The organism is Neisseria sp. HMSC064D07 (genome assembly GCF_001837185.1).
GTDB classification, from domain to species: Bacteria; Pseudomonadota; Gammaproteobacteria; order Burkholderiales; family Neisseriaceae; genus Neisseria; species Neisseria flavescens_C.
In genome coordinates, this window is the sequence record NZ_KV831677.1 from 90,364 (window position 1) to 144,425 (window position 54,062).

At 48.8% G+C, this 54,062-nt stretch carries 61 protein-coding genes, 1 other RNA gene and 3 pseudogenes; 24 read left to right on the forward strand and 41 right to left on the reverse strand.

Going from position 1 to position 54,062, the window contains the following annotated elements; all coding sequences use genetic code 11:
* Both HMPREF2608_RS04565 and HMPREF2608_RS04570 read left to right on the forward strand, forming a co-directional pair.
* Positions 1-738: metallophosphoesterase (locus HMPREF2608_RS04565; RefSeq protein ID WP_070826132.1), on the forward strand; the 738-nt coding region annotated here is incomplete at its 5' end.
* A gap of 141 nt (positions 739-879) precedes the next feature.
* Positions 880-1,470, forward strand: a complete 591-nt coding sequence (locus tag HMPREF2608_RS04570; RefSeq protein WP_070826133.1) for a LemA family protein — start codon at positions 880-882, stop codon at positions 1,468-1,470.
* 108 nt (positions 1,471-1,578) lie between these two features.
* On the opposite strand, the gene HMPREF2608_RS04575 is transcribed toward HMPREF2608_RS04570, so the two are convergent.
* The 4 genes and pseudogenes from HMPREF2608_RS04575 to HMPREF2608_RS04590 all read right to left on the reverse strand — a co-directional run bounded on the left by HMPREF2608_RS04575 (position 1,579) and on the right by HMPREF2608_RS04590 (position 5,847).
* Positions 1,579-2,691 carry an SGNH/GDSL hydrolase family protein gene (locus HMPREF2608_RS04575; protein WP_070826134.1) on the reverse strand — a complete coding sequence of 371 codons (1,113 nt, stop codon included), beginning with the start codon at positions 2,689-2,691 and terminating at the stop codon, positions 1,579-1,581.
* Positions 2,688-3,716 carry a peptidoglycan O-acetyltransferase PatB gene (gene patB, locus HMPREF2608_RS04580; RefSeq protein ID WP_070826135.1) on the reverse strand — a complete coding sequence of 343 codons (1,029 nt, stop codon included), beginning with the start codon at positions 3,714-3,716 and terminating at the stop codon, positions 2,688-2,690. The genes HMPREF2608_RS04575 and patB overlap by 4 nt, the downstream gene beginning before the upstream one ends.
* 10 nt (positions 3,717-3,726) lie before the next feature.
* Positions 3,727-5,162, reverse strand: a pseudogene (locus HMPREF2608_RS04585) (MBOAT family protein).
* Between the two features lie 46 nt (positions 5,163-5,208).
* The gene (locus HMPREF2608_RS04590; protein ID WP_070826136.1) at positions 5,209-5,847 is read right to left on the reverse strand and encodes a DedA family protein; all 639 of its coding nucleotides are present in this window, start codon (positions 5,845-5,847) and stop codon (positions 5,209-5,211) included.
* Positions 5,848-6,076: 229 nt separating this feature from the next.
* On the opposite strand from HMPREF2608_RS04590, the gene hda reads away from it, so the two are divergent.
* The 4 genes from hda (at position 6,077) to HMPREF2608_RS04610 (ending at position 8,727) form a co-directional block, all read left to right on the forward strand.
* Entirely contained in the window at positions 6,077-6,745 is a 669-nt protein-coding gene (gene hda, locus HMPREF2608_RS04595) for a DnaA regulatory inactivator Hda (RefSeq protein ID WP_070826137.1), read from the forward strand.
* On the forward strand, positions 6,742-7,410 hold the full coding sequence (locus tag HMPREF2608_RS04600; protein WP_070826138.1) for a histidinol-phosphatase: 669 nt from the start codon (positions 6,742-6,744) through the stop codon (positions 7,408-7,410). The genes hda and HMPREF2608_RS04600 overlap by 4 nt, the downstream gene beginning before the upstream one ends.
* A 59-nt stretch (positions 7,411-7,469) precedes the next feature.
* Positions 7,470-7,784, forward strand: a complete 315-nt coding sequence (locus HMPREF2608_RS04605; protein WP_070826139.1) for a TonB family protein — start codon at positions 7,470-7,472, stop codon at positions 7,782-7,784.
* Positions 7,785-7,941: 157 nt separating this feature from the next.
* Positions 7,942-8,727 carry an endonuclease/exonuclease/phosphatase family protein gene (locus HMPREF2608_RS04610; protein WP_070584190.1) on the forward strand — a complete coding sequence of 262 codons (786 nt, stop codon included), beginning with the start codon at positions 7,942-7,944 and terminating at the stop codon, positions 8,725-8,727.
* A gap of 1,174 nt (positions 8,728-9,901) precedes the next feature.
* On the opposite strand, the gene HMPREF2608_RS04615 is transcribed toward HMPREF2608_RS04610, so the two are convergent.
* The 15 genes from HMPREF2608_RS04615 to HMPREF2608_RS04685 all read right to left on the reverse strand — a co-directional run bounded on the left by HMPREF2608_RS04615 (position 9,902) and on the right by HMPREF2608_RS04685 (position 19,780).
* On the reverse strand, positions 9,902-11,638 hold the full coding sequence (locus HMPREF2608_RS04615) for a DUF927 domain-containing protein (RefSeq protein ID WP_070826140.1): 1,737 nt from the start codon (positions 11,636-11,638) through the stop codon (positions 9,902-9,904).
* Positions 11,635-12,750, reverse strand: coding sequence for a DUF7146 domain-containing protein (locus tag HMPREF2608_RS04620; protein ID WP_070826141.1), 1,116 nt, complete (start codon positions 12,748-12,750; stop codon positions 11,635-11,637). Before HMPREF2608_RS04620 ends, HMPREF2608_RS04615 begins: the two co-directional genes overlap by 4 nt.
* Entirely contained in the window at positions 12,747-12,932 is a 186-nt protein-coding gene (locus HMPREF2608_RS04625; protein ID WP_070440650.1) for a polyribonucleotide nucleotidyltransferase, read from the reverse strand. The genes HMPREF2608_RS04620 and HMPREF2608_RS04625 overlap by 4 nt, the downstream gene beginning before the upstream one ends.
* On the reverse strand, positions 12,929-13,144 hold the full coding sequence (locus HMPREF2608_RS04630) for a PTS sugar transporter subunit IID (RefSeq protein ID WP_070826142.1): 216 nt from the start codon (positions 13,142-13,144) through the stop codon (positions 12,929-12,931). The genes HMPREF2608_RS04625 and HMPREF2608_RS04630 overlap by 4 nt, the downstream gene beginning before the upstream one ends.
* A gap of 144 nt (positions 13,145-13,288) precedes the next feature.
* Entirely contained in the window at positions 13,289-13,513 is a 225-nt protein-coding gene (locus tag HMPREF2608_RS04635) for a hypothetical protein (protein WP_070826143.1), read from the reverse strand.
* A complete protein-coding gene (locus tag HMPREF2608_RS04640) occupies positions 13,473-13,799 on the reverse strand; it encodes a hypothetical protein (RefSeq protein ID WP_070826144.1) in 327 nt (108 codons plus the stop codon). The genes HMPREF2608_RS04635 and HMPREF2608_RS04640 overlap by 41 nt, the downstream gene beginning before the upstream one ends.
* Positions 13,800-14,081: 282 nt before the next feature.
* Entirely contained in the window at positions 14,082-14,339 is a 258-nt protein-coding gene (locus HMPREF2608_RS04645; RefSeq protein ID WP_070826145.1) for a helix-turn-helix domain-containing protein, read from the reverse strand.
* A 124-nt stretch (positions 14,340-14,463) separates the two neighbouring features.
* On the reverse strand, positions 14,464-14,694 hold the full coding sequence (locus HMPREF2608_RS04650) for a helix-turn-helix transcriptional regulator (protein WP_049344708.1): 231 nt from the start codon (positions 14,692-14,694) through the stop codon (positions 14,464-14,466).
* Positions 14,695-14,821: 127 nt separating this feature from the next.
* Complete coding sequence (locus HMPREF2608_RS04655; RefSeq protein WP_070826146.1) at positions 14,822-15,544, reverse strand: hypothetical protein; 723 nt, start codon at positions 15,542-15,544, stop codon at positions 14,822-14,824.
* A gap of 35 nt (positions 15,545-15,579) precedes the next feature.
* Positions 15,580-15,891 (reverse strand): helix-turn-helix domain-containing protein, encoded by a 312-nt coding sequence (locus HMPREF2608_RS04660; protein WP_049228382.1) that lies wholly within the window; start codon positions 15,889-15,891, stop codon positions 15,580-15,582.
* Entirely contained in the window at positions 15,888-16,256 is a 369-nt protein-coding gene (locus HMPREF2608_RS04665; RefSeq protein ID WP_070826147.1) for a type II toxin-antitoxin system RelE/ParE family toxin, read from the reverse strand. The genes HMPREF2608_RS04660 and HMPREF2608_RS04665 overlap by 4 nt, the downstream gene beginning before the upstream one ends.
* Positions 16,257-16,287: 31 nt before the next feature.
* Positions 16,288-17,511 carry a tyrosine-type recombinase/integrase gene (locus HMPREF2608_RS04670; RefSeq protein WP_070826148.1) on the reverse strand — a complete coding sequence of 408 codons (1,224 nt, stop codon included), beginning with the start codon at positions 17,509-17,511 and terminating at the stop codon, positions 16,288-16,290.
* Between the two features lie 278 nt (positions 17,512-17,789).
* Positions 17,790-18,152: a transfer-messenger RNA gene (ssrA, locus tag HMPREF2608_RS04675) on the reverse strand.
* A gap of 113 nt (positions 18,153-18,265) precedes the next feature.
* Positions 18,266-19,480, reverse strand: coding sequence for a pyridoxal phosphate-dependent aminotransferase (locus HMPREF2608_RS04680; RefSeq protein ID WP_070826149.1), 1,215 nt, complete (start codon positions 19,478-19,480; stop codon positions 18,266-18,268).
* Positions 19,481-19,564: 84 nt separating this feature from the next.
* A complete protein-coding gene (locus HMPREF2608_RS04685) occupies positions 19,565-19,780 on the reverse strand; it encodes a tautomerase family protein (protein ID WP_070826150.1) in 216 nt (71 codons plus the stop codon).
* 165 nt (positions 19,781-19,945) lie between these two features.
* Between HMPREF2608_RS04685 and HMPREF2608_RS04690 the strand changes: the two genes are divergently transcribed.
* Positions 19,946-20,545 (forward strand): MlaC/ttg2D family ABC transporter substrate-binding protein, encoded by a 600-nt coding sequence (locus HMPREF2608_RS04690; RefSeq protein ID WP_070632918.1) that lies wholly within the window; start codon positions 19,946-19,948, stop codon positions 20,543-20,545.
* A 59-nt stretch (positions 20,546-20,604) separates the two neighbouring features.
* On the opposite strand, the gene efp is transcribed toward HMPREF2608_RS04690, so the two are convergent.
* From efp to HMPREF2608_RS04705, 3 genes are read right to left on the reverse strand one after another with little or no spacing between them, the layout of a single operon-like run.
* A complete protein-coding gene (gene efp / locus HMPREF2608_RS04695; RefSeq protein ID WP_070826151.1) occupies positions 20,605-21,165 on the reverse strand; it encodes an elongation factor P in 561 nt (186 codons plus the stop codon).
* A gap of 42 nt (positions 21,166-21,207) precedes the next feature.
* Positions 21,208-22,365: an elongation factor P maturation arginine rhamnosyltransferase EarP gene (gene earP, locus HMPREF2608_RS04700; RefSeq protein WP_070826152.1), complete on the reverse strand. Its 1,158-nt coding sequence runs from the start codon at positions 22,363-22,365 to the stop codon at positions 21,208-21,210.
* Positions 22,366-22,396: 31 nt separating this feature from the next.
* The gene (locus tag HMPREF2608_RS04705; protein ID WP_003747149.1) at positions 22,397-22,675 is read right to left on the reverse strand and encodes a hypothetical protein; all 279 of its coding nucleotides are present in this window, start codon (positions 22,673-22,675) and stop codon (positions 22,397-22,399) included.
* A 102-nt stretch (positions 22,676-22,777) separates the two neighbouring features.
* Between HMPREF2608_RS04705 and nadE the strand changes: the two genes are divergently transcribed.
* Positions 22,778-23,566, forward strand: a complete 789-nt coding sequence (nadE, locus tag HMPREF2608_RS04710) for an NAD(+) synthase (protein ID WP_070813917.1) — start codon at positions 22,778-22,780, stop codon at positions 23,564-23,566.
* Between the two features lie 68 nt (positions 23,567-23,634).
* On the opposite strand, the gene HMPREF2608_RS04715 is transcribed toward nadE, so the two are convergent.
* Entirely contained in the window at positions 23,635-23,835 is a 201-nt protein-coding gene (locus HMPREF2608_RS04715; RefSeq protein ID WP_070813918.1) for a protein MIGRI, read from the reverse strand.
* 116 nt (positions 23,836-23,951) lie between these two features.
* On the opposite strand from HMPREF2608_RS04715, the gene HMPREF2608_RS04720 reads away from it, so the two are divergent.
* Positions 23,952-25,091: a homoserine O-succinyltransferase MetX gene (locus tag HMPREF2608_RS04720; protein ID WP_070826153.1), complete on the forward strand. Its 1,140-nt coding sequence runs from the start codon at positions 23,952-23,954 to the stop codon at positions 25,089-25,091.
* Positions 25,088-25,669 (forward strand): methionine biosynthesis protein MetW, encoded by a 582-nt coding sequence (metW, locus tag HMPREF2608_RS04725; protein WP_070826154.1) that lies wholly within the window; start codon positions 25,088-25,090, stop codon positions 25,667-25,669. The genes HMPREF2608_RS04720 and metW overlap by 4 nt, the downstream gene beginning before the upstream one ends.
* Positions 25,670-25,763: 94 nt before the next feature.
* Here metW and HMPREF2608_RS11030 read toward each other — a convergent pair.
* From HMPREF2608_RS11030 to HMPREF2608_RS04740, 4 genes and pseudogenes are all read right to left on the reverse strand, one after another.
* Positions 25,764-25,883, reverse strand: a pseudogene (locus tag HMPREF2608_RS11030) (low molecular weight phosphotyrosine protein phosphatase); the annotation flags it as partial.
* Positions 25,884-25,929: 46 nt separating this feature from the next.
* Complete coding sequence (locus HMPREF2608_RS04730) at positions 25,930-26,634, reverse strand: MIP/aquaporin family protein (protein WP_070826155.1); 705 nt, start codon at positions 26,632-26,634, stop codon at positions 25,930-25,932.
* A gap of 70 nt (positions 26,635-26,704) precedes the next feature.
* Complete coding sequence (locus tag HMPREF2608_RS04735) at positions 26,705-27,220, reverse strand: low molecular weight protein-tyrosine-phosphatase (RefSeq protein WP_084824568.1); 516 nt, start codon at positions 27,218-27,220, stop codon at positions 26,705-26,707.
* Between the two features lie 86 nt (positions 27,221-27,306).
* Positions 27,307-28,407, reverse strand: a complete 1,101-nt coding sequence (locus HMPREF2608_RS04740) for a conjugal transfer protein (RefSeq protein WP_070826156.1) — start codon at positions 28,405-28,407, stop codon at positions 27,307-27,309.
* A gap of 205 nt (positions 28,408-28,612) precedes the next feature.
* Here HMPREF2608_RS04740 and gloA point away from each other — a divergent pair, with 205 nt between their 5' ends.
* Entirely contained in the window at positions 28,613-29,026 is a 414-nt protein-coding gene (gene gloA / locus HMPREF2608_RS04745; RefSeq protein WP_070826157.1) for a lactoylglutathione lyase, read from the forward strand.
* A gap of 51 nt (positions 29,027-29,077) precedes the next feature.
* On the opposite strand, the gene HMPREF2608_RS04750 is transcribed toward gloA, so the two are convergent.
* The gene (locus tag HMPREF2608_RS04750) at positions 29,078-29,827 is read right to left on the reverse strand and encodes a lysophospholipid acyltransferase family protein (RefSeq protein ID WP_070826158.1); all 750 of its coding nucleotides are present in this window, start codon (positions 29,825-29,827) and stop codon (positions 29,078-29,080) included.
* Positions 29,828-29,885: 58 nt separating this feature from the next.
* Positions 29,886-30,641: a GNAT family N-acetyltransferase gene (locus HMPREF2608_RS04755; protein WP_063068761.1), complete on the reverse strand. Its 756-nt coding sequence runs from the start codon at positions 30,639-30,641 to the stop codon at positions 29,886-29,888.
* A 176-nt stretch (positions 30,642-30,817) separates the two neighbouring features.
* On the opposite strand from HMPREF2608_RS04755, the gene HMPREF2608_RS04760 reads away from it, so the two are divergent.
* The 3 genes from HMPREF2608_RS04760 (at position 30,818) to HMPREF2608_RS04770 (ending at position 33,289) form a co-directional block, all read left to right on the forward strand.
* The gene (locus HMPREF2608_RS04760; RefSeq protein WP_070826284.1) at positions 30,818-31,750 is read left to right on the forward strand and encodes an AEC family transporter; all 933 of its coding nucleotides are present in this window, start codon (positions 30,818-30,820) and stop codon (positions 31,748-31,750) included.
* 182 nt (positions 31,751-31,932) lie between these two features.
* Positions 31,933-32,406, forward strand: a complete 474-nt coding sequence (dnrN, locus tag HMPREF2608_RS04765; RefSeq protein WP_004519850.1) for an iron-sulfur cluster repair protein DnrN — start codon at positions 31,933-31,935, stop codon at positions 32,404-32,406.
* Positions 32,407-32,563: 157 nt separating this feature from the next.
* Positions 32,564-33,289 carry a DUF8095 domain-containing protein gene (locus HMPREF2608_RS04770; protein WP_070826159.1) on the forward strand — a complete coding sequence of 242 codons (726 nt, stop codon included), beginning with the start codon at positions 32,564-32,566 and terminating at the stop codon, positions 33,287-33,289.
* Between the two features lie 41 nt (positions 33,290-33,330).
* Here the strand turns inward: HMPREF2608_RS04770 and HMPREF2608_RS04775 are convergent, their stop codons facing one another.
* Entirely contained in the window at positions 33,331-34,296 is a 966-nt protein-coding gene (locus HMPREF2608_RS04775; RefSeq protein WP_070826160.1) for a tRNA dihydrouridine synthase, read from the reverse strand.
* A 165-nt stretch (positions 34,297-34,461) separates the two neighbouring features.
* On the opposite strand from HMPREF2608_RS04775, the gene HMPREF2608_RS04780 reads away from it, so the two are divergent.
* On the forward strand, positions 34,462-35,214 hold the full coding sequence (locus HMPREF2608_RS04780; protein WP_070826161.1) for a glycosyltransferase family 2 protein: 753 nt from the start codon (positions 34,462-34,464) through the stop codon (positions 35,212-35,214).
* Positions 35,215-35,369: 155 nt separating this feature from the next.
* Entirely contained in the window at positions 35,370-36,698 is a 1,329-nt protein-coding gene (locus HMPREF2608_RS04785; RefSeq protein ID WP_070826162.1) for an anaerobic C4-dicarboxylate transporter family protein, read from the forward strand.
* A 69-nt stretch (positions 36,699-36,767) separates the two neighbouring features.
* Here the strand turns inward: HMPREF2608_RS04785 and HMPREF2608_RS04790 are convergent, their stop codons facing one another.
* The gene (locus HMPREF2608_RS04790; protein ID WP_070625407.1) at positions 36,768-37,193 is read right to left on the reverse strand and encodes a DUF4124 domain-containing protein; all 426 of its coding nucleotides are present in this window, start codon (positions 37,191-37,193) and stop codon (positions 36,768-36,770) included.
* Positions 37,194-37,382: 189 nt separating this feature from the next.
* On the opposite strand from HMPREF2608_RS04790, the gene guaB reads away from it, so the two are divergent.
* The 3 genes from guaB to waaF all read left to right on the forward strand — a co-directional run bounded on the left by guaB (position 37,383) and on the right by waaF (position 40,762).
* Positions 37,383-38,846, forward strand: coding sequence for an IMP dehydrogenase (guaB, locus tag HMPREF2608_RS04795; RefSeq protein ID WP_003678893.1), 1,464 nt, complete (start codon positions 37,383-37,385; stop codon positions 38,844-38,846).
* Between the two features lie 65 nt (positions 38,847-38,911).
* Positions 38,912-39,676 carry an energy transducer TonB gene (locus tag HMPREF2608_RS04800; RefSeq protein WP_070826163.1) on the forward strand — a complete coding sequence of 255 codons (765 nt, stop codon included), beginning with the start codon at positions 38,912-38,914 and terminating at the stop codon, positions 39,674-39,676.
* A gap of 66 nt (positions 39,677-39,742) precedes the next feature.
* Complete coding sequence (waaF, locus tag HMPREF2608_RS04805) at positions 39,743-40,762, forward strand: lipopolysaccharide heptosyltransferase II (protein ID WP_070826164.1); 1,020 nt, start codon at positions 39,743-39,745, stop codon at positions 40,760-40,762.
* A gap of 143 nt (positions 40,763-40,905) precedes the next feature.
* Here waaF and HMPREF2608_RS04810 read toward each other — a convergent pair whose 3' ends face one another.
* The 3 genes from HMPREF2608_RS04810 to rlmJ all read right to left on the reverse strand — a co-directional run bounded on the left by HMPREF2608_RS04810 (position 40,906) and on the right by rlmJ (position 43,277).
* Positions 40,906-41,880, reverse strand: a complete 975-nt coding sequence (locus HMPREF2608_RS04810; RefSeq protein WP_070826165.1) for a class 1 fructose-bisphosphatase — start codon at positions 41,878-41,880, stop codon at positions 40,906-40,908.
* Positions 41,881-41,947: 67 nt separating this feature from the next.
* Positions 41,948-42,301, reverse strand: coding sequence for a hypothetical protein (locus tag HMPREF2608_RS04815; protein WP_070826166.1), 354 nt, complete (start codon positions 42,299-42,301; stop codon positions 41,948-41,950).
* 130 nt (positions 42,302-42,431) lie between these two features.
* Positions 42,432-43,277 (reverse strand): 23S rRNA (adenine(2030)-N(6))-methyltransferase RlmJ, encoded by an 846-nt coding sequence (gene rlmJ / locus HMPREF2608_RS04820; RefSeq protein ID WP_070826167.1) that lies wholly within the window; start codon positions 43,275-43,277, stop codon positions 42,432-42,434.
* Between the two features lie 125 nt (positions 43,278-43,402).
* Between rlmJ and HMPREF2608_RS04825 the strand changes: the two genes are divergently transcribed.
* Together HMPREF2608_RS04825 and HMPREF2608_RS04830 are read left to right on the forward strand one after the other, a co-directional pair.
* A complete protein-coding gene (locus tag HMPREF2608_RS04825) occupies positions 43,403-44,017 on the forward strand; it encodes a riboflavin synthase (protein WP_070826168.1) in 615 nt (204 codons plus the stop codon).
* A gap of 15 nt (positions 44,018-44,032) precedes the next feature.
* A pseudogene (locus tag HMPREF2608_RS04830) lies at positions 44,033-44,898 on the forward strand (ATP-binding protein).
* A 64-nt stretch (positions 44,899-44,962) separates the two neighbouring features.
* Here the strand turns inward: HMPREF2608_RS04830 and HMPREF2608_RS04835 are convergent.
* Positions 44,963-45,391: a Spy/CpxP family protein refolding chaperone gene (locus HMPREF2608_RS04835; protein WP_036490577.1), complete on the reverse strand. Its 429-nt coding sequence runs from the start codon at positions 45,389-45,391 to the stop codon at positions 44,963-44,965.
* A gap of 277 nt (positions 45,392-45,668) precedes the next feature.
* Here HMPREF2608_RS04835 and rpe point away from each other — a divergent pair, with 277 nt between their 5' ends.
* Positions 45,669-46,349, forward strand: coding sequence for a ribulose-phosphate 3-epimerase (gene rpe, locus HMPREF2608_RS04840; RefSeq protein ID WP_036490579.1), 681 nt, complete (start codon positions 45,669-45,671; stop codon positions 46,347-46,349).
* A gap of 109 nt (positions 46,350-46,458) precedes the next feature.
* Here rpe and HMPREF2608_RS04845 read toward each other — a convergent pair whose 3' ends face one another.
* Both HMPREF2608_RS04845 and HMPREF2608_RS04850 read right to left on the reverse strand, forming a co-directional pair.
* A complete protein-coding gene (locus HMPREF2608_RS04845) occupies positions 46,459-47,841 on the reverse strand; it encodes a phosphomannomutase/phosphoglucomutase (RefSeq protein ID WP_070826169.1) in 1,383 nt (460 codons plus the stop codon).
* Between the two features lie 121 nt (positions 47,842-47,962).
* Complete coding sequence (locus HMPREF2608_RS04850; RefSeq protein WP_070826170.1) at positions 47,963-48,802, reverse strand: KPN_02809 family neutral zinc metallopeptidase; 840 nt, start codon at positions 48,800-48,802, stop codon at positions 47,963-47,965.
* Positions 48,803-48,988: 186 nt separating this feature from the next.
* On the opposite strand from HMPREF2608_RS04850, the gene HMPREF2608_RS04855 reads away from it, so the two are divergent.
* On the forward strand, positions 48,989-49,486 hold the full coding sequence (locus tag HMPREF2608_RS04855) for a YbhB/YbcL family Raf kinase inhibitor-like protein (protein ID WP_049322429.1): 498 nt from the start codon (positions 48,989-48,991) through the stop codon (positions 49,484-49,486).
* Positions 49,487-49,565: 79 nt separating this feature from the next.
* On the opposite strand, the gene HMPREF2608_RS04860 is transcribed toward HMPREF2608_RS04855, so the two are convergent.
* The 3 genes from HMPREF2608_RS04860 to HMPREF2608_RS04870 form a co-directional block, all read right to left on the reverse strand.
* Positions 49,566-50,075 carry a peptidylprolyl isomerase gene (locus tag HMPREF2608_RS04860; protein ID WP_003747093.1) on the reverse strand — a complete coding sequence of 170 codons (510 nt, stop codon included), beginning with the start codon at positions 50,073-50,075 and terminating at the stop codon, positions 49,566-49,568.
* A 115-nt stretch (positions 50,076-50,190) separates the two neighbouring features.
* Entirely contained in the window at positions 50,191-51,609 is a 1,419-nt protein-coding gene (locus tag HMPREF2608_RS04865) for an SLC13 family permease (protein ID WP_070826171.1), read from the reverse strand.
* Positions 51,610-51,802: 193 nt separating this feature from the next.
* A complete protein-coding gene (locus HMPREF2608_RS04870) occupies positions 51,803-52,975 on the reverse strand; it encodes a sugar transporter (RefSeq protein ID WP_070826172.1) in 1,173 nt (390 codons plus the stop codon).
* A gap of 144 nt (positions 52,976-53,119) precedes the next feature.
* Between HMPREF2608_RS04870 and HMPREF2608_RS04875 the strand changes: the two genes are divergently transcribed.
* Complete coding sequence (locus tag HMPREF2608_RS04875) at positions 53,120-53,329, forward strand: heavy-metal-associated domain-containing protein (protein ID WP_004519826.1); 210 nt, start codon at positions 53,120-53,122, stop codon at positions 53,327-53,329.
* 248 nt (positions 53,330-53,577) lie between these two features.
* Here the strand turns inward: HMPREF2608_RS04875 and cueR are convergent, their stop codons facing one another.
* Positions 53,578-53,970 carry a Cu(I)-responsive transcriptional regulator gene (gene cueR, locus HMPREF2608_RS04880; protein WP_070826173.1) on the reverse strand — a complete coding sequence of 131 codons (393 nt, stop codon included), beginning with the start codon at positions 53,968-53,970 and terminating at the stop codon, positions 53,578-53,580.
* Between the last annotated feature and the right edge of the window lie 92 nt (positions 53,971-54,062).

The window sequence follows — 54,062 nt, forward strand, 5'->3', positions numbered from 1 at the left end:
TTTGGGATGTATAACGCCTATACGCCCGTTGTCCGCTATCAAACCGTCTTCATCAATAAGAAAATGGACAAGCCGCTGCGTATTGGCGTGGCTAGCGATTTGCACTTGGGGATTTTGTTTGGCGCGCGTCAATTGGACAAGCTAACGGACATCATGAAGCGGGAAAAAGTCGACATGGTGTTGCTGCCGGGGGATTTGATGGACGATACCGTTGATGCCTACCTTAAAGAAAACATGAAACCGCATTTGCAGAAGCTGACTGCGCCGATAGGCGTTTATGCCACTTTGGGCAATCATGACTGGTTCCGCGATCAGAAGCGTATCAAGCATGAATTGGAAGCGGCAGGTTTGACGGTTTTGGCCAATCAGGTTTTGGAAGTGAATGGTGTGTTGCTGGTGGGGCGGAGCGATGATTTGGATCGCAAGCGCCCCAGTGCGGAGCAGCTTTTGGAAGGTCAAAATACCCGATTACCGGTTTTATTGATGGATCACCGTCCTACTTCAATCGAAACCCATGCCCGGCTGCCGATTGATGTGCAGGTTTCCGGCCATGTCCACAACGGCCAAGTTGCACCTGCCAACCTTATCGTCCGTACGCTTTATCGTCTTGCTTACGGTTATGAGGCGATCGGCAACGGCCATTTCTTCACTACTTCGGGCTACGGCTTCTGGGGCATTCCCCTGCGTTTGGGTTCGCAATCAGAAGTGTGGGTTATTGACATCAAGTCAAAGCATTGAAATAGAAATATAAACTTCAGGCCGTCTGAATTTCAGACGGCCTTTTTTATGAAAATTGGGAAAAAATATTGAATTAGGTTATAATCGATGTTAATAAAATCAGCCACCGATATGAGTGGCATCATAACTAGGGAACTCACTATGGGCATTATTAGTCTTGCACTTATCTTCGTATCAATCGCCGCCGTCTTATTGTATTTCAAACAACAGTTGAAAGACCGCAAAAAAGACTGTCGCGAATCCTTTGTCTCTTTGCGCATTGCGCTCGACTGTCGACATCAGGCCGTCCGTCATGTATTGGATGTATACAGCCAACACCTGCAAGAGCAGGGTATTGCATCGGATCACAACGTTCAGCAGATGTGTGCTGAAGTCGAAACCGCATTGGCGCAAACTGCCAAAACATTTTCCGAATCCAAAATCAAACATCTGTGTGAAGCCGAAACAGCATTGAATTATGCGCTGAAAAAATTGCAAACTGCTGTAAACGGCCTTTTGAAACAGTATCCTGATGAGCAATTGGCTGGTTTGATGGAAATGCTGGATGCAGCAGAGGCAGAAGTCGCATCGGCACGTCGCACTTACAACCGCAGAGCCGGAAGCTACAACCATCATTTAAACAAGCTGCCCAACCGCCTTGTCGCCAAGCCATTAGGCTTTGACAAGCAGGCAAGATTGGTTCGTTTTACGGAAAACCAAACGCAACGAATGAGCAGCAATATGTTGGCTTAAAAATTAAGCAGTTTGCTGAATAAGCGATAAACAAAAGGCCGTCTGAAATATTAATTTCAGACGGCCTTTTGTGTACTGTTAATGAAAAGTACTTAGGCTTTGGCCAATTTATTGAGCAAAGCGGATCAGGCTGTCGGCAAGCTTATCGGCTGCAGTTTCGTAACCTTGTGCAGAGAAGTGAACACCGTCTTTGGCTGCCAAGCCTTGAGCCATCCAGTTTTTCATACTGCATGCTCCGCCCATCGCATCCTGCCAAGACCAAAACATGATTTTTTCGTCACGGGCAACACGTTGCTGCATTTGTTGTACTTCGCTGAGCAAGACAGGACGGTTGCCGCAGCTGCCGTAGGCGGTTTTTAAAGATTCCGGAGCGCCGAGGATCAGGATACCTGCGTTAGGCAGGGTGTTTTTGATTTGACGGATGTAATTGCGCCATGTCCGTTCGGTAGAGGAAATATCGAGATTGCCGGAAAAGGCTTCATTGGTACCGTAGGCAAGGATGATTAAATCGGCTTTGGTTTGTGCCAAATCTTCCCACATACCCGGCCGCCATTTTGACCATTGGGATAACTGTGCACCGTTGATGCCCATGGCGGAAACGGTTACGCCACGTCCGGGGCGTTCGATATTAATGAAACCGATTTGCCAAGGCATGCCGCTGCTGAGGGTCATCGGCAGGGAAGCATTGGTACGCAGCAGTTGCCAACCGTTTTGTGTGGCAGGAATTTCGCGGCCGTTGACGGTCAGGGTTTGCTCTGACCAAACCGGTTTGCCGAAAATGGAGATTTGTTGCATATCCATGCTGCCGTCGGCTGCGCTTAAGGTAACGCTGCCGCCATCGGCGCGTGCTTCAATACCGCCGAAAGAAAAATCGCTGTGTGATTTGCGGCTGCTGATGGTGTTCCAACCGCTGCCGTTGTAACGGACGGTTGCCATGCGCTGGCCTTTGACGGTGTTGGGATAAACCCAACCGATGCCGCCGTTGCCCCATTGTTGTTGTAAACGGCGGCGCAGGCGGTCGGTGAAATAGTCGCCGGCGGTGTGGGAGTCGCCGACTTGGATAATGCGGAATTTGCCGTCTGAAGTATGGTTGAGCTGTTGCAGTTTGTTCAGCCAGGCAGGGTGGTTGGAGCCGTAGTTGCTTAACAGGCCGTCATTGGTTGCGCAGGCGGTAATAGGGAGTGCGAGAAGCGTGAGGAGTAAGGTTTTATTAAATTTCATGGTTGTGTATCGTGTGTAAAATTAATTTTTTCCATAATTTTTCCGGCCAGTAGTTTTTGGCCTTCTGCGGAAAAGTGAATGCCGTCCTTGCTGCGGTAACGGATGATTTTTCCGTTTACTTTGACAGAGTCGGCATATTCTTCTGCGCCATTGCTCAACAGTTTGTCGGTCGGCAGCCAAATGGCTTGAGGCGACACCGTACCCGACAGGATTTTGTCGAGGTAGCGCATCTGTTCGTTGAGCTTGGCTTTTTTCATGTAAGGAATGCCCAGCCAAATGACTTGGACATCATGTGTGGAGGCTGCATCAAGAATACGGCGGACGCGGTTGAGATATTCTGCCTCCCATTCGGGGGAGGCGAACTTCAGGTATTTTTTACCCATCGGGAAATCCCAAGGGTCGTTAGGGCCTAAGAATACAACCAAAACGCGGATGTCGGGTTCTTTTTGCAAAGTTTGTTCGATGGTTTTCGGCCAGTCGAAGAAATTGGGGTAGGACAAACCGGTGCTTTGTTTGCTGAGGTTGACCGATTGTACGCCATATTCTTGCTTGAGGTGTTTTTGTACGAAAGGTGCAACACCCTGCATCAGCGAGTCTCCGGCAAAGAAAACTTTGTTGCCTTTTTTCAATACAACCTGCGTTGCCGACTGATCATCCTGATTGCTTGGCTCGCTGGCTGTGGTATCTGTATTGTTAGTCGCATCAGAAGCAGCAGAGTCTTTTTGATTGTCCGATGTTTCAATATTTTCCGTATTTTCAGACGGCCTTGTTGTTTCAATGCCAGAGTCTTCCGAAGCCAAAGCGTCTTCCGTTTCCAGTGAAGCTTTCAGGCCGTCTGAAAATTCGTAGGCTTTTTGTTGCCAATCCGCACCGATACGCCACCAAGCGTATTCGGATAAAGGCTCAAGCGGACTGTTCTCATGATAGGTCTGCTGCCAATAGGCATTGATGGAGTTTTGGGCAAACCACGTCAGCGCAACCGCGCTAAGCAGAATAGAAACAAACAAGGAGATAAAGCGTTTCATGTTCTACTCCTTAGAAGTTGGCGTAAATAAAGCCGGGAATGCCGGACGGGGCGAAGACGATAATCAGGGCGAGGATAAGCGTGATGGGGATAAACCACAGCCATGCAGGCAGTTTGTCCAAGCCTTTTACCGATGCTTCAAATAGGCGAAGCAAATACGGGTACAGCAAAAGCATCATCGCAAATGCACCCAGCAACATGAGGTCGGTCGGCAGAGGCGCATTCCAACCTTTGTCATTGGCAAATAATGCGCTGAACAGCATTTCCGTATCGGCAAGCGTTGCGCTGTTGAACACGACAAAAGCGAAACAAACGAAATGGAAGGTAAACAGCCAGGCGAGCGGTTTGCCGATTTTCAGACGGCCTAAGGCATTGCGGCCGACGATTTTGTCGCCGCAGTTAAGCAATACCAAAGCCGCACCGTGCAGCGCGCCCCAAATCAAAAAGCTCCAGCCGTAGCCATGCCAAATGCCGGAAAGCAACATGGCAATCATCAGATTGAGCTGGGTGCGTCCGAAGCCTTTTTTGCTGCCGCCCAAAGGGATATAGATATAGTCGCGAATCCAAGTAGACAGGCTGATGTGCCATCTGTCCCAGAAGTCGCGGATGTTGATGGCGCGAAGCGGCGCGGCAAAGTTTTTCGGCAGCTGGAAGCCGAGCAGCATGGCCAAGCCGATGACCAAATCCGAATAGCCGGAAAAGTCGAAAAAGAGTTGGAAGGTGTAGCCATAAATCGCAGACAACACGCCCCAGCCGTCGAACTGGGCCGGATTTTCAAAAACAGGTGATACCCAGCCTTCCGCCAATACGCCGGCAAGCCACCATTTTTAGCAATGCCCAATACAATCAGGCCGACCGCCAACGCCGGATAAATCAGTTGGCGTGCCTGTTTGGTGCGGATTTGCGCCAATGCGCCTGCTTGTTCTCCGTCTATGCTTTTAAAAGCGGCTGCGCGGATAATCGGGCCGGATGTGATGGTGGGGAAGAAGCTCAGATGCAGTAGGAGCTCGTGCCATTCAAAACGGTCTCCCTTAGGCTCGCGGTAGCAATACACCAAGTAAGCCAGCGATTGGAAAGTGTAATAAGACAAGCCCAGAGGCAAAAGGATGTCGATGACGGCGCTTTGCCCCGTATATTGCTGAATAATCGGGCGGAAAAAGTCGAAATATTTGAAGAAACACAAAACAGTCAATGCCGCTGAAATACCGCAGCCCAGCCAAAATTTGCGGATATTCTCGTTTTCAGAAAACATCAGCACGCTGATCAGGTAAACCACAGACGAGTAAACCAAAATCAGCGCAGCAAAAATAGGGTCGATACGGTAAAGCCAGCCCAGCCCGGCAACCAAAAGTAAAACGTTTTGAACTTGCGGCAAACGTGCAAATGCCCAGTACACTGGCAAAAATACGATAAAGAATACCGCAAACTCAATAGACAGCAACGGCATGACAATTCCTTGATGTGTTTAAACTTTCAAACTTTTCGATTGATTGTTATTTTTTGGCGTTAAGTTTGGCGCGGACGACTTCGACTACCGCAGGTAAAATCGAAATCACGATGATTGCCGCCATGACTAAGCCCAGATTGTTTTGGACGACGGGGATATTAGCGAAGAAGTAGCCTGCATAGGAAAACGACAATACCCACAACACTGCGCCGATAATGTTGTAACGGATAAACGTCCCGTAGTGCATATCGCCCATACCTGCGACAAATGGCGCAAACGTCCGCACAATCGGCACAAAGCGCGCAATGATGATGGTTTTGCCGCCGTGTTTTTCATAGAACGCATGGGTTTTTTCTAAATACGAACGTCGGAAAATTTTGGAATCCGGGTTGGCAAACAGTTTTTGTCCAAAATACTTGCCAATCATAAAGTTGGCCGCATCGCCTAAAATGGCGGCTGCTAAGAGCAGCAATACCATGACGTGGATATTCATGCCGCCGATGGCAGCAATACCGCCGGCAGCAAACAGCAGCGAGTCGCCGGGTAAAAATGGCGTTACGACCAAACCGGTTTCGCAGAAAATAACAACAAACAAAATCGCGTAAATCCACGGGCCGTATTGGGCGGAAAGGTGGACAAGGTGTTGGTCGATATGGAGGATGAAATCGATAATGGTAGAAATCACTAGGGTTCCCAAATAAAAAGGCCGTCTGAAAAAGAACAGACAAATGTTTCGGCGAGAAGTTCGACATTGTAAAACCAAAGCGGAATAAAACCAATGCCGTGAGCGTGTCAAGATATGTTTAGAAGTGCAGATATGTTGCAGGTATAGGCTTCAGACGGCCTTCATCCTTGATGATGGACGGCAAAACAACGTAAAATGAAGCCGATTTCAACCTAACCGGTGCGCCTTTGTGAACCAGCTCATCTTCGATTTTGCCAGCCATGATTATCCAGGCTTCGACAAATTTCTGGGAACAGAAAATGCCGAGCTGGTGTATGTGTTGCAGCATAAGCATGGGCAATTTATCTATGTTTGGGGCGAAGAGGGCGCAGGCAAAAGCCATCTCTTACAGGCATGGGTCGCACAGGCGCTCGATGCCGGACGAAATGCCCTCTATATTGATGCCGCCGCCACGCCGCTGACAGAAGCCGCATTGGATGCGGAATATCTTGCCATTGACCAAATCGAAAAGCTTAATAATGAAGAACAGGCTTTACTATTTGCCATCTTCAACCGCTTCCGCAACAGCGGCAAAGGCTTTTTGCTTTTGAGTTCTGAATATACGCCACAACAACTCGTTATCCGCGAAGACCTGCGCACACGCATGGCGTATTGCTTGGTTTACGAAGTCAAACCGCTGACCGACCGGGAAAAAATCAATGCGCTCGTCAGCATGGCCGCTGCCCGTCAGGTAACCATCGATCCGGAAATCTTCGAATACCTGCTGAACCATTGGCGGCGCGATATGGACAGTTTGATGCAAATGCTCGATACCCTCGACAACTACGCCGTTATGATGGGCAAGCGCATTACTTTGCCGCTTTTGCGCCAGCTTTTAAAACAACAGGAAACCCAATGAAAAACCTTGCCATTTTCGACCTCGACAATACCTTGATCAATACCGATTCGGATCACTCCTGGCCGCAATACCTAATTAAAAAAGGCATAGTCGATGCGGCTGAAACCGAGGCGCAAAATGAAAAGTTCTACCAAGACTATCAAAACGGTTGTCTTGATATCGATGCCTTCCTCAAATTCCATCTCGCGCCTTTAGCCCGTTTCAGCAAGGAAGAATTGGCTGAGTTTCATCGCGAGTTTATGGCCGAATATATTGTTCCGCATATTTCTCCGATGCAGCGTATGCTGGTGCAAAGCCATCAAATGGCGGGCGACGAAATGTTGGTTATTTCTTCGACCAACGAATTCATCATTACCCCTATCTGTCATCTTTTCGGTATTCACAACGTTATCGGCACACAGCTTGAAACCGGTGAAGACGGCCGATATACCGGCAACTATGTCGGTACGCCGAGCCTGAAAGAAGGCAAAATTACCCGATTGAACCAATGGCTTGCCGAGCGCGGCGAGACCTTTGAAAGCTACGGTAAGGTTTATTTTTACAGCGACTCCAAAAACGATTTGCCGTTGCTGCGTATCGTGAACGAACCTGTCGCCGTCAATCCGGATGCCGAGCTGGAAAAAGAAGCCAAAGCAAAAGGTTGGCCGATTTTGAATTTCAAATAACGACGAATTAGGCCGTCTGAAATATTTAACCTAACCACAACCCTAATAAGGACTAAAACATGAAAACGACTAAACTCCTCGCCTCAGCCCTGTTGTTTGCCGCTGTATTCGGTACTGCACAAGTAGCCGATACCGAAACTCTGGAAGCCATGAAAGCGCAAAACGGCAGCGTTAAAACCGTTTTGATGGATGTTTTCACAACTCCTGCCGGTAATGTCGACCGCGTGAATATCATTCAATCCAGCGGCAATCCTGAAATGGACGAACGCGCAGTGAAAAGCGTTTCCAAATATCCTTATCCGAAACGCAAAACCGCATCTAAATACCAACATACCGTTACTTTTGAGACCAATGTTGAAGTAATTAACAACTGATTCGGACGCAAGGCCGTCTGAAAAACAAAAGGCGTTTTGATTGGGAAATTCCCTGTCAAAACGCCGTTTTATTCTTTAAACAAGTATAACCAAAATTGCCGTAAAACCACACGCTCCGGTGTTATACTGAAACAAATAAACCGCTTCATCACACATCATGTCTCCCCGTCCAGTTACCATTACTTCCTACAATATGCACAAAGGCATGTCTGCGCTCAACCGCAAAGTGCAGGTCAACCGCATGGCTGACGCGCTGGGTGCATTGGGTTCGGATGTTTTGTTTTTACAAGAAGTCCAAGGACAACATCTCAATAGAAGCCGCCGTACCGACTTCCCCGATGCGCCGCATTACGACATCATCGGCGACAGCCTCGATTATCATCGCAGCTACGGCAAAAATGCTGTCTATCCCAAACGACACCACGGCAACGCCATTCTCAGCCGCCTGCCGCTGAAAACGGAAAACAACCTCAACATCAGTGTTAACAAACTTGAACAACGCGGTCTGTTGCATTGCGAAGTCGTGCCCGAAGGTTGGGAAGATCCGTTGGTGTGTTTGTGTGTCCACCTCAATCTGCGCGAGCCGGACCGCCTCAAACAATACCGAGCCATTAGCGACTACGTTGGCCGATATATTCGTCCAGAAAGCCCGTTGATTATCGCCGGCGATTTCAATGACTGGCGGCAGAAATCAGCGCGTGAGCTGGGCAGGGCATTAGATTTGAACGAAGTATTTGTCGATAATACAGGCAAACGCCCCAAAACCTTCCCTTCGCGCCTGCCCATCCTCAGCCTCGACCGCATTTATACGCGCAATCTTGATGTCATCGATTCTGAAATTCACAACAGTAAAGACTGGCAACATTTGTCAGATCATCTGCCATTGAGTGTAACGGTTAGGCCGCATCGTAAAATGAATATGAAATCCGATAGAAAAATGTAAGGCTGAAATCTTTTTTAAAGCAAAGCACTATTGGCAATGTATCGAAAGAAAAAGTTTTTTATTCAGATATTTGATATAAAAACAGGCCGTCTGAAAAGTTTCAGACGGCCTGTTTAAGTTTATAAAAAAGCGCAAACCTTTTTATATCAAAAGTTTGCGCTTCAAATCTGGTGGAGGCGGGGTCAATCGTACTTTGAACTTAACTTATTGATTTAAATATAATCATGTTCTTGTTTGTGGTAAAAGTTACCCCAAAAGTTACCCCAAAACTTTAAGGTAGGGGCATTTTTTTGGCACTATTTACCCCTTGTCAGATTGCCAGTTTAAGCTGTTTGGGTGGCAGGGGCAAAAATATTTTGCGGCATTTCTGCCAAGCTGTAAACATGGTTGAATTGTAACACTGGAAATTATCCGCGCTTGCGGGGTGTTCTCTGCTTTCTTCTTCCAGCCGTCCGATATTGCCTTTCGGTCGGCTTTTGTTTGTATCGGCTCTGTCAGTCATGCGCCCAAACAAGAAAGCGTATATATACAAAAAAACGCAAAAATCGTTTGTTACCTTGTTACCAATGGCTGAAAGGCTTGCTATTCGTGGCTTTCGTGGTAACAAGACACATATCTTTACCTTGTTACCATTTGTTACCGCTCCTATTTTTTAAGCGTAACCATTTGAATATAAAAGGGTAACAAGTGGTAACAAATCGGTAACAAGTAAATTTATGTTCATTTGTTACCGTTTTTTCTGTGTTTTTATATTTATATTCATATAGTTATAAATGTTAAGTTTTGTGGTAACAAAGGTAACAAGTGATTTTGCCTCGCGCATATGGTTTTATCTTTTCGCGCGTTTCGGTCTCCTTTCCTTTTTATGGGCTCCAAAAATTCAAGGGCTGCATTATTACGCGCGCGCGTATTGGTGTCGAAATTATTTATCTCTCGTCTGGTTTTGTTGGTCATGGCGGAAATAGGGCGTAATTGCGCTGTAAGCGCGTTTTGCTTTTGGGTAGGGGTAGGTATAGGGTAGGGTGTGAATGGCTCTAATTTTTGAGATTTAGGGGCTTTCTGTTGATTTTATGCTTTCTTGGTTGGTCTGTTTGATGTTTGGGCGCAAAAAAACCCGCCTGTGTTGGTCATGGCGGGCTTGGTTAGTATTTTGGAATTAACCCCATGCAAACGGTCAGTCGTCCAGTTCCATATCTGGGGTCAGCACATGAAACCAGCCGTTACCTTTCCGCTGGTGTTGATAGCCTCTGTTTTTGTGGTTATATTTCAATAATCCATTATCTGCCAATACACGGCAGACTTTTGATTCATCGAAACTTTGGGCGATTTCATCGGCAAAGACACGGCGGATTACCCATAATTCCAATTTTTCCCCCTCCTGTTTCCTATATCCTGCATGGTCTTTATTGGTGCTTTTATCGCTCCATTCCATAAACCGCGTGCCTAACGCGTGCTGGGCGATAAAATCTTCTGCCTGCTCAATGATTCGGCGGTCTTCGTGTTTTCCTGCTCCGTTGGCTTCCAGCCATTCATCAAAGCATTTTTTCACGCCTGCCATGCCTACACCTACGGGCAAGCCGGTAACAGGGGCGGCAAGTTCCAAAGCGGCGGCGGCGATAGCAAAGCGTTTCGCTACTCTTCGCGCCTGTCCTGATAATTCGGGAATGGTTGCCATAAATGCGGCCATGCGCTCCGTTGCCTGCTGTTTGGCTTGTTCTAGGTCGTCTAAAAGCTGTTGGATAAATAGTCTCCCTGCCGTTCCGTGATATTTTTCGGCTGATTGGGCGATATGTTCGCTCAACAATGCGCCATCTTCAAATCCGTGCAATGTGTCATAAATGCCGTATTGCGCGGCGGCTCTGATACTAGGCAGGCGGGCGGCTTGTCCTGCGTTCCAATCACCCTTATGGTGCTTCAAGATGGAATCGGGGGTCTTTTCGCCAGTGGAAAACATCATCACTTTCCAGCGGCTTAAAGCGCGGTTTCCGCCTTGTTTTGCGCCTTGCACTTTGTTGATACCGTTCATAACGCTATAAACAGTATCGCCGATAACGTGCGGGCTTGCCTGTCCTATTTCGTCCAACACCAGCAAGCCATCATTACGGGCGGCGGCTGTGTTGGAAAAGCCTATTTTCGTACCGCTCCAAGACAACAGGCTGCCTGATGGTTTGCCCCATACGCTCAAGGCTGCTTTTGCGGCTGTGGTTTTGCCGTCTGAAGAATCGCCCATCAAGTGGAAGCCCCCCGATTCTTCGTTTAACAGGGAAAGCAACGGGGCGGCAAATGAAGCTCCCAAAGCAAGGCACAAACGGCTATTTCCTACTGCATATCGGGCTATGTTTTGTTGCCAGTCGGTAAGCTCTCCGTTTGGTTGATATGCCTTTGCTTGGCTGGTGTCGCCGTTGTAGATAATGGCGGGGTCTTTGTCGGTCGCTGTGATGGTTTCCCCACTGGGCATAATGTAGCTGTCTTCGTGCCAGCCTGCGCGGTCGGTAATGGTAAAGGCTGTCGGGCTTCCCTCTTTCTGCAAATAGTCTGCCAGTTTTCGCCTTTTTGTTGGGTTGCTCTCAATGAATAAGCCGTAAAACCCCAAACGCTCCCAGCATTTCCCACCGGCAATTTCTGCTTGTGGCAGGGCGGCGGTCTTATGCCGGCGTGTGATTTTGTCTTTAAACTTGATAATCCGATAATACGCCCCGTCATTGTCTTGCCCTGTGCCGATGATGTCGATAGGGTCGGAAAGCAATAGCGGCTCTGCTTCGATAATATCGCCGTCCTTGTCGGTTCTAACGTTTATCCACCATACGCCCCGATTATCGGTTTCAAAGCGTGGGTGTGGGCGGAATGGCTCGATATTCTCAAGGTTGTAGTCGTTGGGGCTTTCCTGCTTCGCTGTTTCGGTATTTTTCATGCTGTCTGTCCTCCGAAATGATTGTCTGATTGCTTCTTCTCGTTCAGTTCGTCCAGTGCGTCATAGCCTGCTGTTTTGCTTTGCCATATGCTCGCCTTGATCCCCTGCTTAATGGCTCGCATTGCCAAGTCATAAGCGGCTCTGTAACCAACGGGGCGGGGCGTGTCGTTATCGGCAATAATTGCAATTTCTTTTATACCGTTCAAAAACTGAAAATTTGCCAAGCTGTTTGCGCTCAAGGCCGCGCATAAGCCCCAATCGTAAGCCTTGCATAATTCACGGGCGGCAAGGGCGGTTTCTATGCCCTCTGCAATGACAAGACGGCCATTTTCAGGAATCGGGAACAAGTGGACGGCTTGCCCCGATATGCTGCCTTTCTTGCGGCTTCTCATTTTCTTGGCCGGTAATGTTTCGCCCGTTCCAGGGTGTTTGATTGCCAGTTTCTGATAGCGTGGGGCGTGTAGTCCGTCCTCCCCGCATGGCTTGTCATAGCTCGCCTGCAAATAGGTCAGGTGTAAGCCTTGCAGCTCTTCGTCCATGTCGCGGATAGCGCAAACCATACAGGGGAAACTGCCAAGCAAAAGCGGCTTATTTTCGCCTGTTGTCCAATAGTCTTTTTCAGGTAGGAAACGGACGTTTTCGGGCAAATGCGCCATATCCAAACCGCGTGATTTCAAATACTGGATAACAGGGGAATCGGGGCGGATAGGTTCTGTGCTTTTCCACAATGCGGCCAGCTTCTCGATTTGGTCTTTTTCGGGGCGTGGTTGCGCTCGTGGGCATGTTGGCGGTATCGGCAAAGGGTTTGTATTGTCCATGCCTAAAACGCCTGCAACGGTGCGTAATGCCTCGTCAAAATTACAATTCAGAAAGTGCATAACCAGCCCAAAACCGTTTCCGCCGCCCTCTCTACTCCCATCTTTCCAATGTGTGCAAAAAAATGTGCCGTTTCCGTCCTTGTCGTCATATCTGAAGCGGTTATGCCCATCATTACACGCGGGGCAGGGCTGGTGTTTGTTTTTCAGGTATCGCGGGTCTATGCCGATAGCGGCGTGAATTTCCGGCCAGCGGTATTGCGCGGCTGCTCTGATTTCTTTGTATGTTGGTTTCATTTTCCTACCTCCTCGAATCTGTCCATAGCTTCGCGGGCTATGACTGATACAGTATGAATCGCCTCTTTTTGGCTTGCTCCGTCATTCACAATCAGCAAGATGGTGCTTACAACGTCCACCGCTGCGATTGCCTTTTCTTTGCTGTTTAGTTGGTTTGCCAGCTTATCCATGATGGTTTTCATTGCTCTACCTCCTCTGATACTGGTTCTAAAACAATTCCGGCGGTCGGGTCGGTTTCCCATATTGCAGGCGTTTCCTGCTCTAGTTGCTCCGTGTCAGCGTGGGCGGGCTGGTTACAGGCTCGGACTACCAAAGCCAAAAGCAACACCCAAAACACCAGCAAAGCGCGGTTTAAATACCGGCGGAAACGGTCGGATTTATTGGTCTGTTTCATGGTTTATCCTTTGCTCTGCCTCCAGTGTTTCAAAACATGAATCTAATAAAATCAATTAGTTATGAAAACACTAGGGCGAAGTTTGCCCTATGCCGTCTGAAATAGGCGGCATAAAGGCGGGTAAATTTCAGGGAATAGGTGGGCTTAATCTGCTTTGGTTACGCTGTAAGCAGCCCATTCTTTCAGGTCGTCTGAAAGCTCCAGCAGGGCGGGAACCTGATTTACAGATTCCGTAAAGCTGTAACCAAACACCAGCGCCAGCAGGTCAAAACCGCTGCCGCCTTTGGGGGTGCATTGGTTGCAGATGTAGCCGCCGCTGTCTGAATCGTCAGGGCGCGGGATGGGGTCGGTTTTGAATATATCCCTCAAGCTCGGATGACAAATCGAAAGATTCCAAGTTTTCCGCATGGGGGACTAGGGTTTGAATGACTGTAGCAAGGCGTGCCGTGCTTCTGATCGCACTTATGGGGGTGTTGTGGACGGGATGGGCGGCCATGTTGTCGCAAATGGTGTCGATGATTGCACCCGTATTGGCGATAAATTCGCCGCCGTAGTACAGCGCGTCCATAATGCGGTTTGCCAGCTCTAAGGGGATAGTTACCGTTTGGGCTTGATTTTGAATGGTTTGGATTTGGGTAGAAATGGAAGATTGCATTTGAAATGCTCCTATACGTTCGAGATTTGAGAAATGCCCAAAATAGGGGGCGGTGCTCTCTCCTGCGTATAGTCAGGCGTGGACGTTACCGTTACCACACACCGCCATAAACTTTGATATGCCGTCCAAAGCCTGTGAATAGGCTTCAAACGCCATAAGAGAAAATGGCGATAAAAAATCAGCGTTGCCCTGCTGATTTGGGCTATACGATTTGAGAGAGAAACTTAATTCTGCTTCTCAAAGCTCAATCTGTCAAATGGTTTTTTACGGGGTTAGATGGCGTTATGACTTGCTCCTTTCCGACACCAGCAAAGAAAACCGCCCGCGTTTCACGGTCTCCCCAAATTGGTTTTTTACATCTTCCATCACGGTTATGATTTCATGCCCCGCTCTGCGAAGCTCCATAATGCGTGAGTTATAGCCAAGTATGCCCATTTGGGAAAGCTCCCATGATGTAACGCTCCCTTTTCTCAATCGGGCTAAAACTCGCTCTCTTTGGCTTGGCGTTTTGGGCTTGTTATTGATACAATCAAATTTCATAATCTACTCTTCTTTCTGCCGTCTGAATGTCCGTTCAGGCGGTTTTATTTTTTAAAAATCAGGTCTTGAGTTACAATCGCGCGCGCGGGCGCGTACTGTTACGAAAACTCCTGTTCTCCTTTCATTAGCTTGCCTGTTCTGTAAGCCATTTCTTCACTTCTCCTGCTACATAAAAGCGGCTGCGCGTGCCTGTGATTTGGCGTGATTGCGGGAATTGTCCTGCTGCCTCCAGTCGTCTAATTTGGCTGCTGCTCAAGCGAGTGATTCCGCGCCGTCCTTTCGCTTGGCTGGTCTCAAGTTCTGCAATAGTTAATTGCGCGGTATCAGGTAAGCTGTCGATATTGATAATGTGCATTTATTGCCTCCGTTTGGTTAATCACGCCTGCGGGTTGCTGGCGTTTCGACAGGCATAAATATAGCCGCCTCTGTGGGCGGCTTGTTCTAATTAGATTTTTTTTAGGGTCGCTCAATTCTAATTAGATTCAGTTTGAAAGGCGTTCTATACCTTGCAGAATGTATTTGCCGATAGTGTCTTTGCTGGGGGGATTGCCCAGTTTGTCAGACTGCCTTTGCCATTCTTGGCGTATGGTTTCGGCGGCCTCGTATGGCTTGCTGCAATCTGTTTTTGTGTACATACAGGCAAGGGCGGCTATGATGCTGGCTTGCATGTTTTCGGCTCTTTTCTGTTGCGGTGTGTTTGCAGATGGCTGGTCTGCCTGTTCGGCATCTTCTTTGGCATCTTCATTATTGGCAGGTTGTTCGCCTTTGGCTTGGCTCTCTTGTTCAAATTCTTGCCAGCCATGAAAATCTTTTAGCTCGCATTCATTTTTTAAGAAAGAGGCAACGGCTCTTTTTGTTAGATAGATATTTAAATATTCATTTTGACTTATCCAATTAGGGTTATCCTCCGAACGACCGCAATCAAAGCAGTTGTAGAGTGCCACAAACTCTAGGAAATGAAGTAACGGGCGTTTATAATTAATCTTTTTGTACTTACCTGATATATTTTTAGTAAAGCACGAATCATCTACACAACTAAAGGGGATGTCTTCGATGCAATACTCCTCATATTTTCGCAAAAGAAATTTTGCAGTATCACTAAGGCTTGGTTTATCGCCGTCTAATTCCTGTACCAGTAAAACAATATCTTCCAACAAAATATATTTGTCATTCTCCTTGTTAATTTCAGAAGCAATAAAACCCATATAATCCCTTATATCAAAATTAGTTTTCAGACAACCTAAACTATCGCCTCAATTCCCTTGTTCTTGACGATGGTAAGCAGCTTCAAAGCTGCGCCGCTCGGCTTTTTAATACCCCGTTCCCATTCGGAAACTTGGTTTTTGCCGATGTTTAGATACATGGCAAAAGCGGCTTGTGATAATGCTTCGCGCTCTCTGATTGCCTTGATGTCTTCGCCGCTCAATGGTTTGATTTCGGTCAGGCATGATTTGTCAAAATCGCGCATTGTTTTTTTGTCGATAACGCCGATGTCGTGCAGTCCCTGCATGGTTTCATGTATTGCTGCGAAAATCTCGCTTTTGTATTTCATGGCTGTATCTCCGTGAAAGTGCCGTTTGCTTTGGCTTGTTCTATGTCGGTTTCCGTCATTGCCAAGATGATGGCGGCGGCTTTCTTTAATTCTGCAAGTTCTTTGTTCGTGATGTTTTCGCGGTCGTTCTTGGCAAAGGCAGTCATGAAAAACGCCCGTTCCCCACGTCTGAAAAATATCAGGCTACGATAACCGCCGCTTCTGCCTTGTCCTTGCCTTGCTATGCGCTGCTTGATAACACCGCCGCCTAAATCTGCGTCTATCACTCCTTTACCTGCCCGCTCTACTGCTTCTATTAGCTCGGAATCGCTGATTTTGTGTTTCTTGGCAAATTTCGTTATCCACTGGTTTCTAAATATCCGCATGGTTTTCTTTCGTAATGCTTAAGATGATAGTTTATTCTGCCGTTTCCTGCAATACGCCTGAATGTGCTTTTAATTCATCAAGATAATCAGCCCATTTTTGAACCATATCGGCGCGTTGCTCCAAATATTCCGCATGGTTATAGGCTGCCCTTGTCGTGTTGGGGTCTTTGTGGGCTAGTTGTCGCTCTACCCAATCGGCGTTATAGCCCATTTCATTCAATATCGTGCTGGCCGTATGTCTAAAGCCGTGCTGTGTGGTTTCTTCCAAGAATCCCAGACGGTCTAATGCTTTCCGTATCGCCCCCTCACTCAAGGGCTGTTTTTTGCTGGTGTTACAAAATACATATTCATAATGCCCTGTTACAGGTTTCAAGCCGTCCAGTATTGCTAAGGCTTGGCGGCTCAAGGGGACAATATGGTCTATCTTGTTCTTCATGTTTACGCCGTCTTTATAGTATTGCTGCTCCTCCCAATCAATTTCACACCAGCGCAATAAACGCAATTCGGAAGGGCGGGCAAATACATAAGGGGAAAGCTGTAATAGGGCGCGTGTTTGCGGAAAGCCGGCGTAACCGTCAAAAGCCCGTAACACTTCGCCTATCCTTTGCGGGTCTTTAATGAAGCGGTAATGTTTCTGCTCCACCTTTGCCAGCTCTCCCCGCAATTCGGCGGCGGGATTGAATAGGCTCAAGCGAAGTTTTACGGCATATTTGAAAACTTGATTTACTACGTCATAAATTTTTTGTGCCGTGTCATATTTCCCCGCCGATTCCAGCCTCTGTAACAGTCCTAAAACCTCAAGCGGCATGATTTCGTCTATTTTGCGTGTTGCAAGGTCAGGGAAAATATGAAGCTCAAGGCTGCGGATAACTCTTTGTGCATGGTCAGGCTTCCATTTATTCGGCTTTGCTACTTGGTCGCTGTGCCATTTGCGCGCAATAGCCTCAAATGTGTTTTTTAGCTGCTCTGCCTGCCTCTGTGCCTTGTCTTGCTGGTGCAGCTTAGGATCTATCCCTTTGGCTATCAGTCCGCGCAATTCTTCGCGTTTTTCTCTTGCTTCTTTTAAGCTGATTTCAGGATAGACACCCAGTCGCATTTCATCGCGTTTGTTGTCGCTTGGACGGTAGTAACGAAAACGCCAGTATTTGCCGTTTCCCCTTGCTTGAAGATATAACCCGCCGCCGTCTGATAATTGATTCGGCGGTTGTAGTTTTTTGCATTGGCTATCTGTAAGTGGCAGCGTCTGTTTAGGCATTTTTAATCCAGTTTGGGGTAACTTTTAAAAACTCATTAAGCCATTGTTAATAATTGGTTTTATGGACTTTTGGGGTAACTTGTTTAAAAAAATAGGGCTAATTTGCCCACTTTTCGGGCTTGTTTTTTGGGTAATTCCTGAAAAGTTACCCCAAAAGTTACCCTATAAATTGCGAAAACTCAAGCATACGCCAGCATATTCAAGGTAATAAAAAAGCCTTGAAACCGTTATGGCTCAAGGCTTTATGCGTATTACAGGATACTGCTGAAAATTCGGTATGGTGGAGGCGGGGGGAATCGAACCCCCGTCCGAAAGTCCTCTACAGAGCGTTCTACATACTTAGTTGTGTCTATTTAGAATCTCGTTCCCATCATGCCGACCAACAGGCCTTCAGGGAACCAGTTACCTTAAATCTCGTTTCTTGCCAAGTAACCCGACAGAAAACCAGTCAATGTAGAATGACGTTGCGGTAGCTTACGCTACACAGCCCATTGACCAACTGCTGCAACGGCAGGCCTTAAGCGGCCAGTGCGTAAGTTTCGTCGTTTGCGACTATTTAAATTCAGTGTTTAACGGGGAATCTGAGACCCCGGTATGCCCGCATCTGCTTTGCAACCCCCGTCGAAACCAAGATCGCCCCCAGATAGGAAAAGTCGATTATACGCATGTCAGCGTGCTTTGCCAAGCTGCCGATTGATTGAAAAGGCCGTCTGAACAGCAGTTTGCTTTTTCAGACGGCCTGTTTGGCTTAGGTTTATTGATGGTAGTTTTGTAAGAAGCGTTTGAGTTTGTCCATGGCTTCTTCGATTTGATGAACGGGCGGCAGGGTAACGATACGGAAGTGGTCTGGGCGTATCCAGTTGAAACCTGTGCCTTGGACGAACAAGACTTTTTCACGCACGAGCAAATCGTAGACGAATTTCATGTCGTCATGAATGCCGTACATTTCGGTATCGATTTTTGGGAACATATACATCGCGCCCATCGGTTTGACGCAGGAAACACCGGGGATTTGGTTGATCAGCTCCCATGCCTTATTGCGTTGTTCCAACAGGCGGCCGCCGGGCAGGATAAACTCGTTGATGCTTTGATAGCCGCCCAAGGCCGTCTGAATGGCGTGTTGCATCGGCGTATTGGCACACAGACGCATGGAGGAGAGCATATCGAGGCCTTCGATATAGCCCTTGGCATGATGTTTCGGGCCGTTGAGCACCATCCAGCCTTGGCGGAAACCGGCCACGCGGTAGGCTTTGGAAAGGCCGTTAAAGGTAATGGTCAGCAAGTCGGGGGCGAGGGCGGCAATGTGATGGTGTACGGCACCATCGTAAAGAATTTTGTCGTAAATTTCGTCGGCAAAAATAATCAGGCCGTGTTTACGCGCCAGTTCGGCGATTTCCAGCAGGATTTCTTTGCTGTACACTGCGCCGGTAGGGTTGTTGGGGTTGATGACGACGATGGCTTTGGTTTTCGGCGTAATTTTGGCTTCTATATCGGCCAGATTCGGGAACCAGTCGTTTTCTTCGTCGCACAAATAATGACGCACATTGCCGCCGGCCAGTGTTGCGGCGGCGGTCCACAGTGGATAGTCAGGCGCAGGAATCAGGATTTCATCGCCGTCGTTGAGCAATGCTTGCATGGACATGGTAATCAATTCGGAGACGCCGTTGCCGATGTAAACGTCGTTGACGGTAACGTCGAGCAGACCTTTGGTTTGGTAGTAGTGGACGATGGCTTTGCGTGCGGAGTAAAGGCCTTTGGAGTCGCAATAGCCTTGTGAAGTCGGCAGGTTGCGGATAACGTCAACCAAGATTTCGTCGGGTGCTTCAAAGCCGAACGGAGCCGGATTGCCGATATTGAGCTTGAGGATTTTGTTGCCTTCTTCTTCCAGTTGCAGGGCTTTTTTGTGAACCGGGCCGCGGATGTCGTAGCAAACGTGATCCAGTTTGGATGATTTGGGGAATTTCTCCATGATGTGTGTTCCGTAAAATTGTTAACAATGGGATAAATGTACTCTTTTTGCGGGTAAATTAAAAGGGCTTCAGACGGCCAAAGCTTACTTATTGCGCGCTTCGGAACGGAGAACCGTCACGCTTTTGCCGCCTATGCCCCAGTTGTCCATATCGATTTCGTCGATGACAACGACGGTCGTCTCAGGGTTTTTGTTGAGAACGCGTGAGAGTAATTCGGTGACGCCGCGGATCAATTCGGCTTTTTGCTCCGCACTCGGGGCTTCGTTGCCGCCGGTTACTTTGATGTTAACGTAAGGCATAGCTTTTTCCTTTTAAAATAGCGTTCACATGTTATCTTATTTTTATCAGGCCGTCTGAAATTTGATTGCAGGATTTTTCATTGCTCATGACTGCTTTTACAAAGAATTAAGTTTTTTGGAATAGATTGTTTTTACAATGCGGTTTTATTTTGGATGGATATCGTCATGAACCGTTTTCTTCAGACTTTGATTGTGGCCGCACCGATGGTAATTGCCGCGCCTTATGTGGCGGCGGAAACGCATCCGGCACAAAAGCAGATGCAGCAGAACATTGATACCGTGTTGAAAATTGCACGCAACACGTCTTTGACAGAAGCGCAACGTGTGAAACAGGTTGAGCAGTATGCCAACCGTTATCTGGATTATGAGCGTATTTCAGCTTTGGCTGTCGGCGCGCCATGGCGTGAATTTTCTGCCAAACAGAAAACCGATTTTATCCGTGCATTCAAAGATATGGTGATTGCGATGTACTCGCATTCTGCACTGATTGGTGCGGCGGATGCGAATGTACGCCTGTTGCCGAAGATGACGGCAAACGGTAATAAGTTTGACGTTTTCTCGGAAATTCAAACCAAAAAAGGCACTAAGTATGAAGTGGCCTACCAGCTTTACCAAAGCGGCGGTGCGTATAAGATTTACAACATCCGCGTGGACGGTACCAGCTTGGTAACGGTATACCGCAACCAATTTGGCGAGCTGATTAAGAGCAAAGGCATTGACGGTACAATTGCGACTGTCGAAGCCAAGGGCTTGAAGAAACAATAAGGCAGATTGATAAAAAGGCCGTCTGAATGTTCAGACGGCCTTTTTGTGTTACGGGCTGATTAAGCACGTTTGCGGAATTCGCCGGTACGGGTATCGATTTCGATTTTGTCGCCGTTTTCGATGTAAGACATCACTTGGATTTCAGTGCCGCCGACCAGACGTGCGGTTTTCATCACTTTGCCGGAAGTATCGCCTTTAACGGCAGGCTCGGTGTATTCAACTTCGCGAACGATGATGGTAGGCAATTCTACGGAGATTGGGTTACCTTCGTAGAAAGTAACTTCGCATTGGTCTTCCATGCCGTCAACGATGAATTTCAACGCGTCGCCGATGTTGTCGGCTTCGATTTCGTATTGGTTGAATTCTTCGTCCATAAAGACGTACATTGGGTCGGCAAAGTAGCTGTAAGTACAGTTTTTGCGGGCCAAGATTACGACGTCGAATTTGTCGTCGGCTTTGTAAATGCTTTCAGAAGCGGCACCGGTCAGCAGGTTTTTAAGTTTCATGCTGACTTTGGCGGAAGAGCGGCCGCCTTTGATGTATTCGGTTTTTTGAACGACCATAGGATCGTTGCCGACCATGAATACGTTGCCGGCGCGCAGTTCTTGTGCTGTTTTCATTGTGGTTTTCCAATCAAATCGGTTGTAATAAAACGCGCTATTTTAGCGTATTTTTTTGTGCTTTGAAATAAAGGCGGCAAGTTTTTCAACGGCACTTTTTTGAGCAAAAAGTCCGTCCCGCCATTTTGCCACGCTTTGCCGCCATTCGTTTTGGTGTGCCGTCAGGGTTTGCCATGCTTGCAGGCGCTGGCTGTCGCTGAGTGCTTCGCCGTTGTTGAGTTCGTCGGAAAGGAGGTGGTGTGCCGTGGCGACAACATCCGGATAAACCTGATGCGCTTTGTCCCAAAACGCGTGCAGCTTGTCGAGATGGATATTTTCTTCTTGCGGGTAGATGTGCCAAAAGAAAGGTTTTCCGGCGAGCTGGGCGCGAACAAAGCTGTCTTCGCCGCGTATGACGGCGCCGTCGGCAAGATTGAGCAGTTTATCGAAATCCTGTTGGGGGACAAAAGGGATTTTGATCAGGGTAACGTGTTCGCTCTGATACACATCGCCGTCTTCAAGCAGGGCGTTTTGCGGCACTGGGCCGCTGTTTTTCAGGCTGGCGATGATTTGTGTACCTGCCAGCAACAGGGTAATGGGTTGGTCGGCCTGTTGCCACATGGTCAGCCATTTTGCCCAAATATCGCTTTGATAGCCGAAAAGCAGCCATTCGGGCGCATTTTTTGCGGGAAGTTTGAGTTGTCGGCGTAAGGCTTCCGTATCAAATCCGGCAGATTCGGCGTAATCGCATTCGCGCAGCAGGCCGCCGCTTTTTTCGCTGAAACCCATAAACCAAAAATATTTCTGTATGCCGCCAGCCTGAGGCGAGGGCATTAAGTGCAGCCTCTCGTTGCTGTCTTCCGCACTGAGGTATTCCCAGTTAAGCCAAAGCGGTTGGTGTCGGCGGATGATGGTTTGAACGTTGTCGGGCAGTTCGCAGGCGAAGGTTTCGATGACGATGTCGGGGGTAGGGGCCGTATCGGTATCTTCGGCATGGTCGGCTTGCCAAGCGTGAATGCCGATGCCTTGATGGATATTGGGAATCGAGGCCAAGTCAGGGCAGAGTGCCTGAAGGGACGGGAAGTCGTCTGTCCATAAATGAATTTGCCAGCCGAGTTCGCGTTGCAAAACACGCGCCAGCCGCCATGAAACGCCGATGTCGCCGAAGTTGTCGATGACATTGCAGAAAATCCAGCAGGTATAAGGTGGGGTGGTGTTCATGGAAAAATATGCCCAAGGCCGTCTGAAACCATCAGAATGCGCCGAAATAATGGAATAAATAAACAATCAGCAAAACAATTGGGATAAACATCCATATGCTTTGCCGTTTCAATTCGGGCTCTTGTTTGAGGTGGTGTTTGATGACGTCAAAGAGGACGAATTTAAATAGGAACGTGGCTTCGCAGGCAAGGATGATGCCGTTGATGAGGTGTTGCGTTTTGTCTTCGGGTGGGTTGAGGGCAAACCACAAAAGGGTGGCGAGCGGAATCAGGCAGACGGCGAGCCAGCGCAGAAGGATGGGTTTGGACATGGTGTGTGTGCAAGAAATAAAAGAAACATTATACCCTGTCGTCTTTCAGACAAGTGCAAATCAGGCTATCATTCGGTTTATTTGAAGCGAACATTTATCCCTATGCAAACCCAAGCCATCATCCGCCATATCGTTCAATGGCTCAAAGATTACGCCGAGCAGGCGCGTGCCAAAGGTTTTGTCGTCGGCGTATCCGGCGGCATCGATTCTGCCGTGGTTTCCACCCTTGCCGCGCAAACCGGTTTGTCGGTTTTGTTGTTGGAAATGCCGATTCGTCAGAAGTCCGACCAAGTCAACCGCGCACAAGAACACATGGGCCGTCTGAAACAGCGTTATCCCAATGTAAAAGCGCAAAGTGTTGACTTGACCCAAACGTTCGATACTTTTGCCGATACTGTTGACGTCAGCGAAACCGAATTTCCCAATAAACAGCTGGCACTGGCCAATGCACGCAGCCGCCTGCGCATGACGACGCTTTATTATTACGGCCAGCTGCATGGTTTGCTGGTGGCGGGGACGGGCAATAAAATTGAAGATTTCGGCGTCGGTTTCTTCACCAAATACGGCGACGGCGGCGTGGACATCAGTCCGATTGCCGATTTGACCAAGACTCAAGTGTACGCGCTGGCAGCCGAGTTGGACGTATCGGAAGACATTCAAAAAGCCGTACCGACAGACGGACTTTGGGATACCGAGCGTACCGATGAAGAGCAAATGGGCGCATCTTATCCCGAACTCGAATGGGCGATGAGCGTGTACGGCAGCCACAAGCCTGAAGATTTTGAAGGCAGACAGCGCGAAGTTTTGGCAATCTATACCCGATTGCACAAAGCCATGCAGCACAAAGTCAATCCGATTCCGGTTTGCAAGATTCCGGAAGAGCTGTTTTAAGTTTGAATATCAAAAGGCCGTCTGAAAACGCTGGATTAAGGTTTTCAGACGGCCTTTTATATTTTATTTCAATAAGAATTGGGCATATGCTTGAAAAACAGCATCATTAGATACCAAAACAGTGTAGCCGCCGCCGCCCCCAGCAATACCCACGCGCTGATTTTGGCGATTTCCCGAATGGTGCGCTTTTGTTGGCGGCTGAACAGACGGTTCACAATCAATGCCGCGATGGCGCAAAAGAAAAAAAATCGCAAAAGCCTGCCTATCATTCCATATCCTCCCAAAAATATTGCCTCTAATTAGGGCAGGCCGTCTGAAGCCTCATGCACAAAACAAAAACGAAACGTTATAATACCCCTTTTGCCGCATCACTTGGAAATTACAAATGACAACAAATGCCTCAGTGGGCATTGTAACGCCCCGGAAAATTCCGTTTGACACACCGCTTGCTCTGGAAAACGGCAAAACCTTACCTCGTTTCGACCTGATGATTGAAACCTACGGCACGCTCAATGCCGACAAAAGCAATGCCGTCCTTATCTGCCACGCTTTATCAGGCAATCATCATGTTGCCGGTAAGCACAGTGCGGAGGATAAATACGCCGGTTGGTGGGACAATATGGTCGGCCCCGGCAAACCCATCGATACCGAACGCTTTTTTGTGGTCGGTTTGAACAACTTGGGCGGCTGCGACGGCAGCACCGGCCCTTTGTCCGAGAATCCTGAAACCGGCCGCGAATATGGTGCGGATTTTCCGGTTGTAACCGTCAAAGACTGGGTGAAGTCCCAAGCCATGCTTGCCGATTATCTCGGCATTCAAAAATGGGCGGCCGTTGTCGGCGGCAGCTTGGGCGGCATGCAGGCATTGCAATGGACGATTTCTTTGCCCGAACGGGTTGCCCACGCACTCGTTATCGCTTCCGCGCCTAAACTTTCCACCCAAAACATCGCGTTTAACGATGTTGCCCGTCAGGCGATTTTGACCGATCCCGATTTCCACGAAGGTAATTACCGCAGCCATCATACCGTTCCTTCACGCGGTTTGCGTATTGCGCGCATGATGGGGCACATCACCTATCTTGCCGAAGACGGCTTGGGTAAAAAATTCGGCCGCGATTTAAAATCAGACGGCTATCAGTATGGCTACGGCGTTGAATTTGAAGTGGAATCTTATCTTCGCTATCAAGGCGATAAGTTTGTCGGCCGCTTTGATGCCAATACTTATCTGCTGATGACCAAGGCGCTTGACTACTTCGACCCGGCCGCCGATTACGGCCACAACCTCACGCGCGCCGTGGAGAATGTGCAGGCCAAGTTTTTTGTTGCCAGCTTCAGTACCGACTGGCGCTTCTCGCCGCAACGTTCGCATGAATTGGTCAAGGCATTAATCGCCGCGCAAAAATCCGTGCAATACATTGAAGTCAAATCCAATCACGGCCACGATGCGTTCTTGATGGAAGACGAAGCCTATATCCGCGCGGTTGCCGCTTATATGAACAACGTTTACAAGGACTGCCAAAAATGAATCTGCGCGACGATTTGCAACTCATTTACGATTGGATACCCGAAGGCAGCCGCGTACTCGATTTGGGCTGCGGCGACGGCGAGCTGTTGGCCGCGTTGGTGGAACATAAAAACTGCACCGGCTACGGTGTTGAAATCGATACCGACAGTGTGATTGCCGCTATATCCCGCGGCGTAAACGTCATTCAAGCCGATTTGGAAGAAGGCTTGGCGGCTTTTGGCGATCAAAGCTTTGATGTGATTGTTTTGAGCCAAACCATTCAAGCCATGCAGAACACGGAAAAAATCCTGCGCTGCCTGATGCGCGTGGCCAAGCAGGCCATCGTCAGCTTCCCTAACTTCGGCTACTGGCGCAACCGCTTTCAAATCGCCATTGGCGGCCATATGCCGGTTTCCGAGCGGATGCCGTATCATTGGTACGATACGCCCAATATCCATTGGTGTACCCTCAAAGACTTCGATTTATTGTGCGCCAAAAACAAAATCCGCGTGCTTGAGCGTGCGGTCATGACGGGCAACCGACAGGTCAAACATCTGCCGAATTTATTGGGCAGTCTGGCGTTTTATCGCGTAGGTTGATTACGGTGAACAATAAAGGCCGTCTGAACAGGTAATCACGAAAGCATGGCTTTTGAGATAGCTGTTCAGACGGTCTTTTTTTGTTAAAGCCGATTTAAGCCTGTTTCAATTTTTCCAATAAGGCCAAACTGCCGGCATCGACCAGACGGTAGGTTTCGTCAAAGTCGCCTGTGTACCACGGATCGGGAACGTGGTTGTACCCTGAATCGGGGATCCTGAGATTTTCATCTCAAGCTCTATCAAAATAATTATTTTCTATATTAGAAAAGTGAGAATACAAGCACAGCCAAGGCTGCACCGATAACAGGTCCCACAACTGGAATCCAAGCATAAGACCAGTCTCCATCGCCTTTGTTTGGAATTGGCAAGATACTGTGCATGATACGAGGTCCAAGGTCACGCGCAGGGTTCAAGGCAGAACCTGTTGTCCCACCTAGTGATAGACTAATACCGACAATCAAAGTCCCCACTGCAAAGGTGCCGATACCTGCCTGAAAATCATAAAGCCCCAAAGCAAAGATTGTCAATACCAAAACAAAGGTGCCAAGGATTTCACTGATTAAGTTAGAAACTGTATCCTTGATGGCCGGTCCAGTACTGAAGGTTGCCAGGATATTGCCTGCATTTTCTTCTGCCTCATAATGCGGTTTGAATTGCAACCAAACCAAAATCTGACCCAGCATAGCCCCTGCGAACTGAGCTAGGATGTATGGGAAAACGGAAGCCCAAGGCAAACCACCTTTTAAGGCCACACCAATGGTCACAGCTGGGTTTAAATGAGCTGGACTGAGCTTGCCAGATACAAAGACCGCAACTGCAACCGCAATTCCCCAACCCATAGTAATCACAATCCAACCTGCATTGTTGCTCTTGGTTTTAGGAAGAACCACACCTGCAACAACACCATTTCCTAGAAGAATCAGGATTAAAGTCCCCAAAAATTCTCCAAATAATTCATTCATCATCTTTCTGTCTCCATTAAAAAGAAGGAGAGGGTAGACTAGGAGTCCTGCCCTCCACCTCTTTTATTTTTTCTTAATTTTTTAATTCTGCTAAATCATTGTTAGCAAGAGCTGCTTCGACATCAGCACGGTAAGCGGCTTTTTCTTCTTCAGTCCAGTCATAGAATCGTCCCATTTCATTCAAAACTGGCTCAACGATGCTGTCCAAGCTATCACGCATGAAAAGCATGTGGTTGGTACGACGAAGGTCGGTCAGTTTGAAGATTTTGCCGGGGTGGAAACCGAGCTGTTTTTCAGTTTCTCTGAGATTGTTGTCGTCCATCACGATGATGTAGTCGAAATGTTCGGCATCGCTGGGTTTGATTTTGCTGCTGGTAAAGCATGACGGGTCGATGCCGTGTTGCTTGAGTGCGCGGCGCGTGCCTTCGTGCATGTCTTCCCCATCGTGCCAACCTGATGTGCCTGCGCTGGCCGTAATGATGGCATTGTCCATGCCTGCTTCGCGGGCGCGATGGCGCAGGACGTATTCGGCCATGGGGGAGCGGCAGATATTGCCGAGGCAGACGAAAAGGATTTTGTGGGTTTTCATATGCGTGAAAATGAGCGGTAAGGTTTGAAAATAAATGCAACACGCTAAACCGTTTTCAGACGGCCTTGGCGTGTTGCATTTTCAATTTAGTTTACATTGCTGAAGAAAGGATTATGGCCTTCCAGTTTCAACGCTTGGGCATAAGTAGGGATGTTCTCGTTTTCTCCCAGTGGGTTATGCAGCAGGTAGAGGTGCTCGATTCGGCATTCTGCCATCAGGTCGAGGAAGTTTTGCTGCACGATGGCGATATTGTCGGTTGAGGCCAGCTCCCAAGTGAAGGTCTGTGGAACGATTTCAAACGCGCTGTCTGTCGCGTTGAAGCTGAACTGGAGCTTACCGTCCGCTTTCGCTGCGGCAACAACGCCGACACGCGGGCTTTGCATACGGATGGCGCGGATGGCGTTGGTGGCAAAAACGTCCATGGCCATGCGTTGGCGGGTGTGGCTGCCGTCGGTAAGCGCGTCAAGCGGTGTATTGGGCGAGAGCGGGTTGGTAAAGAGGGTAACGCCGTCGAGGGCGAGATGTTCTTGCCAAACCTGCATCAATGGCAGACCTGCCTGTTGCAGGTTGAGGCCCAAGGCCGTCTGAATGTCTTTATTGCCGTAGCCCAGCGCGTAAACAACATGGACGGATTGACCTTCGGGCAGCATCAATGGTTTGTATTCGAATTTTTGCAGGAATGCGCCTGCCGCTTCATCGTTTTGCTTGGCTTGGAACCAGTCGCCCGGGGTAACGCTGCTCAAGTCGGTAGATTGGACGAGGTAAGGCAGCCATTGCGTGTTTTGCGTGAGGGTGCGCAGGTTCGGGTAGTTTTGCAGGCAGGAAAAGAGGGCTTCGGTAGGCAGCGTGAGCGGCAGGGTTTGTTCTTTTTTGCAACCGGCGACCAAAACGACAGGCAGGGCAAACCATTGGGCTTCGTTATCGTTTTCTGCTTTTAAGACTTCGCCCACGCTTTGAATCAGGCTGGTGTAAGTGCCGACATCGGGGGCCATGGTCATCGCCAATGAAAGGTTGATGTAATGGTTTTGGCTGAGCATGGTGCGGATTTCGGTTTGCAGTTGGCCGGCCGAAAGCTTGCGTGATGCGGAGGAGGAGTTGTGCGCCAGCTGATAGGCATTGAGCAGAAGGTAGTTTTTGATAGGGCTCTGCGGATAAGGGCGGGTATCTGGAAGAACAAAGGTTTTCATGACGGTTTGAAGTGTTGTGTTGTAAGTGTGGCGATTATAGCAATTTAGTCAGTCGGTGTGCTTGTTAATACATGAAATTCAAATGGCGATAGAGGATACGCTTCATTTCTACACGGTGTATGTATCGGCATTTTCTAAGATGAGGGGGCAAATGCCTGATGTGTTATAATCCATGACCAAACATAATTCAGAAAGGAACAAAATCATGCGCTTGCTTCATACTATGCTGCGTGTCGGTAATCTCGAACGCTCTTTGGGCTTCTATCAAAACGTATTGAACATGCAACTGCTGCGCCGCCGCGATTATCCTGAAGGCCGTTTTACTTTGGCTTTTGTCGGTTATGGCGATGAAGCAGACCATACTGTTTTGGAACTGACCCACAACTGGGATACCGAGTCTTACGACTTAGGCAATGCTTACGGCCACATCGCGATTGAAGTCGATGATGCTTACGCCGCGTGCGAACGTGTCAAAGAAATGGGCGGTAAAGTGGTACGCGAAGCCGGTCCGATGAAACACGGCACGACTGTGATTGCGTTTGTCGAAGATCCGGACGGCTACAAAATTGAATTTATTCAAAAGAAAAGCGGTAGCGATTCGGTGCAATATTCATCTTAAGATATAAGATAATGGAAAAGGCCGTCTGAACATTCAGACGGCCTTTTCTGATCAGCCCAACTGTTTTTGCTTTTCGCTCAACAAGGCGTGTACTTGAAGCGCGGTAGCGTAGCGGTCTTCTCCCGCTTCAATCGGATCAAGAAAATGCAGCTCGACCGTGCTGGAAGGCTGGCTGATGACCATGCAGATGGATTGCCAGAGGCTGATGTCGCCGTAGTAGGCAGTGTGCGGGTTGGGGCTGCTGCCATCCGGCTTCGGGTAGCGGCAGAGTGCCGGAATAATCGGTACGCCTGCATCATAGGCCGTCTGAAAAAAGCTGGGTTTGAACGGCAGGATTTCACGGCCTTCGGTACTGGTGCCTTCGGGGAAAATGGTGACGGTATCGCCGTTTTTCAGTGCTTCGGTTACGCCGGCGATTTTGGCAGAATTGCCTTTGATGCCGCGGTTGCGCGAGACATAAACCGTTTGAGCCTGTGTGGCAAGATAACCGACCACAGGCCATTTGGCCACATCATCTTTAGCCACAAAACGACCGGGGAAAGCGCCGTTAACCGCCATAATGTCCAACCATGAAATATGGTTGCTGATAAGCATCTGACCGCGGCCTTCTTGCGGCGGCGTACCGAAAGTTTGCAGTTTCATGCCGCAGGAAGCGAGCACGCGCAGCGACCATAATTGAATCGCGCGCAGTTTGCGTTTGCTGCTGTAAAAGGGAAACAGAAAAAACATTTCGGCCATGCCGTACAAAAGGCAGCCGGCAATGCAGAGAAGACGGAAGATAAAACGGATTTTGGCGGTCATTGTGTGTGTTTTTTTATAAAGATTAGGCAGGCCGTCTGAAGTTTCAGACGGCCTTTTATTATGAATCGGTTTTAGGGGCAAAACGCTGCAAGTAGCGGTCGGAAAGGTGGTTGATGTCCATCATGATCAACACATCCGCGCAGTTGAACGCTTCATCGACGCAAGGCTCGCCGCAGAACCACGCGCCTGCTTTGAGATAGCCTTTGATCAGTGCGGGTACGGGCGGATTTTCAGACGGCGTGATGCTGTCCCATTTGAGTGGGTTGAGCGGTTTGACGCGCCATTGTTCCGGAGCGAGGTATTTGTCTTTCAAAGCATGATACAGGCCCGCCGCATCGTTGCCGCCGTCACGCATTTCGATACTGCCGCAACCAATCATAAAGCGCAGGTTTTCGTCTTTCATGAATTTGACCAAACCGGTCCACAACAGCATGACCAAGCCGCCGTTGCGGTAGTCCGGGTGGGTACAGGCGCGACCGAGTTCGACGGTTTGCGGCAGGATGTCTTTCAAAGGCTCAAGGTTAAATTCATGCTCGCTGTACCAGCCACCGACTTTTTTTGCGGTTTCTTCGGTAATCAGGCGGTAGCAGCCGATTACCTCGCCGGTTGCATCGTCGAAGGCGAGCAGGTGGTGGCAATGTTCATCATAAGGATCGACATCGCGGCCGTCATCGCTTTCGATTTCCGCACCCAATTCTTGGGCAAAAACCTGATAGCGCAATCTTTGGGCGGCTTCGATTTCAGCTTGGGTTTCTGCAAGGCGTACGCTCAGGCCGATTTTGGGGCCCGTTTGATTGAAACGGCTGGGGGACATGATGTTTCCTGTTTGAAGAAAATGGCTGATTATAGCGGATATACGGACAGATTTATATTGATTTGCTTTGCGGTAGGGCAAATTATGTCGGGTTGTTGGAAAAAGGCTTCAGGCCGTCTGAATTTGGCATGCCGAGCGGTACAAGCGTAGAATCAACGTTTTTGCCGTTTTTTATTATGGAAACCTCTTTCCTGCTTGCCGGAAAAATTACCGAGCTGACGCTGATTGTTTTGATGGGCGTGGCCTTGGTGAAGACCGGGCTGTTGAAATCGGAAAACAGCTACACGCTCTCCGTCATCGCTCTTTACCTGATCAGCCCGTCCGTCATGATTCATGCCTTTCAGATGGACAATACGCCGCAGATTATCGAAGGGCTGAAGCTTTCCGTCATGCTGGCGGTGTTTTTCCATGTGGTGTTGATTGTTTTGGGCAGGTTGTTTAAACACTTGTTCAAACTCGATGCACTCGAACACGCGGCGACGGTGTACAGCAATTCGGGCAACCTGATTATCCCTTTGGTGATGTCGGTATTTGGGGCGGAATGGGTGATTTACACCAGCGGTTTTATCATGGTGCAGACGTTTTTATTTTGGACGCATCTGCGTCTGTTGATTTGCGGCCGAGGCAATGTGGCTTGGAAAACCATTTTTACCAATATCAACATTTTATCCATGTTGGTTGGGCTGATGATGTTTGCCTTTCAAATCAAGCTGCCGCACATTGTCGATAATACTTTGGCGACGGTGGGCGGTATGATTGGCCCGGTTGCCATGTTGGTGGCAGGCATGCTTTTGGCTTCTTTGCCGCTGCGCTCGATTATGTGGACGCCGAGGCTTTATCTCGTTGCTTTTTTAAGGTTGATTTTGATTCCGGTATTATTGCTTTTTGCCGTCAAAGTCTGCGGTTTTGCCCATCATGATGCGCATGCGGATACGGTTGTTTTGATCAGCTTTTTGGCAACGACTTCGCCTGCCGCCGCGACAGTTACCCAAATGACGGTTGTTTACGGCAAAAATGCCCAAAAAGCCAGCGCGATTTATGGGCTGACGACCTTGCTTTGTGTGGTGACCATGCCGGTAATGATTGCCTTATATCGTTGGATTATTTAAGAAAAGGGCAGGCCGTCTGAAACTTTGACTTTATGTTTCAGACGGCCTGTTTGGTATTTTAATTTTGAAAATAACTTTTATTATCAATTAATTAAGCAATTAAAAAACTATACAAAGCCGCAAGCAGCGTGTATCCTTATGCCTAACATTCATCCAATATCAATCTTTAAAGGAACACAGCCATGACCGACTTTACCGTTTGGGAAACCGCACCTTTCAATTCCACCATTGACCATATTTTGCAGCGTTACCACAATGTCCACCGCGCCCAGTTTGAAGAGTTGGTTCCGCTGGCGCAAAAAGTGGCGCAGGTTCATGCCGATACTTTCCCTGCCGAAGTTCCTGATTTGTTGGCCTATATGCAAAACGAGCTGTTGATGCACATGATGAAAGAGGAGCGCATGTTGTTCCCAATGATTAATCAGGGCGTGGGTCGCGGCGCGGCAATGCCTATCAGCGTGATGATGCACGAGCATGAAGAACACGATCAGGCCATCGCGCGTCTGGAAGAATTGACTAACAATTTTGAGCTTCCCGAAGGCGCTTGCGGCAGCTGGACCCGTTTGTACACTTTGGCCAAAGAGATGGTGGATGATTTGAAAGACCATATCCATTTGGAAAATGAGATTTTGTTCCACCGCGTTTTGGCTTCTTAAAATTTGAGCTTAATCAAGGCTATCTGAATGTTCAGACGGCCTGTTCTTTAATCCCTTGCTAAGTTAGTGCAATAGTTCTAAAATTTTAATAAAGAAACAAAATTAGGCAGTAAAGGCACACATCCGTTTTTTTGTTTACTTGAGAAGGAGTTTATGAATGAAACATTCTAAAGTTTTACTATCGGGTATTCTGTTTGTTGCTGTGACTGCGTGCGCCCAAACGACGGACGGCAGCTGGAGCGCCCTGCAGGATACGAAAACAGGCGTGCAGTCGCGGCCTTATTATGAATTTGGCAATGTGGTTCAGAAGATTTCTTTTAAGAAAACCGGCAATCCGGAAAATGGTCTGAAAAAGCCTGTCTTGACGGTGTATCGCCAAGGCAAGCTGTTGGGCGAAGCATATAATTTGGAAGCCTCTCATGGCAACCCCTTGTTGCCAACCCTGTTTTTGGTAAACGGCAAGTCATTAAATATCAATGACGGCAACGATAGAAAACTGTTGGCTTCTGCGAAGAGAATCGATTTTTACGATTTCGGCCACGGCCGTATCGGCCATGCAGTCTTTACCGCGCCTAACGGCATCTGTCAGGATATGAAACACGGCAAAGGCGTTTCCTACAAGCTGGTTACCAACTATGTTAATTTTCCGGATTATCCTTCACCTGAAAATATCTTGATTATTACTGCGCAAGGTAAATATGAGCAAGACGGGTTTATATTGGATTCCACTGAGTCAAGAGTGACCAGTGCCAATAAAGAGTTTGCCAGAAAATATGGCGAAGCCCTGAAATCCAAGAATGGCCCTGAGACCAGACAGGTAAATATGGCTAATGCAGCCAGTGCGGAAAAAGGTAGACTGTTGGCTGATTATGTATGTAGGTGATGAAATCAAAGGCCGTCTGAAATTCAGACGGCCTTTTTGAATCATAAATGCATCTCTTGTTCAAACGACAGCAGAATCTGTTTCACTTCATCCGCTTCTTTGACGGCGCGGATGTGGTCGAACAATACCTGCGCCTGTTCAAACTCTTTTTTCATCATGCCCAGCCACTGTTTCAAACGGGCAACCGGATATTTGTTGTTGGCTTCTTTATCAAGGCATAAGTTGAAGAATTGGACTATCCATGAGGAGACTTCGGCAAAGTCGGTGTCTTTCACTGTTTCGCCGTTTTCATATTGCTTGATTTGCCGCGCCAAGTCGGGACGGATAACCGCGCCGCGCCCGAGCATCACGCTGTCGCAGCCGCTGACGGTTTTAATATCGAGATAGTCTTGAAGGCTGAATACATCGCCGTTGGCGGTAACAGGAATGTTGACCGCATCGCGGATTTTGCGCACCCATTCCCAATGTGCCGGCGGTTCGTAGCCTTCGACTTTGGTGCGCGCATGGACGGTTAACGCGCATGCGCCGCCGTTTTCAATCGCGGAGGCGCATTCCAATGCCAGACTTTTGTCTTCATAACCGAGCCGCATCTTGGCAGTCAACGGAATGTGTTGCGGCAGGCGCTGGCGCAGGGTGTGAACGATGTGGTAAATCAAATCGGGCTCTTTGAGCAAGACCGCACCGCCTTTGTGTTTATTGACCGTCGGCGCGGGGCAGCCGAAGTTGAGGTCGATTTTGTCCGCACCGAAACGCACGGCTTCCAAAGCATTGACGGCCATGTTTTCCGCATCGCTGCCCAAAAGCTGGACAGTACAGGGCGTACCGGCCGGCGTGCGGTTGGCATGGGCGATTTCGGGAATATATTTAAGCCAAGTGGCGCGTGAGTGGACCGTGTGCGTAATGCGGACAAATTCGCTGACACACCCGTCAAATCCGCCGATGCGCGTCAACAGGTCGCGCATCACATCGTCCACCAGCCCCTGCATGGGGGCAAGAATAAGCTGCATGAGTCAGGCCGTCTGAAAAAAGGAGGACATATTGTAGCGGTATATCGGTTAAAATACACTCTTAAATCATGTTTTGCCTAACTTAGAATGAATCCCATAAATTTTATTTACACAAAATTTTGTTAGTTTGTAGGTAAGTTGGGAGTCATGCCATTAAGGATAATTATGAATTCAACTATTAGCTTGCTTATCCTCGCCAAAAATGAGGAAAAAAATATTGGGGAGTGCATTAAAAGCTGTACTTTTGCCAATGAAGTTATTGTTATTGATGATCATAGTAATGATGAAACTCCTATAATTGCTGAAAGTTTAGGAGCTAAGGTAATTACTAGAGATATGAATGGAGATTGGGGAAAACAACAAACGTTTGCGATAGAGCAGGCAAAATCAGATTGGATTTTTTTTATTGATGCTGATGAACGTTGTACGCCAGAGTTGTGTAAAGAAATTGAAGAGGTTGTTGCGCAAGGACAGCCTTTTGGTTATTGGGTAAAACGTCTTAATCATTTTCAACGGAAATTAGTACGTCATGGTTCTTTAAGTCCTGATTGGGTTTGCAGGTTGATGCCAAGAATAGGTAGTTATGTAGAAGGAGTTGTACATCCTAAAATCGTCCATCAGCATGGCAATAAGAAGCTTCGTGCTCCTATGCTTCACTACACTTATGAAACATGGGAACAATATTTGAGAAAGATGAATCAATACTCTACGCTTGCAGCTGAAAAATATAAGCAAGAGGGTAAGTCTAGCTATCCATTTTTTGATTTGATTTTGCGACCATTATTCGCATTTATCAAAATGTATTTCTTAAAGAGGGGCTTCTTGGATGGTATGCTGGGCTATATCCTGTGTAAAAACTACGCGAACTATACAATGAATAAATATGTAAAATTAAAGTACCTTCTTTCGAAAAAATAGGTGTTAAGTATAGGATAATACTGAGAGTTCACTTAAGAATGAAGATGTATTTATTTGGGTAAAAGATGGTTACATTGTTTAGAGTAATCTATAATTCCAACCGTTTGTAATTTTATTTCGGCGAAGGCCGGATTTTGGGAGTTGTGATGTCAACTATGTTTTTTATCCAGTTTGCCGTCGTACTGCTGTGTATCCTGATTGGTGCGCAGGTTAGCGGTATTGGTTTGGGCGTGCTCGGCGGTATCGGCTTGGCCGTATTGTCTTTTGGTTTCCATCTGCAGCCGACCAGCCCGCCGATTGATGTGATGCTGATGATTATGGCGGTAGTGTCTGCGGCTGCGGCGATGCAGGCCAGCGGCGGTTTGGACTATATGATTAAGATTGCCACGCGCGTGTTGCACCGCAATCCGAAATACATCACCTTTATCGCGCCGGCGGTAACTTACACCTTCACCGTCTTGGCAGGTACGGGCCATGTGGCTTACTCGGTCTTGCCCGTGATTGCCGAAGTCAGCCGTCGCAATGGCATCCGTCCCTCACGTCCGCTGACGATGGCGGTTATCGCTTCCCAATTTGCGATTGTCGCCAGCCCGATTGCCGCAGCCGTCGTTGCCTGCGTCACCATGCTTGAGCCGCAACACATCACGATGGCGGATGTGTTGAAAGTTACCGTTCCGTCCACGATTTTGGGTATCGGTTTGGCTTGCGTGTTCGTAAACAAACTGGGCAAAGAATTGAAAGACGATCCGCATTATCAGGCTTTGCTGAAAGACCCGAACTATGTGAAAGAATACATCGATGTGGAGGAACAACAAACCGATGTCGCCATTTCGCCGAAAGCCAAATTGTCGGTCGGTATTTTCTTGACTGCGGCATTGCTGGTGGTCGTGATGGGTGCGCTGCCTGAGCTGCGTCCGGCTTTTGAACACGATGGCGCGATCAAGCCTATGGGCATGGCGCATACGATTGAAATCGTGATGTTATCTGCTTCTGCGCTGATTATCTTGGCGTGTAAACCCAATGGCGATGCGATTACCCGAGGTTCGGTATTCCATGCCGGTATGCGTGCCGTGATTGCAGTATTTGGCGTGGCTTGGTTGGGCGATACCTTGATGAGCGGCCACTTAACAGAAGTGGAATCGACCGTCAGCCATTTGGTTGAGTCTGCACCATGGACCTTTGCCTTTGCCCTGTTTGTCTTGTCGGTATTGGTCAACAGCCAAGGCGCGACAGTAGCGACGTTGTTCCCAATCGCCATCAAACTAGGTATTCCTGCGCCCATCATTATCGGCACATTTGTTGCGGTAAACGGCTATTTCTTCATTCCGAACTACGGTCCGATTATTGCCGCTATCGACTTCGATACAACCGGCTCGACCAAAATCGGCAAATTCATCTTCAACCACAGCTTCATGATTCCGGGCCTGTTGAGCATGGCATTTAGTCTGGCTTTCGGTTTGTTGTTGGTTCAACTGTATTATTGATGGACTGAAAAATAAAGGCCGTCTGAAATTAAATTTCAGACGGCCTTTTTGATATTGTTATCCGAGAGCTTAATTGCAGTATTTATTGACGTCGTTTTGGTATTGCTTAATCAGGCTGTCGCGATTGGCCAAGCGTGCGCTTTCGGCGACTTGACGGTTGATTTTGGCGATTTTGCAGTTTTCCAGCTTGTTTTGGCGGTTTTGCTCTTCGATTTTTTTATTGCGCTCTTCGATTTGTTTGTTTTGTTCCGCAACCTGTTCGTTGGGCTGCTCGGCAACCGGCTCAGATGCCGCAACAGCAGGCGCAACGGCAGGTTTGACGTTGTGCGTGCGGATGTTGACCACGCCGGAACGCTTCGGTTGCAGACGGTTTGGCGTATCGGAATAGCTGTTGCCCGATGTGCCTTTCCAAGTGTAAACCTCGGCCGCGCCGGTCAGGGCGGCGGAAGAGAGAAGGGCTGCTATCAGACAGGTTTTGAGTACGGAAGATTTCATGGGTTTCCCTTATGTAAATGATGTTCTCATGCGGCTTATTTTACTTGAAACTGCAATGCGTTGGCATATTTTTGTACGCCAAATCAAATCATGTAAAAAAATAACGTTAAAACGTGTATTGCCAATGTTAGCATCAAGCCGGTGTGATATAATGCCGTGCATCTTGCACAAACTGAAAGACCGAGCATCATGCGTATTGTAGAAAAAGCCTATACTTTCGACGACGTTTTGTTGGTTCCAGCGCACTCAAACGTGCTGCCTCGAGATGTCAAACTTCAAACCAAACTCACCCGCGATATCACGCTCAACCTCCCTCTACTTTCTGCTGCAATGGATACCGTTACCGAAGCGCGTCTGGCCATCTCTATGGCTCAAGAAGGCGGCATCGGCATTATCCATAAAAACATGACGCCGGAGTTGCAAGCGCGTGCCGTTTCCAAAGTGAAGCGCCATGAGAGCGGCGTGGTGAAAGATCCCGTTACCGTTGCGCCGACTGCATTGATCCGCGAAGTCTTGGAAATGCGCGCACAACGCAAACGCAAAATGTCCGGTCTGCCTGTTGTTGAAAACGGCAAAGTGGTCGGTATCGTGACCAACCGCGACCTGCGTTTTGAAAACCGTGTCGATCTGCCGGTTTCTGCCATCATGACCCCCCGCGACCGTTTGGTGACCGTTCCTGAAGGTACCAGCATCGATGAAGCCCGCGAAATCATGCATGCGCACAAAGTTGAGCGCGTTTTGGTGTTGAACGACCAAGACGAACTCAAAGGTCTGATTACAGTTAAAGATATTCTGAAAACAACCGAATTCCCTAATGCCAACAAAGATGCCGAAGGCCGTCTGCGCGTCGGTGCCGCGGTGGGTACCGGCGGCGATACCGAAGAGCGCGTCAAAGCATTGGTAGAAGCAGGCGTGGACGTGATTGTGGTCGATACTGCCCACGGTCATAGCCAAGGCGTTATCGATCGCGTGCGCTGGGTAAAAGAAACCTATCCGCACATTCAAGTCATCGGCGGCAACATCGCGACTGCTAAAGCTGCTTTGGATTTGGTGGCTGCAGGTGCGGATGCCGTTAAAGTCGGTATCGGCCCGGGCTCGATTTGTACGACCCGTATCGTGGCCGGCGTGGGCGTGCCTCAGCTGACTGCGATTCACAATGTTTCTGAAGCCCTGAAAGGTACAGGTGTTCCCCTGATTGCCGATGGCGGTATCCGCTTCTCCGGCGATATTGCCAAAGCTCTGGCAGCAGGTGCATACAGCGTCATGCTCGGCGGTATGTTTGCCGGTACGGAAGAAGCACCGGGCGAAATCGAACTCTACCAAGGTCGCTCTTATAAGTCTTACCGCGGCATGGGTTCGTTGGGTGCGATGAGTCAAGGTTCTGCCGACCGCTACTTCCAAGACAAAACCGACAGCACAGACAAATATGTTCCTGAAGGCATCGAAGGCCGCGTTCCTTACAAAGGCCCGATTGTGAACATCATCCACCAGCTGACCGGCGGTCTGCGCTCCAGCATGGGTTACTTGGGTTGCGCCAATATTGCTGAAATGCACGAGAAAGCAGAATTTGTGGAAATCACTTCTGCCGGTATGAGCGAATCTCACGTTCACGACGTACAAATCACCAAAGAAGCGCCTAACTACCATCGTTAAACCAGTATAAAAAGGTCGTCTGAAAATATTTCAGACGGCCTTTCTGTTTTTATAAGGTTCTAAAAATGAAGAGAATATTGCTTGCCGCCGTTATGCTTGGTATTTCTGGCTTAGCATTTTCAGAGTCCATTAGGGCATTGGAAAAAAGGCCACTGAATGTGATGAAAAATTTGGGATTACCTATTGAGGCTCAACAAGGGTTTGTTTGGGCTGTTGTTCCTGTTGATGAACAAGGCAGGGTCGGTCAAGCAGTATGGAGAAAGAGGGGTAAAGTTTCTTCTGAATTTATGGAGTCGGCAAAGCAGAAAATTGCTTCATTTGAACGATTCAAACCAAAGTGGGTTTATGCTCATACCCTGAAAGGTTATCATAAGAAGTTGAAGAAAGTTCAGGAACAAAAATGTGCAGCAATTGATCCTGATAGATTTAAACAATGGAACGATAATCCGCATATTGCACTGGATTTAATAGGTGAGCCTTTATTGGATTGTTTGAATAAAGTATCCAAAGAGCAAGCCTATATCAAAGTCAACATTCCCAGCGTTGCCAAATTTTTTATTATTTCTGAGAAACAGGCAATGGTGAATATTGCACAGATTCCTTCTCTAAAATATCCTCCTGTATCAGCAGAAAATGGAGAAGAGGGTTATGTCATTATGGAGATTTATGTAGCAGGAGGAAAGGTTGATACAGCAAAAATTATCAAAAGCAGTGGTTATTCCCGATTAGATAATGCTGCGCGTAGAGCTGTTTTGGGATTAACTGTTTCCAAAAAAGCTCGGGAAGATATTGAATACTATCAACTGATACAGTTTAATCTAGGCGATTAAACTGAGTTTCAGACGGCCTTTTAAAAAACATATTACAATAAGCCAAAATTAAAAACACATTCCATTATGTCCAAAAAAATCCTGATTATTACCCCAAGCTGGATTGGCGACTGCGTCATGACCCAACCGCTTTATCGCCGTTTGCATGAGCTGCATCCCGGCTGCACTATTGATGCTTTTGCGCCCAAATGGTCGATGGCCGTATTTGAGCGTATGCCTGAAATCAACCGTGTGATGGAAAACCCGTTTGGACATGGTGCGTTGGAATTGAAAAAACGCTGGCGTATCGGTCGCGAATTGGGAAAAGAAGGCTATGATCAAGTGATTGTTTTGCCCGGTTCGCTCAAATCCGCCATTATTGCCTTGGCTACGGGTATTAAACAGCGTACGGGCTACGTCGGCGAATCACGCTATTTTTTGCTGAACGATATCCGCAAATTGGATAAGACCGCGTTGCCTCTGATGGTCGACCGCTATACTGCGCTGGCGTATCCAACCCAAGCGGATTTTAACGGGCATTCCGATAATCCCTGTTTCACGATTGATTCCGAAAGCCGTCAAGCCGCTTTGGCAAAACATGGTTTGACGACGGATAAACCGATTTTGGCATTTTGTCCCGGTGCGGAATATGGCCCGGCCAAGCGTTGGCCTGCGCGTCATTTTGCCGAACTCGGCCGCCGATATTTGGCCGAGGGTTGGCAGGTTTGGCTGTTTGGTTCGCAAAAAGATTTTGATATTGCAGATGAAATCAACCGACTTTCAGACGGCCTGTGTACCAATCTTTGCGGCAAAACTAATCTTCCGGAGGCGATTGATCTGTTGTCTTGCGCCGATACGGTCGTGTGCAACGACAGCGGTCTGATGCACCTTGCGGCCGCGCTTGATCGGAAATTGATTGCGGTTTACGGCTCATCCAGCCCTGACCATACGCCGCCTCTAAGCCAAAAGGCAAAAATCATCAGTTTGAATTTGGATTGCTCGCCTTGTTTCAAGCGAGAATGTCCGTTGGGGCATACGGATTGTTTGAACAAGCTGACGCCGGATATGGTGCAAAAAGCGGCGGAAGAGCTGGCTCGTTCGGCGTAATCCAATAAAGATTAGACGGAAAACAGTAAAGGACAGATTTGAGTCTGTCCTTTTAATCTTTCGTTTCTTTTATTTTTTAACCAAAGGCCGTCTGAAAATCATATTTCAGACGGCCTTTTTTGGTTTGAAATCAATACATCTGATTATTTTTGATGCAGATTGTAAACGTATTCGACTTCTTCGCGGCTGCCCATGAATACGGCAACACGTTGGTGCAGGCCGGTAGGTTGGATGTTGAGCATGGCTTCGATGGCGTTGTTTGATGCGCCGCCGGCTTGTTCCATAATCAGGCTCATCGGGTTGGCTTCGTACATCAGGCGCAGTTTGCCCGGTTTGGATGGGTCGCGTTTGTCTTGCGGATACATGAATACGCCGCCGCGCATCAGGATGCGGTGAATTTCGGCAACCATGCTGGCTACCCAGCGCATATTGTAGTTTTTGCCGCGTACGCCGGTTTCGCCTGCCAGCAATTCGTCAATGTATTGTTGAACAGGGGCGAACCAATGTCTTTGGTTGGACATATTGATGGCGAATTCTTTAGTAGATTCGGGAACGCGCGGATTTTCTTTGGTCAGCAGGAATTGGTTGGCATCGTCCAGAGTGAAGACGAATACGCCGTGACCGACAGTCAGTACCAGTTGGGTTTGCGGACCGTATAAAACATAACCTGCGGCCACTTGGTCGCGGCCTTTTTGCAGGAAGGATTCGGTAGTCAATGCGCCTTCAGGTTTCGCCAAGATGGAGAAGATGGTGCCGACGGAGATGTTGACGTCGATATTGGAAGAGCCGTCCAGCGGATCAAACAATACCAAATAGCCGCCGTTTTCGTGTGTGGCGACATAGGTGTCTTCTTCTTCGCTGGCAAGGCCTGCGATGTTGGCATTGGTTTTTAAAACATCAATCATGATGTTGTTGGCGATGACGTCAAGTTTCTTTTGGTCTTCGCCTTGGATGTTGCCGGTACCTGCCATGCCCAAAACGCCGGAAAGCGCGCCGAGGCGGACTTTGGCGTTAATGTACAAACAAGCGGAGGCTACGGATTCCAATACGCTGGCCAGCTCTTGCGGCAGTTTGTGTTCGGGCAGGTGTTGGGCTAAGAATTGGTTCAGTGTCTTCATGGTTTCACTCTTTTCCTAAGTTTGAATCGGGCATTTTTCAATTTCAGGCCGTCTGAAAACGGCGTGTTCATTTGGTTTTGCTCTCGGCCATGCCTAAAACTTCTTTAGTGCAGGCGATGCTGGTGTCTTTGATGCGTTTTTTCAGCTCGTCGCTCATGGAGTCGCTGCCGCCCAAAAGCGAGGTTGCTTCTTCAGGATTGATTTGGTCGACTGTTTTTTCGCCGATACAGCGGCAGATTTTTTCAGTGGTCGCGGAATCAAACGGGCTTTTTCCTGCGGCTTTTTCTACGCAGGCTTTGGTTGCCGAGCGGACAAATTCGGTGCGGAAACTTTGGGTAAATTCTTCTTTAAATTCGTTTTTTGCTGATTCGCTGCACGCGCAGAGCAGGAGTGTGCAGGCTAGGGGTGTGCGTATATTCATGAGTGGACGGTCGTTAATTGTTATGTTGTGAATTGTAGTGGAAAAAGGCTTAAGTATAAAGGGTTAAGGCCGTCTGAACGGGTATGGCGGCAAAATCGAAGCGCTTGGGTATGCGTTCAGACGGCAGCGTTTATTTCGTTTTGCTTTCCAATACATAATGCGCGCCTGCATCTTGCGCCAAAATTTTGGAAAGTTCGGGCAGATTGTTTTGTAACTGTTCGGCAAGCATATAGGGCGGGTTGATGACGAACATACCGCTGCCGTGCATACCGAAACCGTCGCTGCGCGGCGTATGGACATGAAGCTCGGCATGGAGATAATTGTCGGGAGCGATTTTTTTGAGTTCGTCCGGCAATTTGCGGCTTTCTTCGCGGCTCAGGCAAGGATACCAAACCATGTAGCAGCCGGTTTCAAAGCGTTTTAAAGCATCTTTCAAGACTTGGACGACACGGCGGTAGTCTTGTTTTTCTTCGTAGGGCGGATCAATCAAGACGGCGGCGCGGCGGGGCGGAGGAGGTAAGAGTGAAATCAGGCCCTGATAACCGTCCGCTTGGCTGACTTGCACTTTGCGCAGCGGACGGACTTCGCGCATATTGTTTTGCAAATGGACAAAATCGGCAGGATGCAGCTCAAAGAGGCGCATTTTGTCGCTGTCGCGCGTGATCGCCTGTGCCAGCCAAGGCGAGCCGCAGTAAAGGTTGTCTTGCGGCAGTATTTGTTTCAGACGGCCTACAAATTCAGCCAATTCGGAAGGCAGCTTGTCAGCTTGTTCCAAGAGCGCAATGCCTTGTTTGTATTCACCGACTTTTTGCGCTTCATCGCCGCTCAAATCATACAAACCGGCACCGCTGTGCGTATCGATATACCAATAAGGCTTGTCTTTGCGGTTGAAATATTCGAGGACGAGGAAGAGGGTAAAGTGCTTGAGCATATCGGCATGGTTGCCGGCATGGAAGGCGTGGCGGTAGCTGAGCATGATCGGGCTGCGGAAATAAAAATCCGATTATACCCCAAACCATCGCCATTACCGCTTTCAGACGGCCTTTGTGCCTGGAAAATGCTACAATATCCGCCTTATCGTACCATCGGAAAGAAGACATCATGTTTACAGGCATCGTACAAGGCATGGGCAAAATTACAGACATCGCCCAACCTTCGCCCGACTTTCGTACCCACACAGTCGAGCTGCCCCCCGAAATCGCCGACAATCTGCAAACCGGCGCCTCTGTCGCCAACAATGGCTGCTGCCTGACCATTACCCGAATCGACGGCAACAAAGTCAGCTTTGATTTGATGGACGAAACCTTACGCAAAACCAATCTCGGCAGCTTGAAAGTCGGCGACAGTGTCAATTTGGAACGCGCGGCGCGGTTTGGCGACGAAATCGGCGGTCATGTGATGAGCGGCCATGTGATGGCGGTTACCCGAATTTCCCGTATCGAATCCAGCGAGTTTAACCGTACCGTTTGGTTTGATCTGCCGGAAAACCTCAAGCCCTACATCCTGACCAAAGGCTTTGTCGGTTTGGACGGTTGCAGCCTGACCATAGGCGAAGTCAGCGACAGCGAATTTTGTGTACACCTGATTCCGGAGACTTTGGAGCGTACCCTGTTTGGCAGCCGCAAAGAAGGCGACCTCATCAATATTGAAATCGATCCGCAAACCCAAGCCGTTGTCGATACCGTGATACGAGTATTGGCGCAAAAGGCCGTCTGAAAAAAGAAAGCCGAAATGAAATTATCCAATTTTTTGAAAAAAGCCAATTCCGTTTTAAACCGTCTGGATTTAATCCTGCCTGACGAAGCCGGTAAAACCGACTGGCGCGCTTTGGCCTACCGTTGGCACAGCGTGGGCAAAAAGGCATTTTGGAAAGCCTGCCGCGTCCGCATACGTTTCCTTTGAGCAGATTGGCGGCAGTCGGTTCGCAAACCGACAGGCTGAAACGCAATACTGAGCAATTTTTGGCAGGCCGTCCGGCCAATAATGTCTTGATGACCGGCGCACGCGGTACGGGTAAATCTTCCTTGGTTAAAGCGTTGTTGCACGAATACGCCGAGCGCGGCCTGCGACTGATTGAAGTGGACAAAAGCGATTTGATCAGCTTGCCGGCTTTGTTGACGCTGTTGTCCGAACGTCCCGAGAAATTTATCGTTTTCTGTGATGATTTGTCGTTTGAAACCGGCGATGAAACCTATAAAGCCTTGAAAACCGCTTTGGACGGCGGACTGTCGCAACGGTGCACCAATGTTTTGGTTTATGCCACTTCCAACCGCCGTCATTTAATTCCCGAATACATGGATGAAAACGGCGGTACTACGGGCACTCGCGGCGAAATCCATCAGAAAGAGGCCGTCGAGGAAAAAATCTCCCTTTCCGACCGCTTCGGCTTATGGCTGAGTTTTTACCCCTTCGACCAAAACGATTATTTGACCGCCGTAGCCAACTGGTTGGACGATTTCAATGTGCCTTTTGACGATACCGCGCGCCAAGCCGCGTTGCAATGGGCGCAAATGCGCGGCAGCCGTTCAGGCCGTTCGGCATGGCAGTTTGCCTGCGACTGGGCAGGACGCTTGCCGGAAGAAAGAGTGTTGGATTAAGGCTGAAAAAGTAAAGGCCGTCTGAATATGGTTTCAGACGGCCTTTTGTATTTTTATTTATCCATCAGCGCAAGCATGAAGACAACCATTGTTGGCGTTGGCGCGGATTGAGCAGATGATAGAGGCGGTATTGGATTTCCATTTCATCCACCGCATAGTCCATGCTGGAAAGATAGCGGCTTTCAACATAGTCGCGGGCGGCGTTTGAATCGAATGAATCGCCGGAGAGGATTTTGATGATGGTTTGACGGCGGTTGCGGTCGGAGCGTACGGTTTTGCGGTAGGCTTTATCGTTGATTTGTTTGAAGTCGGTACGCAGGCGGCGCAGGGCGGCGTGTTGGTCGGCGGATAGATTAAGCTGTCGGATATCGCAATTGGGGTGGAAGTCGTCCAAAGTGGCCAGAAACGGACCGGCATGGGCAGGCAGGCTGGAACAGAGTAGGGCGAGTGCTAAGAAAGTAAAAGTCGGATAGCGGGAAAGTGCGACAGACACGGTGTTTTCCTAATATTTCATCAGGTTTGGAAATATAACCGATTAGCGTGTGAAAGGCAGTATCAAAGCAGTTAACTTTTGTTAATGATGTTAGATTTTTCTGCACATGTATGTATTAAAATAATTTATTTTCAAAGCCTTACAGTTTGATTTTAAGTTTTATTAATGTATGTGAAATGTAAATTCATAAAAATGACGGTAGAGACGTTGTCGGCAGCATACAACATAGGGGTAAAAATGCGATAATGACAAAGGAACACACTTTAGGAGAACAAGCATGACCGACTACCGTATCGCCCCCAGTATTTTGTCTGCCGATTTTGCCCGCCTGGGCGAAGAGGTTGCCGAAGTTATCCGCGCTGGTGCGGATTTGATTCATTTTGACGTGATGGACAATCATTATGTGCCGAATCTGACTTTCGGCCCTATGGTTTGCGCGGCTTTGAAACCATATGCAACCGTGCCGGTCGATGTGCATTTGATGGTTGAGCCGGTGGATGATTTGATTCATGCGTTTGCCAAAGCCGGTGCCAATATCATTACCTTTCATCCGGAAGCCAGCCGCCACATCGACCGCAGCTTGGGTTTGATTAAAGAATACGGCTGCCAGGCAGGCTTGGTATTGAATCCTGCCACGCCGGTCAATATTCTGGAAAACGTTTTGGACAAACTGGATATGGTGTTGCTGATGTCGGTTAACCCGGGCTTCGGCGGACAAAGTTTTATTCCGAATACGCTGGTGAAAATCCGCAAAGTGCGCGAGATGTTGGACGAGTATGAACGGCAAAGCGGCCGCCATATCGCATTGGAAGTCGATGGCGGCGTGAAGACAGACAATATTGCTGAAATTGCGGCGGCAGGTGCGGATACGTTTGTGGCCGGTTCGGCGATTTTTGGCAAACCGGATTACAAAGCCGTTATCGATGAAATGCGCCAACAGTTGGCGCAAGTCGGATAACCAAGCCGGGATATTTTTGGTTTCCAAACTTTTGCATAACTCATGCCGGTTTAATATTAAAGGCCGTCTGAAATAATTTTCAGACGGCCTTTTGTTTTAGCCTAAACCCTTACAGCGGCCATTTCAATGCAGGATTGCTTTCAATGACTGCTTTGAATTGGTTTTGAATACGTTCAATCGCTTCTTGCGTATCCGCTTCAAAACGCAATACCAAAATCGGTGTGGTATTGGAAGCACGCATCAGGCCGAAGCCGTCGGGGAATTCAACGCGCAAGCCGTCGATGGTGATGATTTCAGTCGCACCTTCAAACTTGGCATTGGCAGCCAGCTCTTCAATCACTTTGTGGCCGTTGCTGCCTTCGGGCAGGTCGATGTTGAGTTCAGGAGTGGAAATGCTTTGCGGCAACTTGTTCAATACTTCAGACGGATTGTCGAAGACAGACAGGATTTCCAAGAGGCGTGCGCCGGCATACATACCGTCGTCGAAGCCGAACCAGCGTTCTTTAAAGAAGATGTGTCCGCTCATTTCGCCGGCAACCAGTGCGCCGGTTTTTTTCATGGTGGATTTGATGAAGCTGTGGCCGGTTTTCTCCATGACAGGATCACCGCCGTGTTCTTTAATCCAAGGCGCGAGCAGGCGGGTGGATTTGACGTCGAAAATCACTTTGGCTTTAGGATTGCGGCTCAATACGTCTTGCGCGAAAAGCATCAGTTGGCGGTCCGGATAGATGATGTTGCCGTCTTTGGTAACCACGCCCAAGCGGTCGGCATCGCCGTCAAATGCCAAGCCGATTTCGGCATCGCCGTTTTTGAGCTCGACGATGAGGTCTTGCAGGTTTTTCGGTTTGGAAGGGTCGGGGTGGTGTTTAGGGAAGTTGCCGTCCACTTCGCAGAAAAGTTCGGTTACTTCGTTGCCCAAGCCTTTGTAGAGTTTGCCCGCGAATGCGCCGCCGACACCGTTACCCGCGTCGATGGCGATTTTCATCGGGCGTTTGAGCTTGATGTGGCCGACGATGTTGTTGTGGTATTCGCCGGAGATGTCTTTTTCGGTTACGCTGCCTTGTTTGTCGGCGGCAACAAAACCGTCTTTTTCAACAATGGCTAAAAGTTCTTGAATGGCTTCGCCTGCGAGCGTGTCGCCGCCGAGCATCATTTTGAAACCGTTGTAATCGGGCGGATTGTGGCTGCCGGTAATCATCACGCCGCTGCCGCCGCATTCGTTGATGGCCGCGAAGTAGAGCATAGGGGTGGCAACCATGCCGACATTGAGGACGTCGATGCCGCTGTCTGTGAAACCGCGTTGAATCTGCGCCATCAGGCCGGGGCCGCTCAAGCGTCCGTCGCGGCCGAGTGCAATGCGGGTAATGCCTTTTTCGGAGGCTTTGGTGGCAATGGCTTTGCCGATTAAGTAGGCTGCTTCGTCAGTCAGGGTTTTGCCGACGATGCCTCGGATGTCGTAGGCTTTGAAAATGTCGCGGGCGATATTTGCCATGTGGATTTCCTTTAAATTTAAGGGGAAATAATGAGGCTTATTCTAACACGGCTAAAAGGCCGTCTGAAAAAATCAGACGGCCTTTTGTTGTTACATCAAAGAACAGTGTTGTTTGGACGAATCAATTGTTGAAAGTGTTGCACTGGTTGATGTCGCCGCTTTCCAAACCGCGCTTGAGCCAAGTCATGCGCGCTTCTGAAGAGCCGTGGGTAAAGCTGTCGGGAACGACATAGCCCTGCGCCTGTTTTTGCAAGCGGTCGTCGCCGACGGATTCGGCAGCAAGCATCGCTTTTTGAATATCTTCGGCTTTGAAGATATTGTTGTTGACGGCGTAGTGTCCCCAAATGCCGGCGAAACAGTCGGCCTGCAATTCGAGTTTGACGGAAAGGGCATTGGCCTCTTTTTTGCCGACTTGCTGTTGCATTTTGTGGACTTTAGGCAGAATGCCGAGCAGGTTTTGAACGTGATGGCCGACTTCATGGGCAATAACGTAGGCAAACGCGGCATCGCTGGCTGATTCGAGCTTGGTGCGCATGTCTTCGTAGAAGCTCAAGTCCAAATAAACTTTTTGGTCGCCCGGGCAGTAAAACGGGCCCATGGCAGATTGGCCCGTACCGCAGGCGGTGGACGTACCGCCTTCATACAACACCATGGTTGTCGGCGTGTAGTGTTGGCCATGTTGTTGGAAATATTTGCTCCATGCTTTTTCCGTATCGGCAAGGACGACGCGGGACAGTTCGTTCAATTCGGCTTCTTGTTGGCTGTCGAGTCGGGAAACTTGCTGGGTAGGGATGCCCATCGAAGATGAGCCGCCGACCAAACCGCTCAAATCCACGCCGTAATATGCGCCGACCAAAACCACGATAATGCCGAGTATGCCCGGCGTTCTGCCGCCACCGCCGCCACGGCTTCCGCGGCGATCTTCGACGTTTTGGCTTTGTTCACGGCCTTTCCAATCCATAATGTGTATCCTGTGTAGTTTTCATGCGGCGGATTATACTATGGAATGTCAAATGTGTTTGATCGAATTGCGAATATTGCTTGAGGCCGTCTGAAAATGCGACATCGGGAAAGTGAAAACGGCAGTATCTTTCAGACGGCCTTGGGGTTTGTTAGAATGAGTCAACCTACTATTGGGAGATATAAGATGAAAGTCAGCAGTAAAGCTATTGTCAACGGCGAATTTGAAGACAAATACGGCAAGCGCGGCAGCCAGTTCAGCCCGAACGGTATGCCTACTTATTCGATTCCTTTTGAGATCGAAGATGCGCCGGAAGGAACAAAATCGTTTGCCGTGGTGTTGGAAGACAAAGATGCCATTTCAGCATCGGGTTTCGTATGGACGCATTGGTTGATTTCGGATTTGAAACGTACTTCCGTGGCAGAAAATGAAAGCATTTCTGCAACGGATTTCACGCAAGGCGCGAACACTTGGGCGAGCGCGTTGGGTAAATTTGAAATCGAAGAGGCTTCGTTTTACGGCGGTATGGCGCCACCGAACAACCGCCATCGTTACGAGCTGATTGTGTACGCACTGGATACCGTTTTGGATTTGCCGCGCGGTTTCCGCTTTAATGAGCTGCATTTTGCCATGCAGGGTCATGTGTTGGATTCGGCATGCGTGGTCGGTACTTATGATGTGTGAAGGTATCGTCATTAACGATTGAAAAACAGCCTGTCCGGTTTTAATTCGGACAGGCTGTTTTTATGGGAAATCAAATCAATTAAACCACTTCGGCTTTAGTGATGATGACAGGCTCGGTCGGTACATCGTCGTGGTAGCCGTGGCGTTTGGTAGAAACGCCTTCGATGGCATCTACTACATCAAAACCGTCAACGACTTTGCCGAATACGGCGTAGCCCCAGTCTTGGACAACGGTTTTGCCGTACAATTCTTTAGAACGGAAGTTCAGGAAAGCGTTGTCGGCAGTGTTGATGAAAAATTGTGCGCTGGCAGAGTGCGGATCGGAAGTACGCGCCATGGCGATGGTGTATTTTTCGTTAGGCAAACCGTTGGACGCTTCGTTTTGAATCGGATCGCGGGTTTCTTTTTCGTTCATGTTTTCATCCATGCCGCCGCCTTGAATCATGAAGCCTTTGATGACGCGGTGGAAGATTACGCCGTCGTAGAAGCCGTCTTTAACGTATTGCTCGAAGTTTTTAGCAGTAACGGGGGCTTTGTCGAAATCAAGTTCGATTTTGATGTCGCCTTTGTTGGTGTGCAGGATAATCATGGGTTTCCTTTCGTTAGAATCCGGTTTTAATTATTCGTTAAATTGTGTCTGAACGACAAACTTCAAGGCCGTCTGAAAAATATTCTTTCAGACGGCCTGGACTATGTTTACGGGTTTACGGCATCAGGACGAAATAAGCCCACAGCGCAACCAATACGATACAGAGGACGTTCAGCAATAAGCCGACATTCATCATTTCGCGTTGTTTGATTAAGCCCGTACCGAACACAATCGCATTAGGCGGCGTAGCAACCGGCAGCATGAACGCGCAAGATGCGCCAATGCCGATGACGAATACCAAGACTTGTTCGGGCAGCCCCATTTGCGTGGCGATGCTGGCGAAAATAGGCACGAGCAGCGCGGCGGAGGCGGTGTTACTGGTGAACTCGGTCAGGAAGATGATGAAGGTGGCAACCACGAAAATCACCAGCAATGCAGGAGAATGAGAGAAGGTGGAAGCAACCTGTTGACCCAATGCTTCGGACGCGCCGGAAGATTGCAGCAACGCGCTCAAGCTGATACCGCCGCCGAAGAGCATCAATACACCCCAGTCGGTATTGCGCGCGACTTCTTTCCATTGCGCCACGCCGAATACGACGACGGCAACGGCGGCAATCAAGGCGATGACGGTGTCGGGGTTGGAAATACCGAATGCAGCTTTGATTTTGGAGCTGAATACCCAAGCGATGGCGGCGGCCAAGAAAATCAACAGCGCGATAACGCGGTGCAAAGTCCAAGGGATAGATTCGGCTTTAACTTCTACGCGCTCGTTCAAATTAGGTTTGAGGATGACGTACATGGAGAACAGCATCAGCGGCAGAATCAACAGCATCATCGGCAGGCCGAGCTTCATCCAGCCGACGAAGTCCAAGTTCAGCGCTTTGGCGGCAATCATGTTCGGCGGAGAACCGACCACAGTGCCCAAGCCGCCGATACTGGCGCAGTAGGCGATACCGAGCAGGACGAAAACGTAGGTTTTGCGTTCTTTTTCTTGGTCGAGGTGGCTCATCATACCCATTGCCAAAGGCAACATCATGGCGGCAGTCGCGGTATTGCTGATCCACATGGACAGGAAGGCGGTAACGGCAAACAGCATCAACACGGCCACTTTCATATTGCCGCGCGACAGGCGCAACAGGCTGACGGCGATTTTACGGTCGAGGCGCTGCATGTGCAGTGCGGTGGCAAGCGCGAAGCCGCCGAAGAAGATGTAAATCGTCGGATCAGCAAAGCCCGCCATCGCTTTTTTGATGTCCATGTCGGGGAAGCCGAGTACGACGGCGAGAATCGGCACCATCAATGCGGTTACCGTGATGTGGACGGCTTCGGTAAACCAAAGTGCGGCAACGAAAATCAACAGCGCGATGCCTTTGTTGGCGTCGGGGCTGTAAGGCAGGACGCTGTAAATGCCGAAACAGACGACGGCGGAGATGATGGTGGTCAGCAGGCCTTTAAAGTCGGTAATCGGCTTTTGTGCACTGAGCAGCTCGACGTTTTCCGGATGCTGGGTTTTGTCCTTTGCGTGCAGATCCATAGAATGTTCCTCTGAAGTTTGCTGGTTTTTCTTTTACGCTTGTGCCGGCCGTTTTCAGACGGCCTGACAGCGACAGTATATTTGTAATTTAATGTAGTGTAAATAAATTGTAAATTATTTTTTAAAATAAAATAAAAAACGGACAAGCAGCAGGAAGGCCATTTGTCCGTTCGATTAGGAAAGTGATTGGATTTTAAACGTTTTGTGGCGGGTTGCCTTGTGCTTTAACCAGCAGGCTGCACACGGCCAAAGCGGCCGCAGCCAAGAACGCGCCTGCAATACCGATATTGGAAAGGCCGAACCAAGTGGTCACGTAATGCCCCAAAAGCGCACCGCCGCCGATACCGACATTGTACAAACCTGAATAAATCGAGTTGGCCACATCTGTCGCATCGGAAGCAAACGTCAATACTTTCGACACCATGCCCAAACTGACAATGACAATGGCCACGCCCCAAATAAACACCAGCGCGTACACCGCATAAGGGAAAGAGGCAAACGGCAGAAGCAGCAGGGCAGAGAGCAGGATGACCGCTACCGCGCCAAGCATAAACAGGCGTTGCGATTTGGCAAACCATTTGCCAAACAGATAAGAAGCGGCGAAGCCTGCCAAGCCGTACAGGCTCAAGACTATTGTTACTTGTTCGGCTTTAAAGTGGCCGATTTGCAAAACGAAAGGCTCGATATAGCTGTATGCCGTGAAATGTGCCGTAATAATCAACACCGTCATGGCATAAAGCAGCATCAGATTGCGGCGTTTGAACAGACTCGGCAGGCTGCTTAAAGAGCCGGTATTTTGGCTAGGTAAAGCAGGCAGGTTTTTAGCCAACACCAGCATTACGCCGGCAGCACAGACCCCGATCAGCAGGAAGCTGAGCTGCCAGCCGAAGTATTGCCCGACTACGCGTCCGAGCGGAATGCCCAACACCATCGCCAAAACCGTACCCGTACTGAGCAGGCCCAAAGCCTGATTGGTTTTGCCGGCGGGGGCAAGCCGTACCGCCAAAGAAGCCGTAATCGACCAAAAGACCGCATGTGTCAGCGCAATCCCGATACGGCTGACCAAGAGGATGTTGAAGTTCCAAGAAAAAAACGACAGCGCGTGAAACAGCGCAAACAGTGCAAACAGCATCAGCAATAATTTGCGCCGTTCGATGTTTTTCGTCATCAGCATCAGCGGCAGCGATAGGAGCGCAACAATCCACGCATACACCGTAATCATCATGCCCACTTCTGTTGCCGTTTTGCCAAAGCTCTGACCGATATCGCTCAAAAGCGCAATCGGAATGTATTCGGTGGTATTGAAAATAAACGCACCCACCGCCAGCGCGCATACGCTAACCCATTGTTTGAATGTTGAAGTCATTATTATGTCCGTTTGATGAAGCAAAGAGCGTTATTGTACGCCTATCTGCATTTTTCAGACGGCCTTAATGAAGAATTTGCAAGCTGTTTGTGTAAGGAGTAAAGTATTTAGCAACCATATTTGTGTGAATGAAAGGAAATACAAATGCAAACTGTTACCCTCAACATCGACGGCATGACCTGCGGCGGCTGCGTGAAAAGCGTAACCCGTCTTTTGGAAGGCGTAGAAGGCGTGGAAAAAGCAGAAGTCAGCTTGGAAAACAAAAATGCAGTGATTACTTTTGATGAAAGCAAGACAGATACCGACGCGCTGATTGATGCCGTAGAAGACGGCGGCTACGACGTGGCTTTGTAACCAATAAGCGTATTTTGAATAAAGGCCGTCTGAAACGCTTCAGACGGCCTTTGTCTCTTGATAACTTACTTTTTGCCATTATTTGGATTACACCGCCACACGGGTAAACAAAAGTTTTCGCGCATATCTGAAGCAAAGCGGCGGCAAGTGGCTGCCGTATTACGACGAGGCCTGTACCAAATCGTTAGCGGCCGACTAAGGCTACCTGAAACTTTTCAGGTAGCCTGTTTCTATTCTGCCCAAGCCGCCTAACGCTCCTCCAGCCCGGCCAAAATCGCACAATCCGGGCAGTCGTCTCCCGCGCAGGCATCGTGCCAACGTTGCAGCTCGGCCACCATGCCCTGCAAGCGTTCGATTTTGGCTTCCAGCTCGGCGATGTGCCGCGCGGTGAGCGTTTTCACTTCGCGGCTGGTACGCTGCGGGTTGTATTGCAGGCTCAAAAGCTGCCCGATCTGCGGCAGCGAAAAGCCCACTTCCCGCGCATGGCGGATAAAGCGCAGCCGGACAAGGTCGGCCTGTCCGTAGCGGCGGTAGCCCGCTTCGCTGCGCGCGGCCGGGGCGATTAGGCCGTGCTTTTCGTAGTCGCGGATTTGTTTGGCAGAAAGGCTGCTCTCGGCCGCGGCCTGGCTGATGTTCATCATGATGCTTGACCTTTACTTCGGGTAAAGCTTTATAGTGGCGGCACTTAGCGGGAAAGCAAGAGCAGACCCATCATTTCAGGTTACCTGAAAGC

Coding starts and splice junctions, on each gene's coding strand:
- HMPREF2608_RS04570 (WP_070826133.1), top strand. CDS start 880: ATGGGCATTATTAGTCTTGCACTTATCTTCGTATCAATCGCCGCCGTC.
- HMPREF2608_RS04575 (WP_070826134.1), bottom strand. CDS start 2,691: ATGAAATTTAATAAAACCTTACTCCTCACGCTTCTCGCACTCCCTATT.
- patB (WP_070826135.1), bottom strand. CDS start 3,716: ATGAAACGCTTTATCTCCTTGTTTGTTTCTATTCTGCTTAGCGCGGTT.
- HMPREF2608_RS04600 (WP_070826138.1), top strand. CDS start 6,742: ATGAAAAACCTTGCCATTTTCGACCTCGACAATACCTTGATCAATACC.
- HMPREF2608_RS04605 (WP_070826139.1), top strand. CDS start 7,470: ATGAAAACGACTAAACTCCTCGCCTCAGCCCTGTTGTTTGCCGCTGTA.
- HMPREF2608_RS04610 (WP_070584190.1), top strand. CDS start 7,942: ATGTCTCCCCGTCCAGTTACCATTACTTCCTACAATATGCACAAAGGC.
- HMPREF2608_RS04615 (WP_070826140.1), bottom strand. CDS start 11,638: ATGAAAAATACCGAAACAGCGAAGCAGGAAAGCCCCAACGACTACAAC.
- HMPREF2608_RS04620 (WP_070826141.1), bottom strand. CDS start 12,750: ATGAAACCAACATACAAAGAAATCAGAGCAGCCGCGCAATACCGCTGG.
- HMPREF2608_RS04625 (WP_070440650.1), bottom strand. CDS start 12,932: ATGAAAACCATCATGGATAAGCTGGCAAACCAACTAAACAGCAAAGAA.
- HMPREF2608_RS04630 (WP_070826142.1), bottom strand. CDS start 13,144: ATGAAACAGACCAATAAATCCGACCGTTTCCGCCGGTATTTAAACCGC.
- HMPREF2608_RS04640 (WP_070826144.1), bottom strand. CDS start 13,799: ATGCAATCTTCCATTTCTACCCAAATCCAAACCATTCAAAATCAAGCC.
- HMPREF2608_RS04645 (WP_070826145.1), bottom strand. CDS start 14,339: ATGAAATTTGATTGTATCAATAACAAGCCCAAAACGCCAAGCCAAAGA.
- HMPREF2608_RS04650 (WP_049344708.1), bottom strand. CDS start 14,694: ATGCACATTATCAATATCGACAGCTTACCTGATACCGCGCAATTAACT.
- HMPREF2608_RS04655 (WP_070826146.1), bottom strand. CDS start 15,544: ATGGGTTTTATTGCTTCTGAAATTAACAAGGAGAATGACAAATATATT.
- HMPREF2608_RS04660 (WP_049228382.1), bottom strand. CDS start 15,891: ATGAAATACAAAAGCGAGATTTTCGCAGCAATACATGAAACCATGCAG.
- HMPREF2608_RS04665 (WP_070826147.1), bottom strand. CDS start 16,256: ATGCGGATATTTAGAAACCAGTGGATAACGAAATTTGCCAAGAAACAC.
- HMPREF2608_RS04670 (WP_070826148.1), bottom strand. CDS start 17,511: ATGCCTAAACAGACGCTGCCACTTACAGATAGCCAATGCAAAAAACTA.
- HMPREF2608_RS04680 (WP_070826149.1), bottom strand. CDS start 19,480: ATGGAGAAATTCCCCAAATCATCCAAACTGGATCACGTTTGCTACGAC.
- HMPREF2608_RS04685 (WP_070826150.1), bottom strand. CDS start 19,780: ATGCCTTACGTTAACATCAAAGTAACCGGCGGCAACGAAGCCCCGAGT.
- HMPREF2608_RS04690 (WP_070632918.1), top strand. CDS start 19,946: ATGAACCGTTTTCTTCAGACTTTGATTGTGGCCGCACCGATGGTAATT.
- efp (WP_070826151.1), bottom strand. CDS start 21,165: ATGAAAACAGCACAAGAACTGCGCGCCGGCAACGTATTCATGGTCGGC.
- earP (WP_070826152.1), bottom strand. CDS start 22,365: ATGAACACCACCCCACCTTATACCTGCTGGATTTTCTGCAATGTCATC.
- HMPREF2608_RS04705 (WP_003747149.1), bottom strand. CDS start 22,675: ATGTCCAAACCCATCCTTCTGCGCTGGCTCGCCGTCTGCCTGATTCCG.
- nadE (WP_070813917.1), top strand. CDS start 22,778: ATGCAAACCCAAGCCATCATCCGCCATATCGTTCAATGGCTCAAAGAT.
- HMPREF2608_RS04715 (WP_070813918.1), bottom strand. CDS start 23,835: ATGATAGGCAGGCTTTTGCGATTTTTTTTCTTTTGCGCCATCGCGGCA.
- HMPREF2608_RS04720 (WP_070826153.1), top strand. CDS start 23,952: ATGACAACAAATGCCTCAGTGGGCATTGTAACGCCCCGGAAAATTCCG.
- metW (WP_070826154.1), top strand. CDS start 25,088: ATGAATCTGCGCGACGATTTGCAACTCATTTACGATTGGATACCCGAA.
- HMPREF2608_RS04730 (WP_070826155.1), bottom strand. CDS start 26,634: ATGATGAATGAATTATTTGGAGAATTTTTGGGGACTTTAATCCTGATT.
- HMPREF2608_RS04735 (WP_084824568.1), bottom strand. CDS start 27,220: ATGAAAACCCACAAAATCCTTTTCGTCTGCCTCGGCAATATCTGCCGC.
- HMPREF2608_RS04740 (WP_070826156.1), bottom strand. CDS start 28,407: ATGAAAACCTTTGTTCTTCCAGATACCCGCCCTTATCCGCAGAGCCCT.
- gloA (WP_070826157.1), top strand. CDS start 28,613: ATGCGCTTGCTTCATACTATGCTGCGTGTCGGTAATCTCGAACGCTCT.
- HMPREF2608_RS04750 (WP_070826158.1), bottom strand. CDS start 29,827: ATGACCGCCAAAATCCGTTTTATCTTCCGTCTTCTCTGCATTGCCGGC.
- HMPREF2608_RS04755 (WP_063068761.1), bottom strand. CDS start 30,641: ATGTCCCCCAGCCGTTTCAATCAAACGGGCCCCAAAATCGGCCTGAGC.
- HMPREF2608_RS04760 (WP_070826284.1), top strand. CDS start 30,818: ATGGAAACCTCTTTCCTGCTTGCCGGAAAAATTACCGAGCTGACGCTG.
- dnrN (WP_004519850.1), top strand. CDS start 31,933: ATGACCGACTTTACCGTTTGGGAAACCGCACCTTTCAATTCCACCATT.
- HMPREF2608_RS04770 (WP_070826159.1), top strand. CDS start 32,564: ATGAAACATTCTAAAGTTTTACTATCGGGTATTCTGTTTGTTGCTGTG.
- HMPREF2608_RS04775 (WP_070826160.1), bottom strand. CDS start 34,296: ATGCAGCTTATTCTTGCCCCCATGCAGGGGCTGGTGGACGATGTGATG.
- HMPREF2608_RS04780 (WP_070826161.1), top strand. CDS start 34,462: ATGAATTCAACTATTAGCTTGCTTATCCTCGCCAAAAATGAGGAAAAA.
- HMPREF2608_RS04785 (WP_070826162.1), top strand. CDS start 35,370: ATGTTTTTTATCCAGTTTGCCGTCGTACTGCTGTGTATCCTGATTGGT.
- HMPREF2608_RS04790 (WP_070625407.1), bottom strand. CDS start 37,193: ATGAAATCTTCCGTACTCAAAACCTGTCTGATAGCAGCCCTTCTCTCT.
- guaB (WP_003678893.1), top strand. CDS start 37,383: ATGCGTATTGTAGAAAAAGCCTATACTTTCGACGACGTTTTGTTGGTT.
- HMPREF2608_RS04800 (WP_070826163.1), top strand. CDS start 38,912: ATGAAGAGAATATTGCTTGCCGCCGTTATGCTTGGTATTTCTGGCTTA.
- waaF (WP_070826164.1), top strand. CDS start 39,743: ATGTCCAAAAAAATCCTGATTATTACCCCAAGCTGGATTGGCGACTGC.
- HMPREF2608_RS04810 (WP_070826165.1), bottom strand. CDS start 41,880: ATGAAGACACTGAACCAATTCTTAGCCCAACACCTGCCCGAACACAAA.
- HMPREF2608_RS04815 (WP_070826166.1), bottom strand. CDS start 42,301: ATGAATATACGCACACCCCTAGCCTGCACACTCCTGCTCTGCGCGTGC.
- rlmJ (WP_070826167.1), bottom strand. CDS start 43,277: ATGCTCAGCTACCGCCACGCCTTCCATGCCGGCAACCATGCCGATATG.
- HMPREF2608_RS04825 (WP_070826168.1), top strand. CDS start 43,403: ATGTTTACAGGCATCGTACAAGGCATGGGCAAAATTACAGACATCGCC.
- rpe (WP_036490579.1), top strand. CDS start 45,669: ATGACCGACTACCGTATCGCCCCCAGTATTTTGTCTGCCGATTTTGCC.
- HMPREF2608_RS04845 (WP_070826169.1), bottom strand. CDS start 47,841: ATGGCAAATATCGCCCGCGACATTTTCAAAGCCTACGACATCCGAGGC.
- HMPREF2608_RS04850 (WP_070826170.1), bottom strand. CDS start 48,802: ATGGATTGGAAAGGCCGTGAACAAAGCCAAAACGTCGAAGATCGCCGC.
- HMPREF2608_RS04855 (WP_049322429.1), top strand. CDS start 48,989: ATGAAAGTCAGCAGTAAAGCTATTGTCAACGGCGAATTTGAAGACAAA.
- HMPREF2608_RS04860 (WP_003747093.1), bottom strand. CDS start 50,075: ATGATTATCCTGCACACCAACAAAGGCGACATCAAAATCGAACTTGAT.
- HMPREF2608_RS04865 (WP_070826171.1), bottom strand. CDS start 51,609: ATGGATCTGCACGCAAAGGACAAAACCCAGCATCCGGAAAACGTCGAG.
- HMPREF2608_RS04870 (WP_070826172.1), bottom strand. CDS start 52,975: ATGACTTCAACATTCAAACAATGGGTTAGCGTATGCGCGCTGGCGGTG.
- HMPREF2608_RS04875 (WP_004519826.1), top strand. CDS start 53,120: ATGCAAACTGTTACCCTCAACATCGACGGCATGACCTGCGGCGGCTGC.
- cueR (WP_070826173.1), bottom strand. CDS start 53,970: ATGATGAACATCAGCCAGGCCGCGGCCGAGAGCAGCCTTTCTGCCAAA.